This is a genomic window from Cohnella sp. (assembly GCF_041641335.1).
Taxonomy (GTDB): Bacteria; Bacillota; Bacilli; order Paenibacillales; family Paenibacillaceae; genus Cohnella.
This window is the reverse complement of sequence record NZ_JBEPYQ010000003.1, coordinates 1-57,671: the sequence shown is the minus strand read 5'-3', so window position 1 is coordinate 57,671 and position 57,671 is coordinate 1. Positions and strand designations below refer to the sequence as shown.

Below are 57,671 nucleotides of genomic sequence, written 5' to 3'. Positions count from 1 at the left end.
GATGCTTGGCAGCGTCAATGCCAATGCAAAAGCGACAATTCGAAGCCATCGGATCATGGACGAGTAAACGGTTCTTTGGTAGTAATCCTCGCTGGATTGGAAAAACTCCACAAACAAACCAGGACACAGCAATATGCTTCCCGTGCCTTGTACAAGAATCGCAATTTTGCCGGCCAGCAGGGCGGCGACCGCAGTGTCCGGTCGTTCCGTATACCGATGCTGGGGAAAGGGCGACCACGTGGAATCCTCGATTAATTGCTCGATAAACGAGGTTTCCAATATTTCGGTTTGACCGATTTGGTTGATTCTTTTTTCAAATTCCTGCAGCGCTTCGGGGTCTACGGCGCCTTCTACATAGCCGTAAATGACTCGTGTTTTGGTTTCGCCGCCGCCGGAAATCGCAACGGTCTTGAATTTCGGCGTAGTAAGGCGAACGCGGAGCAGCCCGATATTTTTTTGCAGGTTCTCAACCGTGCTTTCCCGAGGCCCCTGAACAACCGTTTCATTAGCCGGCTCTGAAATAGGCCGTGATTCTATCGTAAGCGATCTATAGACTAAAGCCCTGTTCCATTGATTAAAAAAAATAACGATATTGCCTGATGTAATTTGTTCCACAGCCTGATCGAGATGATCCAGCAGCTCGGCCTTCTTCTCGGAAACCCCGTTTTTCTCGAAAAAGGAAATGACGTTCTCCGGCGTAATCGTCGTACCCGGCCCGACCTCGTGAGCGACGAGGTCTTGCAAAGAGGACTTCATGTAATTGATAATCTCTCCCTGCATCAGCGTCTCATAGTAGACGGAGCAAGCCTTATGCCGCAGATCGGGGCCGTAACTCCAGTGCCTGAATACGAGATCCGAGTTTTTGGCAAAGATCGCTTCAATATGGCCGATATTATCGTCCAATTGATCCGAGATCGGCCGCTTCATCTGGCTGCCGGTTTGGGCTGCGTTTATTTGCGACTGTACCGGCGATTGCACGGATTTGCCGCTTGGAGTCGAACCGCCTAAAGTATCCGGACACATGGAGCGTCACCTCCGCTTGAAATTTTTGGATGGATTTGGCATTAGTTTGCGGAGGATCGCCCAAAATTATGCAGTTATTACTGAAGGTTAATCCGTTTGGCTGTGCGCGATATAATCCGCCGTCCGGATGGCCAAGGCGGCGGTCGATAAGGTTGGATTAGAAGCGCCGCAAGAAGGGAGCACGCTGTTGTCGGCGACGAACAAGCCTTCTATGCCGTGAACTTGCCCATATCGATTCGTTGCCGAAGTAAGCGGATCGTTGCCCATCCGGCACGTGCCGAAATCGTGATTGTCCGCTCCGGGGGGCATTAAGCATACAGCCGGCACCCCGTCCACCAATTCGAGACGCAATTGCATCGCAGAGGAAGCTTGCAGAATATACGTATACATCTCTTGAATAACGGCCTCGTCCTTCTCGCTGTAGGAGAAGTCGACCTGCAGCTCGGGCATTCCATATGCGTCGATGCGGCTTGGATCGACATACACCCTGTTCTCGTAGCGGGCTTCCACCTTGCCGGAAGCGCCATAAAAACTGATTATCCATTCGTCTTGAATCGGTTTTTTATCGTAATGGTAGTTAAAAAATTTGCCCGGACCTTGGAGCTGCAGCCGGTAGGGACGATTCGGCAGCTCGGGAACGACAATCCCGAGCGCGCCCAGCGGCTCGTGAAAGCCTTTGGTGCTTAAGCTTGCGGTCGCGATCAAGTAGGAATGGTTCGTGAAATACCGGCCGATAGCGGGGCCGGTGATGCCGGAGTTCAGTAAAATTCGCGGAGTCTGAAGGGCGCTCGCCGACAGGATCACCGTCTTTGCCCGAATGATATAGGACTTTTTGTCGAGCGTCATGACCCGAACGCCGGCGGCCTTTCCGCCTTCCGTAATCACTTGCGCGGCGTAGGTGTAAACGGCGAGGTCGAAGGGACGAAGGCTGAGCGCTCTCGCGAGAAAAAGGATCGAACTGAAAAAAACGTTGGAATTCAGTTTCCCGTAGCGGGTTTGATCCAGATCGGTCGCAATGGGAATACGGTCCGCATTGAAATAGCCGTTCGCACGAAGCCGTTCGAGTAAAATGCGCGTAATGGACGAGTCTTTTGTATATTCTGTCGTCACGTTCATGACCTCTTCGGCGATATTGTAGTAGAGCTCCATTTCCTCGTTAGAAACGGGCCATTCTCTTCTTTCGAATTCCGGAATGCGGGGAGAGACCGCTCCCCACAGCAGCGTTCGTCCGCCTAATGCGTAAACGAGCTTCATGCCGGGATACTCGGGGAGTCTGTTCCCAATGAGATCGGTTACTTCCGGAGGCGCGTACAATCTGAAGCTGTCGCCGTTAATCGTGGCTATATTGGCGACGTGGGTTGGCAGGTACGCAGGGCCTCTCTCTACAATCCCGATCCGTTTGCCGCTGCCGGCCCATTGCTCGCACAGACGCCAAAGCGCGGCGCCTCCCCCCGCGCCGGAGCCGACGATCAATACGTCGTATTCGGTCTCGGACATTTTCTCGGCATCGGTTAACGGAATCCAGGTAGGAAGAAACTCGGATTCCGGGACTGGCGGGCAAAAAGGGGCGACAACCCGATCGTCTCTAAACGGTGGGAACTGCGTATCCAGGTTTACGTTCTTGCCTGAGATATCCGTATACGGATTGGTTAGATGCGGATTGACCGTCAGCAATGGTTCAAGTTCGATCTGAAATCGCCGGGATATTTTTAGCAGCGTATCTCCTGGCCCTGCAACATAGTATTTCAATGGCAGCCCTCCCTTTCTTTACTTCAAATATATGCCCCGATCGATGCAATTAACGCGATTGTTTCTCGCTGGAAATACATATACATCGAGAAGGGAGGTGATCGGAAATGAAGAAAGCGGTCCGGGTGACGATTTGGAACGAGTTTATTCAAGAACGAACGGAAGTGAAGGTCGCGGCCATCTATCCTTACGGCATCCATGAGGTTATCGCTGCGGGAATCGGGGCGAACGGCTTTGAGATCCGCACCGCGACGTTCGATCAGCCGGAGCACGGTTTGCCGCAGGCAGCGCTGCAGGACACCGATGTGTTGATATGGTGGGGGCATGTCGCTCACGAGCAAGTATCCGATGCCGTCGTCGAGCGCATTTATCATCGAGTGCTCTCCGGTATGGGACTTATCGTTCTTCATTCCGGCCATCGGTCGAAAATATTCAGGAAGCTGATGGGAACGACCTGCGATTTGAAGTGGCGCTCGGATGCCGAGCGGGAACGGCTGTGGGTGGTCGATCCCTCACATCCGATTACGGAAGGGCTGGGCGAGTTCTTCGAACTCCAAACCGAGGAAATGTACGGCGAGTTTTTTGATATCCCCGCTCCTGAAGAGCTTGTATTTATTAGCTGGTTTCAAGGCGGGGAAGTATTTCGCAGCGGCTGCGCCTATTCCAGGGGACTTGGCAAAATCTTTTATTTCCGGCCGGGAGACCAGGAGTATCCTACCTACTACAACAAAGATGTGCTACAAGTTATTGCCAATGCCGTGCGATGGGCCGCCAGCCCGCACGGAGCGGAGCCGGTGTACGGAAATACGGCGCCCCTTGAGCCGATCATCCGGGATGACAAGGCCGCCGCCTTGAAGGGCGGAGCGCCGCGCAGGGGCATCGCTAAACGTTATGCCGGCCAAACGCCTGATGGGCTGGCCGTCTATCAATACGTATTGACCAATAAGAACGGCATGCAGGCGGCCATTATAACTTACGGCGGCATTATGACGAGTCTAAAGACGCCTGACCGCAGCGGCAAGCTGGAGGATATCGTTCTCGGATATCCGGCATTGGAGGACTACTGGACAACCGGCAATAAAAACTATTTTGGAGCGCTAATCGGGCGCTACGCGAATCGGATCGCTGACGGCCGGTTTATGCTGGATGGCGTCGTCTACCGGTTGTCCGTTAACGACGGTCCGAACACGCTGCATGGCGGAATGAGAGGCTTCGACAAACAGGTGTGGCGTGCCGAGGAAGTATGGAGAGATGGCGTTGTCGGACTTTCCCTGCGTTATCTAAGCAGAGACGGGGAAGAGGGGTTTCCCGGCAACGTCGATGCGACCGTCGTCTATACGCTTACGGACGGCAACGAGCTGAGAATCGACTATGCGGCAACGAGCGACAAACCAACGGTTGTGAACCTTACTCAGCATAACTACTATAATTTGTCCGGGGCGGGCAAAGGGAATATTCTCGGCCATATCGTCGCCATTCACTCCGACCGATACACTCCGGTAAGACCAGGGCTCATTCCTACAGGAGAGGTGCTTGGCGTTGCCGGAACGCCGCTCGACTTTCGGCAGCCGACTCCGGTCGGCGCCCGAATTCACTCTGACGATCCGCAAATGCGGCTGGCGGGCGGCTACGATTTCAATTACGTCATCCGTCATGGCGCGCAATCGGGGGGCTTCGCCGCCAGCGTCTACGATCCCGTTTCCGGCCGGTCGATGGAGGTGTATACAACGCAGCCCGCCGTTCAATTTTATACGGGCAATTCGCTGGACGGCAGCGTCATTGGGAAAGAAGGCATCGCCTATGAGCGGTATGCCGGATTGACCTTGGAAACGCAGCATTACCCTGACTCGCCGAATCGCCCTCAGTTTCCTTCGACCGTTCTTGTTCCGGGTCAACTGTACAGGCATGCGTCCGTTTATAAATTTTCCGCTGTTTAGTCGATATGGCAACGAAACAGCCGCTTGTTATTGGGTCCATGCGATCGTTAGGCAGCATGTTTCAGCCACCGCTACCTTCCTCCTCCCTCTGTGACCTGATTCGAGCGCCCTACAAAAACGTCCGCTTAAAGCCTCATTTTACGGAAATGAATAGGCGCTATCCCCACCTTCTTCTTGAACAGATTGGAAAAGTAAAACTCGTCCGCGAAGGATAGGTGTGCCGCGACCTCCCGAACGGTCATGCCCGTGCTCCTCAGCAGCTTTTGCGCGAAATCGAGCTTTAATTGAAGATGGTAATGATACGGCGTGACGCCGTACTGGCGTTTGAACAGGCGGATCGTTTGCGATTCCGACTTTCCGACGACCGCCGCGAGCTCGGACAGGGATACGTTCTCCGAAACGCGATAGTCCAGGTACGTTTTCAGCTTCGCCGCATCCGATCGAATGGCCGGCGCATGCAGATGCTCGTTAAGCTTGATTATCAGCTCGTGCACGGCCAACGTGCAGTTGAGCGCGGAGTTGTCGCCGCCGGCCTGCGCGTTGCGGACAATCCGCTGCAAATAATCCATAGAGTAGAAGCCCGGGATATGGTAGCAGCCTTCAAGCCCATACCGGCGGATCAGGTCCGTCAGCAGCTCGCCTTTGACGTTAACCCAAATTTTAACCCACGGATCATCCTTGTCGGAGAAGTACAAATGATCCTGTCCCTGGTGCAGGAAATACGTATCCCCTGCATTCGGATAAAATTCCTTCGAATCTATTCTGACCGTTCCGCGCCCTCTGACAATGTATTCGATGGTGCTCACCGCCGAGCGGGGCCTGTCGATCCGATACGATCCGTCGCAGAAGGATTTGCCGGCCATTTCAAACTGTAATCCGAACGATCCGGCAGCGGCTTCCCTGAAAGCGTAAATTTCTTCTCTCATGCGCATTTTCCTCATTCGATCATCGTTTTTATCTATCCCTTGCCTTCATCGACGTCAGTATACTATATGTAGATCGCATAGAACAGGAGATGATCGAATGAGCTTCAGACCCTCGGCAGTTCCCTTGATTACCGTAGATCCGTATTTCAGCATCTGGTCCTTCGCCGATCGCTTGTACGACGATCACACGCGTCATTGGACAGGCCAGCGCAACGGCATGGTCGGATTGATCAAGATCGATGGCATCGTGTACCGATTCATGGGAAAAGTAGAAGCCTTCGGCGAACGCTATTACGCCGAGCCCCGAGTCATCCCGCAGGTCAAGGTGGAAGTCCAACCGTTGACCACGATTTACGGCTTCGAAAACGAACAGGTCGAACTGACCTTGAATTTTTTAACACCTCTGCTTCCGGATCGATTACACATTTTGTCTCGTCCCGCCTCTTATATCTCGTACGAGATTCAGATCAAGGACGGGCAGCAGCACGAGATCGAGGTGTATTTCGACATTTCCGGCGAATGCTGCGTCAATACGATGGATCAGAAGGTCGTCTTCCGCCGCGGCTCCGATTCCGTGTATTGCGGCAACGCCGAGCAGAAGCCGCTTAACGCCAGCGGAGACAACATCCGCATCGATTGGGGTTATCTTCATGTCGCGCATCCCGGCGCGTTCGTAACCGGCTATGACGGGCGATATCAATTTCTGACGGGCCGCGAAGTTGAACGATTGGACGCCGAAGGCGAAACGCCCAAGCCCGCCAGCGAATACCGCTGCATCGCGCTGATCAGCGACAAGCTATCGGATACGATCTGCCTCGCCTACGACGACATCAAGTCGATCGAATATTTCGGGAAGCCGTTGGACGCGTATTACAAGAAGGAATACGGAACCTTCGACGACATGCTGAAGCAAGCCGTATCCGACTATGGGCAAGTGGGGGCTTGGGCAGCGGGATTCGAGGAGAAGCTGAGCGGCGAGACCGCGAAAGTGAACCGTTATTACGCGGACATCGCGGCTCTGGCCTACCGGCAGACGATCGCCGCCCACAAGCTCGTGCTGCACGACGGGGAGCTGTTGTTTCTGTCCAAGGAGTGCTTCAGCAACGGCTGCATCGCCACGCTGGACGTCACCTATCCTTCGATTCCGCTGTTCCTGAAATATAATCCGGAGCTGGTCAAGGGGATGCTTCGTCCGATTCTGAAATACGCGCGAACCAACGCCTGGACGTTCGATTTCGCCCCGCACGACTGCGGCCAGTATCCGCTCTGCAACGGCCAGGTGTACGGCGAAAACAAACTCGAATATCAAATGCCGGTAGAAGAGTGCGGCAATATGCTGCTATCCGTAGCCGCTCTGTCCCGGTACGAGGGCTCGAACGAATTCGCGCTGCAAGAGAAGCCGCTGCTGGACAAATGGGCGGATTACTTGCTGGAGCACGGCTACGACCCGGGCAATCAGCTGTGCACGGACGATTTCGCGGGACATCTCGCCCACAACTGCAATTTAAGCATGAAGGCGATCGTGGCGCAGGGCGCATACGGAAAGCTTATGAACGAGGAGAAGTATATCCAGGCCGCGAAAGAGATGGCGGGCAGATGGCGCGCGGACGCCTTGAAGGAGGAAGGTTCGCTGCTCGCCTTCGACCAGCCGGATTCCTGGAGCCTCAAATATAACCTCGTGTGGGATAAGCTGCTTGAAGTCGGGCTGTTCGATCGGGAAGTCTACGAAAATGAAATCCGGCTGTACAGCCGGAAAATGAATCGTTACGGCGTGCCGCTGGACTCGCGCTCGGATTACACCAAGCTCGATTGGCTGGCGTGGACGACAGTCTTTACGGACAACGACGAGTATAGCGAACGATTGTACAAATCCATCTGGGATTTCATCAGCGAGACGGCCGAGCGGGTGCCGATTACCGACTGGTATTACAGCTCTACCCCGCATCAGGTGAAGTATTCGCGCTACAGCGGCTTCCAGAACCGGACCGTTCTGGGCGGGATTTATATTAATTTGCTGTAGCGGTCGCTTGCTGTCGTACAAGATTATCGATGAAAAAAGGGGGGCATCTATCTCCTGGAGACTGCCTCATACGGTCCTGAAATGACCCTGTGACGGGTTTATCCATTCCACATTTCAGGATCGGGGGTTGGGGGATCTCGCATCGGAGGGAGATAGATGCCCATGACATCATTCTATCGATAATCGTTCGGTACGGCTCTGTTCTGTACCAAGCTCCAATAACCGCACCAATAGGGTCACCGCTTCCGCCCGGGTCGCGGTACCGTTCGGAAGGAACTTATTGTCGCCGCGGCCGTTCACGATGCCCAGCTTGCGAGTCGCTTCCACCGCTCCTCTCGCCCACGTTGGCACGTCTTTGTCATCCGCGAAGCCGGTTGCCGTATTCGAGTCAAGGGACAATTGGAGCACTCTGGCGATCATCGTCGCCATTTCCGCCCGGGTAATCGGCGCAGCCGGACGGAAGCTGCCATCCGCGTAACCGTTGACGATTCCGGCTTCAATCGACTGTGCGACCGCTTGTTTCGCCCAGGTTCCGATCTTGGCCCCATCCGTAAAGTCTAGCGCCGAACCTGCTCCTTCCAGCTTAAGCGCATTGGCCAGAATGACCGTAAATTCGGCGCGGGTAATGGCGGCATTCGGCTTGAACGTTCCATCCGGATAGCCGCTGACAAGCTTCATATCCGCCGCGTTCAGGATGGCGCTCTTCGCCCAATGTCCCGCGATGTCTGTGAACGATGGCGCCGGCTCGCCGGATTCGCCGCTTTCGTCCGTTTTCTCGTCAACAGCCATGACCGCAAATTTGGTGAAGTGATCCACCTCTGCCGTAATTCGATCGCCCTTCACGACGCCGCCTATTTCAATCCATACTTTCTTTGCTTCGTCGTAGTAGAAGATAGCGACTCTTTGATGGTCTCCTATGAGAGACGGATCGAACTTCATCGAGATGACGATCGGCATCTTGAAGTTGCCGGTTATATTTTTCGTCATTTCAAAGACGTTGCTGACAAGCGCTTCCTTATCGAATACGAGGTTTGCTATATCGAGCAGCTTCTCGATCTTGATGCGCAGCTCTTGCTCCGCCGCTCCTGCGCCTATCGTAAGGACAACTTCGTCATCGAGGCTGACCTCGCCGGCCCTGCCGCTCGGAATAAGGATGGTTCCGTCGGTCGATAGGATGACGGAGGTATCATTGCCATTGCCTGAGCCGCTGACCGGCGGCGTCTCCGGTTGCGGAGCTCTCGGCGTCGCGGTCACGGCATTGGAGAACCTGCTCTCGCCCCCCGCCCCTACGGCTTTCACTGAGAACGCATAGCTCGTTCCGTTAGTCAGGCCGTTTACCGTATACGTGGCTTCCGTTACGCTGGGTTGAACCAACTGCCAGTTGTCCGGATCGACCGGCGCCGCCCTGCCTTCATATTGATACACGGAATAGGTGACGCTGGCCGCCGAAGCGTCCCATCTTAAAGTTACGGAACGGTCGCCGGGGGTCGCCGTCAAATTCGCAGGCGATGCCGGAACGGAAGTTTCTTCCGCCAACGGAATCGCTTCGTTCGACGGCTCGGATGCCGCCGAATCGCCTTGAGCGTTCGTCGCGACTACTGTAAAGGTATACGCCGTACCGTTCGTCAAGCCGGTGACGGTGATTGGACTATCCGTACCTTCCGCCGTCGCAGCAGCCTCTCCGTTCGCCCATGCGGTTACCTTGTAGCCTGTAATTTCGCTTCCGCCGTTATGGATCGGAGCGGCAAAACTCACCTCGGCGAATCCGTCATGACCGACGGCATACACCTCGGTAGGAGCGTCCGGGACAGTAGCAGCAAGAGCAGAATAGACTTTAAATTCCCAGAGGGAGTAACCGTAGGACGACCCTCTTTTCGTGCCGTACATTTGAATGTATCTTGCATTCACAGGTTCGAAGGAGATTCTTTCGATTCCGCCGGCTCCGGTTGCGGTGCTGTAAACGGTAGTCCAATTCGTCGCGTCGTCGGAAACCCGAATTTGATACTCCTTCCCATACGCGCTTTCCCAATGCAGAACGACTTTCTGAATGGACCTGCTAAGGCCGAGATCGACGTAGATCCACTCCGAGTCGGAATAATTAGATCCCCAACGGGTACTCAATAAGCCATCGACAGCATTGCCGGGCGCCACGTCCGCGGCTCTGGCCGAGCTAGCCACTGCCGGCATGCCTTCTGCAAGATTGGGCGCTAAAGATTCATATACTTCAATTTCCCAGAGCGAGTAGCCGTAGGAGGTTCCTCTTTTCGTGCCATACATCTGAACGTATCTTGCATTCACCGGTTCGAAGATAATATTTTCCCTGCCGCCTGCTCCGGTTGAGGTGCTGTACACGGTCGTCCAATTCGCCGCGTCGTCGGAAACCCGAATTTGGTACTCCTTCCCATACGCGCTTTCCCAATTCAGAACGACCTTCTGGATGGATTGGCTAGAGCCAAGATCGACGTAGATCGACTCCAAATCGGAATAGTTAGATCCCCAACGCGTACTCCCTACACCATCGACAGCATTACCGGGCGATACGTCGGCAGCTCTGGTCGAGCTTGCCACTGCCGGCTTGCCTTCTGCAAGATTGGGCGGCAATGCTTCATACACTTTAAATTCGTAAAGCGAGTAGCCATTTCCAGTCCCCTGCTGAACGCCCTGCATTCGAACGTAGCTGGCACTGACCGGATTGAAAGAAATGTCTTCGATTCCTCCGTTGCCCGTCGTCGTGGAGTAAACATCCCTCCAGGCGACAGAATCGTTCGATACTTGAATTTTATAACTTCTCCCGTACGCTTCCTCCCAATTTAGTCTAACTTTATTGATCACATATTGATCTTGCAAATCCACATAAATCCATTCCTTATCCGAAGCGTTTGAACTCCAATACGAAGTTCTGTAAATATCCGTAGCATTCGAGGCATATCGGTTGTCTTTGCTGGATGAAGCGGTCGCGCCTTTATCGTAGGCGAGATCGAAGCCTCTGTCGTCGATGGAGGCTGCCTCATTCAAAGTCATGCTGCGGCCTGTGAACGTATCCTTGCCGAGCTTATAGCTTGTCGTGGTTGTTTCTCCGTTTCGATTCAGCGTCACGTTCACTGTAATCCCCGGCGTTTCGGGATTGGCAACTGAAATACGGACAGGCGTTGCAGATTCGTCAACCATCACCATGGCGGGTTTATCTACTGTAACCGTCAGCCCGTCTCTCAACTCCACCGTTCCTGCTTTATAGAACAGCAATTCCGCAATTTCCAATGTATTATGCCGAACAGCCTGGACCGACGTTGTATTCGAAAGAATACTTATCGGATTGTCGCTCGCATAGCTGCTGACCTCATCCGAAGTTTGGTTTGGCAATACAATGTACTCATAGGAGGCATTTGCCGGCTTTACGCCATGATCCAACCAGATAGAGAAAACGGGAAGAGTGATCGGCTCCGTTGAACTGTCCTTAACGACGTCGCTCCAGCTTCCGGTTTTCGTCTCCCGCTTTACTTGAAAGGTCGTCGATTTCGGGAAGATATAGCCAATATTATCGTTATATGCCCAGCGTCCGTTGGTTTGCATCGTTCCGTCTGCGATCGGATTTCCATCTACGAGAACTTCGCCCACCGCTTGACTTTGGTTTAATGTCGTGTGAATAGGAGCCGCATTCGTCGAAGCGATTCCTGCGCCAAGCGCCACCATTTCATCGTCGAAAAAGAAGTAACCCTTCTTTCCGCTTGTACCCAGCTTGTTAAAATCAAACGCGGTGGCTCCGTAACGCTCATCTGTCACGCCGCCTACAAACGTTTTGGGATTGTTGAAATTCCCGTCCTTCGTGAGTACGTACGGGGCCGTCGTGCCGGGAACATGAGCCCAGTCCATCAACGGGTAAATCCGTCTGTATTCGTCGCCGGTTCTCTGAATGGCGGTGGCTCCTTGCGGCGTCCAGTACAACAGGTTATATCCGGCGGGATGAATCGTTCTCCATTCGCCGCCCTTGACCGTGCTGGAAGACATCTTGACCGTAATTCCATAGTCATTCCGCATATGGGAGGAGACGAGCGTCTGCCATTGCGTCATATTGTTAGCGTCCTGTCCATTGCTCGTGCTCGTGCCGACCTTGCGAATATTGTCAAGGAAGCTCGCAAACTCCGCAGCTCTCGCCGGGTTGGCTGGCTGCATCCACACCAGCGGATCTTCGTAATAGGTCAAAGCCGCACTCGAATAACCCGGCCATTCGGGTCCATTCATCCCCATACCCAGATCGGCGACATCGCCTCTTACGAGATACCTGGTGCCGTCCAAAATGTATGACGATAACGAATCGATCGCTACCTTGCTGAACGAGAAGGCCGTGTCCGAAGTAACGTAAGCCCAGAATGCCATATCTCTGGCAAAGCTTCTTCCATAACCCGTCGTATAATTCGTTTTGCCATGCATGAAGAAAGACATGTCCGCCTGAATTCCCGTTACGGTCGTCGTTACATTCGCCAGCAAGTTAAAGGCATTCACGGCGTCCCGAACGATCTCGGCATCCTCGAGCAACAAGCCGCGGTACATATAATTTTGATTGTACCAGGACGAGTTGGTTCCATCGACAGTGTGCGGTTTACTGTCTAATGTAGCAACAATGTTGGAGGTTTGCTCCTGCGTTAAGTAGCCTTCGCATAAAAGCGCAATTTTTTCTAGCCTTAATTGTTTGCCGATTCCGGTTTCCCACCAGTTGGTTGAAGTCGGCTTTACCCTAAACCAGTAGTCCAGCCCCAGTTGAATACCCGCTAATAGAGCTTCGTCACGATAGTATGGACCACCCGGATCAGCAAACGCCTGAGCCATCGATTGCATTCGATCTAGCGCAAGATAGGGGGACCATGGCTTCCCCATATTCGCATTGGTTGTATCCTTATAATCGACATCCGCCCAGCTTCCATCCGTGTTTTGACTGGCTAAGTAAGTGCCGGCCTGCGATTTGAAGGTCCATTCGACTCGACCGTTCGTACCGTCGTTTATGATATCTCTGGAGATGTAATAAGCCACCATCCGTTCTTTCATCCATTTCATATCCGCGATCTCTTGGGCAGCACTCGTCGCCTCGGGAGTACTTGCCGATGCGGCCGGGTATACATCTATCGACGATATCATGAAACAAACCGTAGCCAGACATATCCATCTCTTTACTAACCTTTGCATTTGGTTAGCCATTCTCATGCTCCTCCCTTGTTTAACTCAAAAAAAAGTACGAAATATATCCTCCAAGGGGATGTCCGCCACGGCCATCACTTCATCCGCGGCGCCGTAATACATGCGGACGTTTTGATCCAGCAACAGGGCGCCGCACGAAAACACGACCTTGCCGAAAAATCCGTTCACCTCATATGCAGCCTCCGGCTCCAATACGGGGATACGGGATCTCGCAATCACCTTAGCGGGATTCTCCAAGTCGAGCAGCGCCGCGCCCATACAATAGCGATGCGTGCTGTCCGCTCCGTGGTACAGAGCAAGCCAACCGAGCTCGGTTCGAATCGGAACCGCGCCGCCGCCCATGCGAGCCGAATCCCAGCCTTGCTCGCTTAGCCCCATCAGAAAGCGATGGTTCCCCCAGTGGTCCAGATCGGGCGATTCGACGATCCACATCTCGGGAGCGCCGAACGATTTCGGTACCGGGCGGTGCAAAGCGTAATATTTGCCGTTGATTTTTTCCGGGAATATCATGACGTCCTTATTTTCCGGAGCCAGCATAAGCCCGCGACGTTTGAAGGTTCGAAAATCCCGGGTCTCCGCCAGGCCGACGCCAACGCCTCGAGCGGAGGCCGAGCTGTAAGTGATGTAATAGACGTCCCCGATTTGGGTCACGCGGGGATCTTCAATTCCCCACGCTTCCAGCGCATTTTCCGGAAACAAGGCCGGCTGCCGCTCGATGTCGAAATGAACGCCGTCCTTGCTTCGCGCCACCCGGAGATGGGATAAGGAGGTGAGCATGACTGTTCGTCCGTCCCTTGCGATGAAGCGCGAATCCGAGAAATCATAGCTCGGATCGGCCTTGTCGTAGCGCTTGACAAGTACATCGATACCCGCTTCGTTCAGCCGGGGGACGAGCACCTCGTCCGCCCGGTCCGATACCGGCGCTTCCGCAATGCGCAGCAACAGGATAATTTCATCCGCTAACTGCGCAACGCCTGCATTAAACGCACCCAGCACTCGAAAGTCGGGGCGGGAGGGCGCAACGTCCTCGACTCTGATAACAGGATTTTGCGCGCTGCGTTTTATGTTCATGTGAAATACCTCTTTCAGTATTTTAAGTGCCTTTATTTACCGGAGATGACGGCATTGATTTGCGCTTGAATTTCATCGATCACTTGTTGCCCGCCCAGGCTGGCCATTTTTTCCTCCAGCGTCTTCTTGCCCTGATCGGCAGGCAGCACGCCTTGGCTCAGCGGCAGGAAGATCGAATCGTGAAGCGGCGTAATTTTGGCATATTCCGTCTTCACCTTTTCAGCGTTAAAGTTGAAGCCCGACGTTGGACTAAGCGTGAAGTTGGCCGGATCGGTAGCGAAGTCGAACCACTTCTTGTCATCCGCCATCATCGTGTCCGGCGTGCGGTTCAACGTTGGCCGCCAGGTCAGCACGTAGCCCGGGAAGGAATAGCTGGACAGCGCCTTATAGCTCGAGTCGCCGACAGGTTCCCAGTCCTTTCCTTGAATGCCGTATTCCATCAAATCGTGGTTTTCCTTAATCGACATCCAATTGACGACATCCATCGCTAAATCGGCGTGCTTGGATGAAATCGGGATGCAAAGGAAATTCCATTGCTGGAAAGCGGTATACGGATTGGCCTGATCGCCGTTCGGAACGAAAACCTCAAGCTTGTCGCTGCCGTCTTGCAGCATTTCCGAATATTTCAATCCTTCTACGCCATCAGCCGCATAGTAGGTGGCCGCATATTTGCCTTGCTTGAACAGCGTTTCTGCATTTTGCTCCTGCGCGATATTTTTGGAGAGTATGCCGTCCTTGTAGTATTGGGTCACACGATCATAAGCATCGGCAATCATCGGGCTTGCCCATTGACCGACGACTTTCTTGTCCTTGGTTGAATAGGCGAACATGTTGACACCGATTTCGAGCACTTCATCGAGCGCCAGATTAGCGGATTCGCTCAGGATAAACGGAAGTTTATCGGCTTTGATGCCGTTAATGACGAAGGGCTTGACCTCCTTCTCGTTTTCCTTGACCGCGTACAGAAATTCCTCTAGATCGTCGAGCGTTTTCAACTCGGGAAGTCCGTATTTCACGCGTAAATCTTTGCGGATCAACAGTCCGTATAGCTGGCCTTGGGTGGTACCGAGCGGAACGCCCATAATTTTGCCGTCGAATTTGTTATATTCCCACATTTCCTGGGGGATGGATGCTTGTAGCTCCGGACGTTCGGCCACCATCGCATCCAGTTCCATTAAAGAATTGCTGGCGATCATCTGATTCATGGATAACCATGGGGCATCGAGATACATATCGAAGTCTTCCCCGGCGGACATCTTCACGGATACCGCATTTCCGTAATCGGACCACGGCAAGAAATGGATATTCAGGGCCGCCCCGATGTTGTCCGCTTTCAACTTGTCGTTGACCGCCTGCAGCACCTCGTCAAAGCCAGCCGGTTTATCCCCCGGAAAATAAGCTTTCAGCGTCACCGTTGCCTTCGGTGCGGATGCAGCGCTGTCCGAATGCGACGGCGAATTCCCCTCCTTGCCGCCTGTCTCCGTATTGCCTCCGCAGCCCGCCAACATCAGCGACGAAGCCAATATCGCCGTCGTCGTCACGCCAAACATTTTTTTTAATCTCATGTCGTTACCCTCCCATATCTATTGAAAAAATCTATGATTAACCGGGCTAACCCGGTTAATGCCGGAAATCCTCGTTTACCCTTTGACGGCGCCCACTGTTAGACCCTTGACGAAATACTTCTGAAGCATGGGATACAGCAAGACAATCGGGCCGATCGTCAGCACGGTTGTCGCCATCCTCACGCCATAGGTTGGCGGCGTCACGGAAATGGCTACGCCAGAGGGAATGAGATTTTTGGCGGCTTCCATATTGGATACCATCCGACGCAGAATCAACTGCAGCGGGAACAACTTCTCATTGTCCACGAACATCAATCCCATAAACCAGTCATTCCAGTAGTTCAGCGCATAGAACAGACCGACGGAAGCCAGAATCGGCTTCGAGATCGGGATCATAATTTGAAAGAAAATTCTCATTTCATTCGCCCCGTCGATTCTTGCGGCTTCCTCCAACTCCTCGGGAATGGTTCGGAAGAAACTGACAAGCAAAAAGACAAGGAACGGTTGGCATAACAAGGTTAGAATGAGCACCCAGACGGTATTCTGCAAATGCAGCCACTGACTGACCACAATATAAAATGGAATGATTCCGCCGGAAAAAAGCATAGGCAAGTAGCAAAAAATCAGAAAAGGCGTTTGCAGGACATTTCGTTTATTAGCCAGCGAATAGCCGAGCATTGCGGAGATGCACAACGCACTTAATGCGCCTGCGGCGGTGATAAAAATCGTGACCGCATAGCCGTTGAACAGCACCTCCGATTGCAAAACCGCCTTGTAAGCGTCCAGCGATAATTTTTGCGGAAATAAAGTATACCCGTGCGCAATCAGTTCTCCCTCGTCCGTAAAAGAGCCGATAATCATCAGCAGAAAAGGAAACAGACAAAATAAGGTGAACAACAAAATAAACGTATAGGCAAGTACCGTAAAAGTCCGATCCGCAGCGCTCTGTTTCTGTCTCATCGTTATTCTCCTAGAATAATGCGGATTCTTTAGACACCCTTCGGGTTATCCAGTTGGCGGCAATGACGAAGATCAGACCCATAACCGATTGGAACAGGCCAACCGCCGAAGACATGCCGAAGTCATGCAGCTGTCTCATGGAGCGGAATACGAAGGTGTCGATAACGTCGGTAGTCGGATACAGCAAGGAATTGTCTCCGATGATGGCATAGATCATGGCAAAATCCCCGTTGAAAATTTTGCCCACAGCCAGCAAAGTCATGATCATAATGGTAGGAACGAGCAGCGGCAGCGTAATTCGCAGCACAATCTGCAGCTTGGATGCCCCGTCAATTCGGGCAGCCTCGTACAACTCCTCCGAGATACCGGTAATCGCAGCCAGAAAAATAATCGAGAGATAACCGGCTCCTTGCCACACGCGGATCACCGTTAGAATGTACGGCCACAGCTTCGACTCGAACATCCAGTTGACCGGTTCCAGGCCGATATTTTGCAGCCAAGTATTGATCATCGGCTCTTCCCCGCCGAATAAGGACTGGACAATCATGCCTACCACAATCCAGGACATAAAATAAGGAAGAAAAATGAAAGATTGCGAGATTCGTTTGAAATACTTATTGCGAATTTCATTGAACATAAGCGCGATTAACACCGCAGCCGCCGTAGTAAACAAAATGAACAGCATGTTCAACGTCAGCGTGTTGCGCAGAATGATCCAGAAGTCATCCGACGTAAAAAAATAGTCGAAGTTCTTAAAACCGACCCAATCGCTTCCCGTGATCCCTTTGGCAAAATTATAATCTTTGAAGGCGATCATAATCCCGTATATGGGAAAATAACTGAACACGAGAAAGAATAGTAGTCCCGGCGCGGCCATCGCATAGAGAAAGGGATTTCGAACGATATGCTTCAGCTTGGATCGAGGACTTGCGTGAAGTTGGTATTGCATCTGTGTGTTTCCCTCCTTTCATCGAGACTGCACTCGCATCGGCATCCCGTTCTATGCCGTAACCTTACCAAGCCCTCATCGCAGCGGCAATTCCGGTAAACTCCGATCTTTCCTGCAAACGCAGATTTACGAACTTCCCAAAAATAACACTATGTCGAAAATAAACGATTCGGCAGACGGAAATGCTCGGTATGCTATAATTAATCCACCATTTTACGAGATCGGCAATTGTGATTACGGAGGCTCTATCGCAATGAAATTCAGACTTCCACTCCTCGCATCCCTCAAGCGGCATCCTACTTATATGAGGCTTATTTTTTATTTTGTCAGCGCAAACGTTCTGGTTCTGGGCGTATCTTTTGCGCTGCTCTATTGGCAATCTTCTAAAACGCTTCTGGAAGAGATCGGAGATCATTCCGAATCCTTGCTGGCCAACGGCGCCCGGAACACGGCGCGACTGATGGAATGGGCGCTGGAATTCAGCTTTTCCTCCAGCAATGACAGCACCCTCAAGGTGTATGCCCTTTCGGATCACTACAGCGATTTTCAAACTTTCGAGGTATGGAGTCGGCTTATGGACATTAAGAACGCCAATCCGTCTATCGATTCGGTATACCTCATCAACGATTACACGAATACGGTAGTCGATTCCAGACTGGGATTGAACGATGCGGAAGCATTTTACGATCAGGACATCATTGAGCGTTTACGGGATCCGGCTACAGCGAACCACAGCGTTCTCATTCCGAGAACCTTGTCCATTCCTCTTGTCGAGAATACGCCCAAAGAGGTCATGACCATCGTAAGATTTTACGAAAAAGGCAGCTCCATCTCCGCTTTAGTTCTGAATGTGGATACTCATAATCTCATGACTCTGCTGCAGAACAATTCGAAGTATGCCAACAGGTCAGTTACAGTTCTGAATGATAGAGACGAGACCGTGTATAGCAGCAATCCTTTGAATCAGGAACAAATTGCGGAACTCAGGAGCCACGAGAGCAGGGGAGAAAGCGGATGGAGGCTCTTCCAGCCCCGAAATCAAAGGGAGCAGCTGATGGTGTACGCAACCTCCTCCATTAAAGGAATCCAGGATTGGACCTTTATCGAAACGATACCGAAGTCTGTCATTTTGGGAAAAGTCACGGTTCTTCGCAACACAAGCCTGATTCTGTTCCTCATCCTGTTCATAGCCTCATTGACCGTTATCGTTTTGATTTCCAAACGGGTGTACTCGCCTATTCAAGAGCTGATTAGCAGAGTGATGAGGCAGCATCAGGCTGATAAGCCCGGCGAAGGAAACAGCCCGAATGAACTTGACTATCTGTCCAATGTGTTTACAGCCCAACGCAATCAGATCCATGAACTGACCGAGCAATGGCGGCATAATAAAATATTGGGCAGGGAGAGGTTTTTACGAGATTTTCTGGGGGAGATCTACCATTCGGCAGAGGAAATAGACGCTCAATTTCAAGAATGGGGAATTGATCTGCCGCAAGCTCACCTGTCGGTAGCCATCTTCCGGATCGATCGCTTTTCGGAATTTTCGGAGATCTACCCGGAGAAGGACCGGCGTCTGCTCCGATTTGCAATGTCCAATATTATCCAGGAATCGCTGCAATCGTCCAAGCACAAGCTGCAAACGGTGGACATGGGGAACGATCACGTGGCGGTGGTCTTATCGGCTCCCTTGTCCGAACAATTTGCGAAGAAGCTGGAGGTATCCCAACAGTTAATAGAACAGTATTTGTCCGTCGGAACGACCGTTGCTTGGGGCAGGACGCTGTCCAGCCTGGCAGACATGCACGAGGTATATATGGAGACGTATGAACTGACGCAGGAACGATTCCGATTCGGACACAGAGCGGTCGTCGTGAAAGCATGGCTGACCGACGAGCCAGGAGAACTGTATCATCTGCCCGTGGACAAAGAGCGGCTGATTGCTCTTGCCATTCCAAAGGGCAATGCGGATATCGTTCTGGGGGTCATACGCTCAGCCGTAGTCAAGCTGCGGGAACTGCCCTATTTTGAATGTAAAATGTCGTTGATTACCTTGTTTATGAATATACGCCGGCTCATGCAGGAGCACTCCAGCCAACCGCTGTCCAGATCATGGGGGCTGACTTCTATCGAGAATCAGATCATTCAGCAAGAGACGATAGAAAACGTGCTGCCCTGGATGGAAGCATTGGTAACCAAGACGCTCGAAGACATTGCCGCTGCTCGCAGTCTGTCCAAAAACGTGTCCCTGATCGAGCAGGCGGACCGGTTCATTGAAGAACAATTAACCGATCCGAACTTGTCCGCCAAAATACTGGCCGATCATTTGGGATTGTCCGTGAATTATTTTCGCAGTTTGTATAAAGCGGAGACAAACCAGTCCATTACGGACAAGATATCGGAGAAGCGCCTAAATTACATTTGTCAGGAGCTGCTTGCCTCCGACTCGCCGATTGAGCCAATCGTCCAACATTTCGGATTTTCGTCGCTTAACACGTTTTATTCCGTCTTCAAAAAGGTGTATGGAATGACGCCGGCCCAATATCGGAGGATGCATAAAAACTGACGGTTGTTGACATGCAGCTTACCGTAACATGGTGACTTTCTCGTGATCTCAACTTCTTTTTTTACAAATCGCTGCCTTCCAACTAACACCCCATTGATACGGAGCCACTATGCTGATGGTGATGACCCAATTTGTCCAAATGGGAGTGTGCCAAAATCATGATTGAAAACCAGAAAATGGACCGCCGCAAATTTTTGTCCTACCTGGGAACGGGAGCAGCCGCGCTGGCAGCCGCATCCGCAGGTCTGGGCACGCTGGAGGGCAAAGCCTCCGCCGCATCCAAGACGGCCGATCATCTTTTCGGTTTCAAAACGAATCGGGTGAGCGGATTTTTCGAGCCGATTCAGCCGTCCGACGCCGATCAGCTCGTTCTGCCGAAGGGCTACCGGTACGACGTCGTAGCCGCGTTCGACGACGTGATCAACAACGCGGGAGACAAATTCGGACAAGGGGCGGACTACAATGCTTACCTCCCGATCAACGGCTCCACCTCGCATGGCCTGCTGGTGACCAACCATGAGTACACGAACCTTTTCCTGCACGGGGACATCAAGGACGGCAAAATGACGGCGGAACAAATCCGCAACGAGCTCTACTATCAAGGCATGTCGGTGATCGAAGTCAAACAGGGCGAAGACGGCGTATGGAAAATGGACACGTCGTCCAAGTATGCCCGCCGTATCAACGGCTTCAGCAAATTCGAGCTGACCGGCCCGGCCCGCGGCGCCCAAGCGGTCGGAAGCGTCTCCGCCGTAACGGGAACGTTCGCCAACTGCTCCGGCGGCGTCACGCTGTGGAACACGGTCATGTCCTGCGAAGAAAACTTCGAATCTACCGCGGGAGCCGCAGGCTTGAACGCGACGCATTACGGCTGGGTCGCGGAAATCGATCCGTTCGACGGCACGTTCCAGAGAAAGCATACGGCTCTGGGTCGTTTCCACCATGAAAATACGGCGATGGGCATCTCCAAAGACGGCAGAGTGGTCGTGTACATGGGCGACGACGTGAAAGACGCGTGCGTATATAAATTCGTAACCAAAGGCAAATACGATCCGGCGGCCGGACGCCGCAATTCCGACCTGCTCTCCGAAGGCACGCTGTATGTCGCCAATCTGAAGGGCGGCAAATGGCTGGAGGTCACTCTTGACGCGGTACGCAGCGCACTGGGGAAAGAAGGCTTCAAGGCTCCGACTGGCGTTAAGGGCACGCGGGAAGAGCTTCTGAAAAAATACCAAACCCAAGGCGACGTCGTTACCAACTGCGCGGAAGCTGCGCTGCTGGTCGGCGGAACACCGACGGACCGTCCGGAGGACGTGGAGATTTCTCCGTTCGACAACACGATCTTTATTTGCCACACGAACAACGACAACCACGGCAACATCCACGGACACATCACCCGCATATTCGAGAAGGACGACGATCTGGGCGCAACCGAATTCGACTTTGAAATTTTCGCGGCAGGCGGGCGCCAATCCGGCTTCAGCTCGCCGGATAACCTTGCTTTCGATTCCAACGGCAGCCTCTGGGTTGTGACGGACATTTCCTCTAGCAGCCTGAACAAGGGCGTGTTCACGCACTTCAAGAACAACGGCCTGTTCGTTATTCCGACGGCCGGACCGAGCAAGGGCGAAGCCCTGCAGTTTGCTTCCGGCCCCCGCGAATGCGAAATGACCGGACCTTACTTCACGCCGGACGAGCGTACGCTGTTCCTGTCCATCCAGCATCCAGGCGAAAATACGACGGATGCCGGCAAACCGACGAGCCTATGGCCGCACCGCAAGGGCGACAAAATCCCGCGCGAGGCCGTCGTGGCCATCCGCGGCTTCAAGCTCGGCTAATCTACTCATAGCGAGGAGGCATTACCATGCCATTCGGAAATATCGGGATCGGCGGCCTGATTCTGATCCTGATCATCGCGCTCATCATTTTCGGACCGTCCAAGCTGCCTGAATTGGGCCGAGCCTTCGGCCGCACGCTCAGCGAATTCAAGAGCGCTACCCGCGGCATGATCGACGGCGATAAGGAAGAGAAAAATAAGGACGAAGCGATTGAAGCCGCCGCTTCGGAGCAAAAGCCGCGCCTGACCGCGGTCGAGTCCAACAAAGGCTAAGGAGGCTCCAAATGAAGGCCGAAAGCGCGGAAGTGAGCTTTGTCGGCCACTTGGGCGAAATGCGCCGCAGAATCATTTTTACGCTGATCGCGTTTCTGGTGTCTCTCTGCGGCGCTTTCATCTATGTGAAGGAGATCTATCACTGGCTGGTCCGGGATCTGGATTTCAAGCTGGCGATTCTGGCTCCGTCCGACGTCATCTGGGTCTATCTGAAGTTGGCGGGCGTTGTCGCCATTGCCGTCACCTTGCCGGTCGCCGCCTACCAGGCTTGGCTGTTCGTCAAGCCGGCCTTGAACCCTCAGGAACAGCGGGCCACGCTGGCGTATATCCCCTGGCTCCCCGTGTTGTTCGCGGGCGGGATCGTCTTCGGGTATTTCGTCATTTATCCGATGGTGCTGCAGTTTTTGGAAGGGATGTCGGGGGATTTTGCCACGATGTACACGGCGGACCGGTACTTCTCCTTTATGCTGAGCATGACCTTGCCGTTCGGGCTTCTGTTCGAAATGCCCGTCACGGTCATGTTTCTGACCCGGATCGGCATTCTAAGTCCGGCCCGGTTGGCCAAGGCGCGCAAGCTGTCATACTTCATCCTGACCGTAACCGCCGTCATGATTACGCCGCCGGATATTATGTCCGACGTGCTGGTGATCATCCCGCTCTTCGTTCTCTACGAGGTGAGCGTGGGGCTGTCCAAGTGGGTTTATAGCAAGAGTGAAAAGCTGGAAGCCGCCCCATAAGCGGGGCGGCTCCTTTTTGATGATCGGATTTTCGTCGCTCACACATAGGCTCTGATCCGCTTCAGGGTCAAAACGACCGCGAGGCCGACGGCCAGAAACAGCATGGAAATCATCGATAACGTCCACGACGCTCCATAACGGTCGGCGACGGAGGAGAAGACGGCCAAGCCTAGCGGCGGGGCAATCCCGGACAACGCCCCCATCGCGCCGTACAATCGTCCCTGAAGCTCGACGCTGACTTCCGATCGGAGAATAATCTGGATGAGCATCGTGCTGAAGGCGAACAACAATCCGCAGCCTAGCACGAACGGCAATGCCGGCCATGCGCTGCGCATGATCGACAAGAGATAGAACATCGGTCCCAGCAGCAGCAGCCCCGCGCATATCCATAGACCTCGACGCCCGATCCGCGAGCCAAAACTCAGAATTACGCCAGCGCCCAGCATGTAGCCTAGCGGAATGCACAATTCAATAAAGCCGAACGCAACAGGCCCCGCTTTCCATTCTTTTACCGCCATTACCTGAACCATCGTCAACGACGACATAAAGAACAGAATAAGCAGCGGATGAAGCACGACGATCGCTCTGGCCAAGGAGTTGGCGCCGATATAACGAAAGCCTTCCTTGAGATCGCCGACAAACGTCGAGTCTTTCGGCCTTGCGCTGCGGTAGGAGGGAAATTGCCCTGCCGCCAATACGCACAGCATTGACAAGAGATAGGCCAGCGAATTAAACAGAATCGCCGCAAACCCTCCGAACGTCGCCACCAGGACCCCTGCCAGGGCCAGCCCTGAGATTCTGGAAATATTATCGGCAAGATGAATCCAGCCCGTCGCCTGCTGCAGCTTATCCTTTCCTACGATCGGATGGATCGAGGCATGGAATGCGGGAGCCTGGAACAAACTCGCCGTCGCCAATAGCGCAACCATGACTAGGATAACAGGGAATGAAACCTCGGCATAGAAAACCAAATAAGCCAAGGCGGCCGCAATCGCGCAGCGCAGCGAGTCCGACACGAGCATCAGCTTGCGGCGGTCCATCCGATCGGCGACCGTTCCGGCTACGGATCCGAGCAGGACGCTCAGGATCATATGCGTCATCAGCACGGCCGCCATCGATTTGGCGCTTCCGGTCGTCTGCAATATCCACAGGCTGAGCGCGATTCCGTTAAAGCAATCTCCGAATACGGAAATCGCATTGCCGGATAAGACCCACATAAACGTTCGATTGCGTATAAGCGGCCTGGCAACTCCGGCATCCGCTTTCTCCTGCGAGGCGTCGACCGTAAGCCGCGATGCGGAGACAATCTCGCTTTCCATTTCCCCCGCACCTCCTCTAGCCTTTGTTGGCGCCGGCCGTTAACCCGTCGACAAAATGACGCTGCAAATACATGAACAGCAGCGTAATCGGGATGGCAATGAATACCGCTCCCGCGGCGAAAAGAGTGAAATAAGCATTCTGGTAGGAGTTGACCATATCGTACAGGCCGACGGCCACCGTCCATTTCTCCTTGGACCGCAGCACGAGGCTGGCAAAGATAAAGTCCACCCATGCGCCCGTGAATGTCGTTAGCGCGACGAAAACAAGCATCGGCTTGGACAAGGGCAGCATGATGCGGGTGAACACCTTAAGGTTGCCGGCTCCGTCCATGCGCGCCGCTTCCTCGATTCCTTTCGGCAGCGTATCGAAAAAGCCCTTGGCGACAAATAGATTAAACATGATCGCTCCGAACGAATAGACGACGATCAGCGCCGTATGGGTATTCAGCAGCCCGATCTGCATGAGCAGGATATATACGGCCACCATGCTCATAAAGCCGGGGAACATTCCGAGAATCAGCAGCAAGGTTAGAGAAGCCTTCCTCCATGGAAACCGGAAACGGGACAAAGCATAGGCGGACAGCGTCACCAGCAGCGTGCTGAACAGCATGCTGAACACGGCCACCTTAAGCGTGTTGAAATACCAGGTCGAGAACATCAGGCTTTCGGATTGAAACAATTCCGCATAATGGCTTAACGTCAGGCTCCTCGGAACAAACGTCTCGCTATACAGCGATTTGCCCGGCTTGAAGGAGGAAAGGACGACCCACGAAGCCGGATACAAGCTCCAGCCTACGACCGTCAGCAGGAACAGATAGCTGCCGGCGACCCTGACTTTCGTCGAAGTTCGGGTCTTCTTCATTGCGCCATCTCCTCCTCTTTGAACGACCGGGTTTGTCTGTAGTTCCAGATCGATAATCCGGCGATGATGATAAACAGAATGATTCCTATCGCGGAAGCGATATTGTAAATATTGTTGTTCAGCGTCAGCTTATAAAGCCAGGTAATCAACAAATCCGTATGGCCCGCGAACTGATAGTTCGGGTTGGTCGGACCGCCGTTCGTCAGCAAATAAATGACGTTGAAATTGTTGAAATTACCGGCAAGCTGAATAATAAGCACCGGTCCGAGCGCGAAGAAGATAAACGGCAGCGTAACGAGTCTCGCCTGCTGCCAGCGTCCGGCCCCCTCTACTCTGGCAGCTTCGTATAATTCGGCGGAGATGGAGGACAGCACTCCGCTGACGAGCAGGAACGACAAAGGCATTCCGATCCAGACGTTCACGACGATGACCGTAAACTTGGCCCAGTAGGGATCCGTAAGCCAGGGCAGCCGTCCCAATCCGAAGTGCGACAGGTACTGGTTGATCGGACCGAACTGCCCGTTGAACATCATCTTCATCGCCAGCAAGGAAATCATCTGAGGGATCGCGTACGGAATGATGATCAGCGTCCTCCAGACCCCCTTAAGCACGATTTCCTTCTGGGAGAGAACAAGAGCGACGATCAGTCCGCACCCGAACGTCGTCGCCGTAGCCACGAACGCCCACAGTACCGTCCAGCCCAGGACGCCGAAAAAAGTGCCGCTCCAGCTTTTCAACCGGAACAGTTGGGCGAACGAGTCCAGTCCGGTCCAATCGACCAGATTCCCCGGAGGAATATGGTGCGGCGAGGAATAGTTCGTGAAGGCGAGCAGAATCATGAACACGATCGGCAGAATGGTCAGGAACAGAATGCCGGCCGCCGGAACAACCAGCATCGCCTGCGGGAACTTGAAATCGTGAATATAGATCAGCGTGTGCCTGAAGTCGGCCGGGACGCGGCCGGAATCGCGATCCCGTCCCGTCCGGTAAGCATCCCGAATGACATTGGCATAGAACAAAACATAAAGCGCGAACAGAAACAGCACGATCAAGCCTTGAATCATTAAATTGATAGAATGATCCCCCGGGATGGAGACGGTCTTGCCGTCCGCCTCGACAAGCCGGGACGGAACGTCCCCGAGGGTGACGATGCCCCGTATCGCTTTCGGCAGCACAGTCAAAAAATAACCGGTCGAGACCATTCCGAGAGCGAGCAGAAAAATCCCTTTTATCCATTGACGGTTGTAGATCTGGCCCGCTCCCGGCAGAAGAACCGAGAGGAGCGCCGCGGTCGGCCCATGCTTCTTCGTCTTCATAGCCGTCAGAAGGGAGCCTTGGACGAGTCCGGCTCGGCGGTCGGCCGATCCGCTTGCCGGGCGTTGAGCGCGATGGCGTCCCGAATTTGCTGAACCGCCCTGTCCAGCACCTGCTTCGCATCCTTGCCATCCCATATTTCCACCATCGCCGCATCCATGGGCACCCAGATGCTGGTCACTTCCGGTATGGAAGGCGCCGGGTGCGAGGCGCTGAACTGCTTATAGAAAGCGCTGGCGATCTCGTCATCCTGAATAATCGGATTCCGAGCCGCTTCCATATGCGTAGGAATCGCGCCGGTAAGCTCGTAATTCAGCAATTGCGCCGACTTGTTCGATGCGAATCTGGCGAACAGCTTGGCTGCGTTCGGATATTTGCTGTAGGCGCTCACATACCAGGAATTCACCTGAGATAACGTCACGGAGTCGTGCCCGCCGATGGCCGGAACCGGCGCCACCCCGAAATTGACGCCCGCCTGCCGGAACGTATCGATAAACCAGGAACCGGTGACGTTCATTGCTACGCTGCCTTCGCTGAACAGCGTCGTCTTGATATCGCTGGCGATATCGCCCGCGGAAATCGGCAGAATTTCCTTTCGCAATCCCGCGAACACTTCCATCCCTTTGACCGCACCGTCGTTGTTTAGGCCGATATCTGCAGGATCGGTTCCGTTGTTTCCGAAGATATAGCCGCCGGCGGAGCCGATGAAGGGATAACTGAAGTAGAAGAAAGGCGCGTCGAACATAAAGGCGTACTTATTGTTGTCCGGATCGTTGAACGTCGAAGCGAATTCGACGACCTCTTCGATCGTTGAGGGCGGCTCGCCGATCAAATCCTTGTTATAGAACATCGCATAAGTCATCACTTTGATCGGATAGCCGTACAGCCTGTTGTTGTAAGAGGCGGAGACGACGGCAACGTCCTCGTGTTCGCTGCGCGTCGCTTCTTCGAACTCGTCATTAGGCAGGATTAACCCGGCGCTGGCCGCTTTGCCCAAATGATCCTGAGAGGTCGTAATGACGTCCGCGGCCAGCCCGGCCGGACCGTCCAGCTCGAATTTGCCGATCTGATCCATCGTTCCGAGCTCCTGCATGTTCACTTCGACGCCGTACAATTCCGTAAACTCTTTCATGATAGCTTCCACGAACGGACGAGCTTCCTTGCTTTCCCAGATCAACAGGCTGGCGCCGGGCTCCGGCGTCAGCTCCGTATCCAGCTTCTCGAATTTCAGGTCGAACTTGCTCTGCCCGCTTGCGCCGCTCTCGACCGTTCCTGGACCGTCCGCATCGTTCGAGCATGCCGCAGCGACGAACAGCGAAAGCGCTAAGATGAAGATCGAGAGCCTGGACATGCCGCGAACCGCTTTTGATTGATTCATTCAAATGTCCCCCGTTCTATATGGTTTGACCTTGAGTCCAGCTTAGCGCCTCGTAACGAAGCGTTAAATTCCCGTCTGCGACGAACTGACGCTTCGGCGCGGACATTCCATCCCTGCCGGCCTCCCGCAGACCGGAATATTCGCAGACGTGAAAGGAAAAACCCGTACCTCTTGGCAGTACGAACCGCCTGCGATAGGTCCGCGGTCCGACCTTCTCCAGCTCCACTCCCGCATACACCCTGGCATCCGACGCCGATTCCGCCGGAACGACCACCTCGAGGTCCACCTCGACTTCCGCGGATAGTTCCGGAATGATCTTTAACGGTTTCGAAACCGAGAAGCCAAAGCCGATGTATTCGATTGCGCATTCTCCCGTCCTTGCCGCCCGGATTAACCCTTGCGAGGCGATCTGCGCCGCATCGTTCGGGGTAACGTTGTACCTCGCTTCCAAATCAACCATTTTTAAACCGCTTTCAAATGAGACGATCGGATACACGTAGCTGCTCGCCCCGTTTATTCCCGCTACGTCTCCTCCAATCAATTCCGCTGCGACGGGCGAGCCTTTGTCCCCGAAAAAGTAAAGCAGCGGAGCGTGCACCCTTTTCTCCCATGCTTCTTCATTGTGCTCGGCCCGCGGCTCGTAGCAGAACATCAGGTCTTCTCCGGAACGGTAACCGATTTCCAGGAGCCTCTCCGCCATGTTCCGAACGTGGTCGACTCGAACAGTCATGCCTTCCATTCCGCCGGCGTCTATCCACAACCGCAGCGGACGCTTCCTGGTGAAATGCTGAACGATAGGCAGGTGCGTCATCCCTCCTTCATCGAATTGGGCAAAATAGGGAGATAGCATAGCCAGGTTTCCGAACACATCGGAACGGCGGAAGCCGATATGGTAAGTAACCAGGCCGCCTCGGGACGAGCCCATTAACGCAGTGTGGCAGCTTTCCCGCTTCGTTCGGTAAGTCCGATCGATATAGGGCTTTAATTCCTCCGTCAAAAAATGCTCGTAAGACTCCCCCCGGCAAGGATAGTCCAGCGCTTCCGTGAATAAGCCTTGGTGAGCGAACTCGCTGTTTCGCTCCGACCCCATGTTCGCTACGGCCACGACGATCAGTTTATCGATTCGCCCCTCCGCGATCAAGCGGTCGCATACGTGATGCAAGTTCCAGGACTGTCCGTTAAATGCGGCATGAAATACGTTCTGACCGTCATGGACGTACAGGACCGGATACGTTCTGTCCGATTCCTGGTCGTAGCCCGGCGGCAAATAGACGAAAATATCCCTTTCGTTCCCCAAACACTCCGATCGAAATTGGTTAATGGTTTCGATCCGCGATTGCTTCGTCATGCTTTCTCCATCCTTTCTCTAGGAATCGGGCCTCAAGTCGATCCAATTGTGCACCGTGTAGCCGACTTCCTTGTCTCCGTCCGCGACAAGCCTTCTGTAGGGCATCCGTCCGAAATCCTTGTCGACTTCTTCCTTCTCGTAGCCTCGGGTAATCAGAAAATCGAACGTTAATCCCCGAGGCAACCGGATCTTTCCGCCGTACAACCCTCTATCCAGCTTCGGAACCTCAAACGTGGCATAGATCTCCGCCTCTTCCGGCGTCGACTCGGGAACTCGTATTTCGAGCTCGATCTCAACCGTCTCGGACAACCGATCGACCACGGTATACGCCCGAGCCGTCTCATAGCCTTCGCGGCGATAGAGGACTCTCGTGGTTCCGGGCTTCTTCGGAAGCAGCCGTCCGTCGGGAGCGACCTCGAGGATGTCCGGGTTCTCCGTCCGATAGCTGCCGTTCAAATCGCTGAAGCGAAGACCGTTGTCCAGCGCGACGACCGCATTGACGAAGGTTGCCGGGCCCTGCACGCCGACGACGTCGGAGCCTTCAAGCGCCACCCCCGACACCGTTCCCTTATCTCCGAAAAAATGAAGCAGCGGCATATGCGCTCTGCGGCCCCAGTCCCATTCGGAATGCGCGGCTTCCGTGTCCTGAAAATAATAGAGTTCCTCGCCCTGCTTCCATCCCGCTTTCAGCATACGTTCCGCTACGCTCTTCACATGGGAAGGCATGAAGAAACCCTCCGCTCCGCCGATGTCCAGCCATATCTTCTGCCCTTCATTGTAAGGGTACAACCGGTATTGCGGCGTTTCCTCCAGCGTATACGGATCTACTTTTCGGAAGAACGGCGACAGGATGCCCAGCATGCCGAACACTTCGGGATGGCGAAGCCCGATGTTATACGTCGCGATCCCGGCTGCCGAGGACCCCATCAAGGCGGTATTCCCCGCTCCCGGCAGCGTTCTGAAGCGGCGATCCACGAGCGGCTTCAGCTCCTCGATCAGAAAGTGCTCGTACTGCTCGCCTACGCAGCGGATCGGATATGCGCTCAGATCGTGAAAATATTCGCTGGTCCCTTCTTCGTACTTGTGTTCGACGGCGACGATGATCATCGGCCGGATAAGGCCCTCGGCTATTAACCGGTCGGCGACGCGATGCATCGCCCAGGATTCCCCCGATGGCTTTCGGGGCTCGAATACATGCTGGCCTACGTGCATGTACAGCACCGGATACCGCTTCGTCGGCTCGTCGTCGTAGCCCGAGGGCAAATAAATATAGACTTCTCTTTCATTTCCCAGACGCGATGCGCGCACCCCGGATAATACAATCAATTTCGATGGTACCGAATTCGCCATTTTGGAAAGCCCCTTCTGTAAGATTGTTGCTTATAAGCCCCTTTAACTTAACCGGTTAAGTGATTTCAGTATAGGGGGTGAAGTCGAACCTGTCAACCGGCAGGTTTGACATTTTTCCGAGCCGAGATTTATGATAAGCTAAGCTTTTGATCCCAGTGAGGCGGTTCCGATACGATGAAGAAAACGACTTTAAGAGACGTGGCCAAAGAAGCCGGAGTCTCCGTCGCCACGGTCAGCTACGTGCTCAACAATGTGAGCACGCAGACGATTCCCGAGGAAACCCGGCAGCGGGTGTTCGCGGCCGCGAGCAAGCTGCACTACGTACAAAATTTGACCGCCAAGGCGCTTTCGCTCGGAAAAACGAACGTCTTGGGCGTGCTTTTCGTGAGCACCGACAGCTCCCGCATTCCCAAACCGGTCAGCTACGGAGCGTTCTTCGACCGATTGGAACGGCGATGCCGCGACAAAGGCTATCACCTGCTTGTCTCCCAGATCGATCCGAAGAAGCCGAATTTCGAGATTATCGCGGAAAGGAAGCTGGACGGCGTCTTTCTGATCGACGCCATGGAGCAATCCTTCCGTGCGATATCGAAAAACCTTCAATACGGCTCGCCCCTGGTTATCGTGGACAGCTTGATCAACGATTCCTTATTTCGCCAGGTCAACCCCGATTTCCAACGTTTGTTCGGCGATCTGAACGCCTCATTGTCGGCCGGCCGTTCTTATGCCCTTATTCACGAACAGATGGCCAACAAGCGATATCACGAAAAAATCCAATCCGCTTCCGGATTGGACGAATCCTGCATCTGCGCGGCCACGAACGACGAGGAACAGCTTCGGCGCTTTATCGAACGGCACAACGACAAGCTTCTCGTTGTCTTCAATGAATTTCTGGCTTTGCAGGTGATGAAATACCGCAGCCCCGAGAGCCTGATCGTCGTCTGTACCTCGGAGTGCCCGGAATATCTGCCCGCACAAACGAGGAAAGTCGTTCTCGGCCAGTCGAAGGCCGATGTCGCTTTCGAATTGATGAACGCTCTGCTGCAATCTCCGTTCAGCTCATCCGAGGATCAGAACATTGCTTTGCGCGTATTCGAATAGCCGCCTTGCAGGGCCCATCGGCTCTGCGGAGCGACGGCATTCTGATTCTCAATCTGTACTGAACAAAACCGTTTTTGTCCCTGTCAAATTCGAACCGCTATTGACGAAATAATAATTGGATGACGTATCCAATGTTATATTGCCCGTCCAGGTTATCATGTTGAATTGGCTGCTGAATATCCCGATTGGGGGAGTATCCGCCAGCACCCCTCCAATAGTAACGTTCCCCCCAATTAATGTATTCGAGATTTCGTTGTAACCGGCTACGTTAATGGTCCCACCGGTCCGACAATCCATCATGCGCTGAATTCTCAGACCGTTATGAACCATCGTATTTACACGACTATTGTAGAAGTACGCATTAAGAATACCCATATGTCCGCTTTGAATGATGCCTCCTTGAATATTTCCGTTGAGCAACTGAAATTCAATTGTCGTGAACGGATCCCCAAGAGATACATTCTGAAAGGTCACGTTTCCGCTAATAATCGCGCCGTCCGTATAGTTCGTGTGCGTTCCTACGGAAGTTCCGTTGTCAAAAGTACCGATGACGGTCACGGGTCGCGCATCGAATGCCGGGCCTTGGACCAAATAAACATTTTCTGCGGCCTGGCTGGTTTGAATGGTGATACTCCTGGCGACAGAGGACTGAAAGTCGGCAAGATCCGCATTGCCGAGCACCCACGGACCCAAGCCTAGCAACTGGACGTGCCTTGCCGGAGGGATGATAATATCTTCATTGAAAACCGAGTTTGCCGCGATCAAAATAACTAAACGAGCTCTCATGCCGTAAGTGACAGCAAATGTGCTGCTGGTTGCTGCAGTAACGGCTGCCTGAAGCGATGAGAAAGGGCTCTCCGGCGTGCCGTCTCCCGGTCCCGGGGCACTGGAGTCTGCCCAGATGACGGTGGTCTCGCCCCACTGAAAAACTCCAGGGCCTGTCGGGCCTGTTGGACCTGTCACGCCTGTTGGCCCAGCTGGACCCATCATGCCTGTCGGGCCTGTTGGACCCGTCACGCCTGTTGGCCCTGTCGGGCCTATTGAACCCGTTACTCCTGTTGGCCCTGTTGGACCCATCATGCCTGTCGGGCCTGTTGGACCCGTCACGCCTGTTGGCCCTGTTGGGCCTGTCGGACCCGAACCGCTCGTCGCAAGCAATGCGACATCGTCCACTAGCAGATTCGCAGTCCCCGCGATCGGGTAAGTCTGAATTACGATATGAGCTTGTGTTGTCCCTTCCGGGGCTGCAGTTGTCGTCTGATAGACTTCAACCCAATCGCCCCCCGTTAAGGCCGATATGCTAAAGGGAACGTAACTGATCAGTCCGGTCCCAAGAAAGGATAAAGACGCATCGTAATAGTTGATCACGATGTTCGCGATCGTTCCAAGAGGGCCCGGCGTTTTGCCGAAAGCCGCATGAAATTCGAAGCTCTCCCCCGGGACAACCGGAACGAACTGATAGATGAACGATGATACCGTCCCCCCGGCTAACTGCGCGCAATAAAAATTATAATGGCTTCTCGTCGAAATAACCGTTGCGTTCTGTCCGACCCATGGCCCCAAGGCGCCCGTCTCGAACCCTCCGTTTATGATTCGATTTTCAATAGACATTGCTCTCCCCCCCATAACTCGAACAAGATAACTCGCAGTTTATAATTTATGCATGTCCAGTCCCGATTGACCGTGTGATCGCGGAAGCCAGCAAGGATGTCAACGAAGAGGGAGAATGCAAGCCGGCGATCCGGCAGACGAACGGCTGCTGTCTCATATCGTCGAGCTGCCTTCGGACGGCCCAAGCCGGCAAGACTTCCAAATTCAATACGACAATCGATAGGAACAAAAAAATCCCGTTACCGAGAGAACCACCGGTAGCGGGATTTTTTTGCAAAAGCATCTTCAAGACATGTGATCCAAACAAATCATTCCTTAACGGCCCCGATCGTAATGCCTCCAATGAAATATTTCTGCATAAACGGGTAGGCAGCGACGATGGGCAGCGTGACGAGTATCGTTGTCGAAGCCCGGATGGAGACTGGAGTCAGCTTCCTCATCTCCTCCATCTGCTGCTGATCGTTCATCAGCTTGCTGATCTGCTCGATGTCGAGCAGAATTTTACGCAAATAGACCTGCAGCGTATCCCAGTTGCCTGAGGAGTTGTACAACATGACGTCGAACCAGGAGTTCCAATGTCCGACCGCGCTGAATACGGCTACCGCGGCGAATACAGGTAGACATAACGGCGCGATAATCTGAACGTAAATCCGCAGCTCGCCGCAGCCGTCCATTCTGGCGGACTCGGACAAGGCATCCGGCAGATTGTACATGTAAGAAGAAATGAGAAGCATATAATACGCGCTGAACAAGCCAGGCAGCCAGTAGATTGTAAACGTCTCTACAAGGTTCAGTTGGTTCATGAGCAGGTACGTCGGAACGAGCCCCCCGCTGAAATACATCGTAATCAGAAACACGAAGCGGGTAAATCTTCGGCCGGAATACCACCTTACAGTCGTAATATAGGCTAATAAACCCGAACAGAACAAGGTCGTAACCGTCCCTACGACCACCCGTAATACGGAGATCAGAGCTCCTTTGCCTAGACCGCCTTTGTTGAACATATAGACGTAGTTGTCCAGCGTGAATTCCCTCGGCCAGAAGTAGAGCCCGCCCCTGGACGTATCAATCCCAACGTTGAAGGAGATGATCAACTGATTCCAGAACGGATACAGCATGACGAATGCCAACAGAACCAGCGTGACGACGTTAAACAGATCAAAGATTCTCCCGCCGACCGAGTTCTTCACATAAGCTGCCTTCATTAAGCCTCTCCTTCCGCTAGACAATAGACATGCCGGTCATCTTCTTGGAAATTTTATTCGTAATCAGTACGAGCGCCAATCCAAGGATCGAGCTCATAAGACCGACAGCCGTAGCGAACGAATAGCGGCCAAGTTGAATCCCATACCGGTAGACGTAAGTGTCGATAACCTCGTGATATTCCCGCGTAGTCGGAGTTCCGAGCAATAGCTGCTGCTCAAAGCCCGCATTCAGCAACGTACCAATCCCGAGGATAAACAGAAGAAGTACGGTAGGACGAATGCCTGGGAGCGTAATGTGCCACGCCATTCCGAATCTTCCGAGCCCATCGACGGCTCCAGCCTGATACAGTTCCTGGTCGACCCCCGCAATTGCGGCGATATAAATAATGGACGACCAGCCGATTCCTTTCCATAAGTTCGCAGAGGTTAGCAAAGCCCAGAAGTACTCTCCCCGCCCAAGAAGCTGGAAGGGTTCGTCCAGGATGCCCAACCGGATCAGCACATCGTTTACGACTCCTTCGCTTCCGAACATCGTAAAGATGAGGCTGGCCACAACGATCCACGAAACGAAATGCGGCAAATAGGTAATCGTTTGGATGATTTTTTTGAAGCTGCGGCTTCTGATCTCGTTAATGAGCAGCGCAAGAATAATCGGTGCGACAAATCCAATCGTCAAGCCGAGTGTGCTGATCACCAGCGTATTGCGGATAATCAACCATACGTCAGGCAGCGAGAAAAACTCTTGGTAGTATTTCAAACCGACGAATTTGGACTCGCTTAAGCTTTTGCCGGGAAAATAATCAAAGAAGCTGTAAATGATTCCGTACATGGGCATATAGGCGAATACGAACACCCAGCCTAGTGCAAAAATGTTGATCGCCCAGAGCTCTTTTTCCCGCTTCAGCCGTTTACCGATTCGGGACAGCCTTGAGCCTCGCTCTTTTTGCAGCTTGATGCGATTTTCAACCTGTTGTTCCATAGGCTCACTCTTCCCTCTTTGAGACCTTACTCGCCGAGTTTTTCCTTGTTCGCTTTGTAAGCATCCGAATTATACTTCTCGAGATCTTGCAGTCCGAGCTTATTCAGCTTGTCTTTCGCGGAGTTGAAGGTGCTGACCGCAGACTCTTCGGTCTTACTCGTGATGATCTTGGCCCACTCGGAGAGCAAAGTGTCTTTGATCGTCGTGTTGGTGATCGAGATCGGATCGTCCCCTCTGTAGCTGACGGAGTACAACGTCGAATCCCAGCTTTCGCCCTTCACATTTTGCCAACTCAGATTGACTCCTTCATCGAGGAACTTGCCGTCCTCGGTGATCGGCCACATATCGTATACGCTGACCCGAGTAACTCTAGGGTCCAGGCGCTCGTCCTTGATCCAACCTCCGGGAGCGATCATCATGTAAGCTTGAGAACCGAATTTCTCGCGAACGGCATGGAAATTCTCGTTCTTCTTGGCGTATTGCATCGCGCTATCCTTGAAAATCCATTTGCCGTCTTTGATGTCCCAAATGTTCTCCGGATCCGGAATCCCGTGACCGGTAATCATCGTTCCGAGCGTGCTCAGCTCCCAATTGAGCCATCTCATGATTTGCTCCGGATTTTTGGCCTTATCCGTAATGATGATGCGGTAGCTTCCGATAAAGTTGGATGCGACCTCCGTCGATTGCTCGACGCCTGGCGCTTTGACGCTGACGTTCATGAACCGTTTCTCGAGATTGTACTTATCCTGCTCCTGCTCGGCCCAGGCTTCTTGTCCCGCTACCCATACATGCCACCAGGTACCGATGTTGCCAATCACGCGTTCGTTCATGACCTTCGTCTGCCAGTCCTCGAATTTGTTGGTCAAGAAATCCGGATCAAGCAGTCCTTCGCGATAGAAGCGGTTGATATATTTCGCGATTTCCAGCCCTTCGTCCGTATTGATCCAGTGCTTGAACTCGCCCGTGCTTTCGTCTACCTTGAATCCGTTCTTGAAGCCGTAAGCAGCCAACATCGCGTTATACAGGTTCGCCCCTTGCGTATTGTCCGAGATCGCGTACACTTTGTTGCCTGCCGCGTTGGTCGGATGGTTGGCTGCGATTTGTTTCACCGTATTGTAAAACTCCTCCGGTGTCTGATAGACAGGCGCGCCCAGCTCCTTCCACCAATCGTAGCGAATCGCAAAGTCCCAGCCTGCTACGTTGGGATTCTCGCCCCACAGGGCGGGAAGCTTATAGATTTTACCATCGTCGTTACGCATCATGTTCAAGTACTTGCCGAGCTTCTCCGTGACATTCGGAGCATATTGATCGATCAGCTCCGTAAGGTCGATCGCACGACCCTGGGCGATAAACTTCTCCGCCATGTCGTCCGACATATTGGTGATGACCTCCGGATAATCGCCGCTGGCAAGCATCAAGTTCAATTTCTCGTTCATATCGACGCTGTATACGATTTTTTTAAGTTCTACATTAAATTTTTCCTTATAGAATTGAGCCATCGGAGCGGCAATTTTATCGACTTCAGCCTGATCGTCGTAACCGGCATAGAAGCTGAATTTCAGCGTTTCCTTCGGAACGTCCCATCCATATTCGTTGACTCCGATCGTCTCGAACTCTCCAGAACCGGTTGCAGTTCCTTCTCCCGCTTCCTTATTGTTTCCTCCGCTGCTGCAGCCTGCCGCAACCGTTGCGAGCGTAAAAGCCAACGTCAACCTTAACAACTTTTTCATAGAAAATCCCCCCATATGAGTGTGGTGTTACGGTTGTGGATTCCGATTGGTTCACGATGCCGTTACGATATTCCGACGATTCCGCGGCCTTATTCCTTTCCGATTCGGACCGTCATCCCTTGCGATCGCATGGATAGGGACGCTTCCGATTCAACACCACCTTTCAAGGTACCGACTTTAGCTCCTTCAGCGAAGATGCCGTAAACGCCCTCTGGCAAACCCGATACGGTTAGTGTAACGGAATGCTCCGTCCCGGAAATGCTGTCCAACCGGAACTCGATCTCCGAACCGTCCTCCTTAACGTAAACCGGGGTTTTCGCTGATATATGATCCGTGTCGATCCGTAAGGCAAGCTTAAGCGTCTCGAGCAGGACATGAAGCCTTCTTCGCACACCGTCTTTCATCGTAATGGAGAACCCGCCCGACGAACGGACATAGTCGCCCCCGTAACAGAAAAGACCGAAGAGCGGATCGTCTGCAAGAATCGTCGAAGCCCCTCTTAGCGCTCCGCAATACCCCAAATCGATCTCGCAGGAATAATACCAGGACCCGCGATGGTGGTCTTGATCCAGCCAAGTCTGGCCGTAGGGAGACGGCTCGAACCCGCCGCCGGCTCCTCCGTCGTTGGCTTCCCCCGGATACCAGAAGCCATAGCCGCTTTGCGGAGTTCCGGAATTCATAAGCGCCCAGGAGCTTAAAGTCGAAGCATAGCCCAGACGCAAATAGTCGTGGGGCTCCGGACTGTAATTCAGAGCATAGTCGAGGAGCGCCCAGCCCCCCATTTGGGACATGTAGCTTAACGTGTAAGCCGCGTTGGATTCTCCCCTGTAATCGCTCCCGTACAAGTAATACGCAGGTGAAATCCAACCCCGGCAGAATACGTTGGCTTCGATCTGCGCTTCCATAAAATTGGCCGCGTCCGTACGGGAAATGACTTCCTCTGCCCGCTTGTCCGGCGCTTCGGCAATCGAATCGGCCGCATGCTTCATCGCGTATTTGGCCAGCGCATGCGTGCTCTCGAATCCGGTCGAATCGAATGGATACTCCGATCCGAACAAATCCGCGTTTTCCTTGACGAAATGCTTCACTTTCTTTTTCCAGTGATTTTCGAGACGATGAGCCCGCTCCGGACAATCGACGGTTTTCAACTCCTCGATCAAGTCCTCGTAGATCAGTTCGTTGTACAGCCCTGTCTTGTAGGCCGACCAATCCCCTGTCTCGAGAGGGATGGTGAACATCGCGACGGCCGTTCGGTAGGCGCGTTCGAGATAGGTCTCCTTCGCCAGCTTCGTCGGGATGTCCGGATAGTTCTTCGCAATCCGGTACATGCTCCAGTACATCAGAGCGATGTGCGGATAATCGTATATCCGCCAAATGTGCGTTCTCCCTTTAGGCCCGGCATCCTCGCTATCGCGCAGTACTTTCCAATCCGGTATGCCGTAGATGCCGTACGGATATTCCTCGCTAACGGTCTGTTGAAGCCCGCCCCAGACGAAGTTTTCGATATAATCGTCCAGCGCCCCGACTTCAGCCTCGACAGGAAATTCGGCGTTCTTGGCAGCCAGGAAGGCCGGTTTGCTCAACCCCGGATCGTCGCAGGTAACGGCGTAGATCCGCCAGCCTTTGATCCGATCGTAATGGTCGGGGCTCAGCATCACCTCGGACTCCATATTCCATTCCGCCAACAACCCGTTGTACCATTTGTCGGGGTCGCGGTGCTGATGCTTCGCGATAAACGCTCCCCTCTTGCGGATCAGCGTCTCGACCGGTTCCGTGGAGAAAAACTCCAATCGTGTCTCCTTGCCGTCCCCGTACTTGATCGTTAAGAGGTTCTCTCCCAGCTTGCCGAACTTCACCCGGTACACTTGCATGTTCGCCTCTTGTTTGACATACGTCAGTTCCGTATACTCCGGAAATTCCGGAATTATCGATTCGATCGGCTCATTCGAACGAAGATAGAACATCGCGTACAGATCATTCGGCACCGTCATCCCGGGAATGACTTGAACGTCGATATGTCCTTCGTTCACCAGCCTGCTCCGAACGTCCTCATAACTGTCAGCCCATTGGAACTTAAACGAGTAAACGGCGGAATCGCCGGACTGGCCTCGCGGCGCAAGCTTTGCGCTCGTGTGCGGCTGCCGCCACCGGGTGCCTTTGCTGCTCGCGACTTGACCTTCCGCAGCAGAATGGACATAAGCCCTGAAGAATCTCTTTCCGCCCGGTTTCTCTTCGTTTTCCGGTTGCAAATCGAAGTACTCCAGCTTCGTTTGTTCGCCCATCGTCATCAAGAGATAAGGACCAACGCTATTGCAGCGCATCCAGAACAAGAAGGAATTGTGACCGGACACATAGCCGTGCCTGAGGACGCTCTCATGCGGCTTCGTCCCCCATTCGTAGTCCGAATTCATCGGGAACGGAATGGACAAATCGCCGATTTCGATCGTCCGTTCACCCTCGTTGCGAAGGAGAACGGTGTAACGAAGACAGTCATGATCGAGTTCATAGGAAAGCTCGACTCCGATGTCCGGTTTACCGGCTTCGGCCGCTTCGAAAAACGCGCTTACCTTCGCATCGCTCTGTCTGACGACCTTGACCGCTCCTTCCAGAGCCAGTGCCGCCGTGTCGGTCCTCTTCCACTCTTCGGCGGATTCCTCGCGATAGACCACTTGAACGTCGCCGAATCTCTTCCCTCGTGATAGATATTGCGTGTCATAAGAATCTCTGGTGAATTGAAAACTCGTGATGGCTCCCTTCTTAAGCCGCACATCAAACTTGCGATTCGCCAACCGTTCAATTTCTTCCGGTTTACCCGTCATGCTTGTCCTCCCCCGCTTTCCTATAAAATCAATCGCTCTAGCTACTCCTTAATCCAGACCGCCATCTCGCCTCGTCCTCGGTTCGCCCAGGCATAATAAGGAATGAATTTGAGGGCCGCCGGGATCTCTTCGGCGGGCTTATCCACGTGATATAGCCGCCCGTCCCAGTCAGCTTGCTTCTTCCTCATGCCCGTTGTCGTGATCGTGACGACGCCGCCGAGCAGCTCCGGTTCGAAGCGAGCTTCAAACTCCTTCCCTCCGCTCAAGGAGAGCAAGTGCAGATCCGCTCCGTTGTCGGCCTCTTCCGCACAGTAAACGATAGGACCGCGCTGCAATGCCGTCTTGCCTGCTGCAGCACGAACGGATGGATGGGCTTTCATCCTCTTGACGGTCATCGGAAGCGACAGCTCGATTCGATCGCCCTGCTGCCACTCTCTCGTCAGCCTTGCATAGCCGTCTACGATGCTACCTTCGATGGATACGGTTTCTCCGTTAATCTTGACAGACGCGCCCTCGCACCAATCCGGAATCCGCAGAGCCATCGTAAATTCGTCAGCCGATTGTCCGATGTATTCGAAGCGAACTTCGCCCTTCCAAGGCAAATCCGACTCCGTCTTCCACATCAATTGTCGGCCATCGAGCTCGGCGTTCAAATCTCCGCCGACGTAAAGATGCGTATACAGGGTTCGTCCCTGAACGGTGAACACGTAACGGTTAAGCGATGCCAGCAATCGCGCGATATTGGGCGGACAGCAAGCGCACCCGAACCATTCTTGTCTTTGCGGCTTGACGTGGCTGAACGTATGGTTATGTTCGCAGGCGTCCGGCCATACTTCCAGCGGGTTGACGTAGAAGAAGCGCTTACCATCTTGCGACATCCCGCTAATCACCGTATTGTAGAGCGCTCTCTCCAGGACGTCCGCGTACTCGCTCCGAGGCTCGATCTGAAGCATACGCTGCGCGAACAAGATCAATCCGATCGAGGCACAGGTTTCGGCATAGGCCGAATCGTTCGGCAAATCATAATCCAGAGTGAACGATTCTCCGTGAGCCATCGAACCGATCGACCCGGTAATGTACATCCGCTTTTCGACGATATTGCTCCACAGTCTTCTGCAGGCCGTCAGCAGCTCTTCATCGCCGGTCTCCAGCGCGATGTCCGCCATTGCCGTATACATGTAAACCGCCCGTACCGCATGTCCCTCGGCCGTCTCCTGCAAGCGCACCGGCAAATGGGCCTGGCTGTAGGAAAGATTAGAAGCGATATCAAGAAACGGGAAGTGAACGCTTCCGTTGCGCTGTTTGAATTGCTCCTGGTAGAAATTCGGCTCTTGTCCGCGTACATCTATGAAAAATTGGCTCAATTTCAAATATTTCTCGTTGCTGGTCGCTCGATAGAGTTTAACCAGAGCCAATTCCACTTCCTGATGTCCGTCATACCCGATCATCTTCCCAGGCTCCGGACCGAACGTCTGATCGATGCAATCCGCCAGCTTACAGCAAACGTCCAACAGCTTGCGCTTGCCCGTTCCTTGATAGTAGGCCACGCCCGCCTCGATCCAATGACCTGCACAGTACAGTTCATGACATTCGGCCAGGTTAGTCCAGCGCTGATTCGGCTCTTTAATTGTAAAATAGGTATTGAGATACCCGTCATCCATTTGAGCTGCGGCGATGATCTCGATCAGCTCATCCGCCACACGCTCCAGCTCCGGATCGGACTCGTTTTCGAGCAAATAACCGACGGCCTCCAGCCATTTCGCTACATCGCTGTCTTGGAACACCATGCCGTGAAATTCGCCTTGCTCCAACCCTGCGGTTATTTTCAAATTCTTAATCGCATGACTCGGCTCCGCTCCCGCTATCCGGTCGTTTAATGCCTCCCATTGGTAAGGGACGACAACATCACGAACCCGATGGATGTAAGAAGACCAAAATGAATCCCGAATGCGCAGCTGCTTGAGTTGAAGAGGTTTCCCCGTGATGGAAGGATTCATCTAACTCTCCCTTTTTTCAATTTTTACAATCAGTTGATAAAATCGTTTAATTCAAATATAAAGTGTTGTATCATTGAAAAAAATCGTTTATTTCAACCGATTCTTTTAAAATATCAACCTATTGAAAAGAGGAAAAATATGGCCATACCCATTCTTCACTTTGTCTCTCCGCCCGTGCCCTACTTCATCGATTGCGGCAAGCATGCTTACGCGCCGGGAGAACGCCATATTAGCCGGAATTCGATCGGCGTATTCGATTTAATCGTCGTTACGAAAGGCGAATTGTTTCTAGGAGAGAATACGAAGGAATGGAAGATCAGCCAGGGAGAAGCGCTCATTCTAAGACCGGACGCCTACCATTACGGAACGGAACCCTGCCAAGAAGATACGGAAATTACCTGGATCCACTTCCATACGTTCGGGGCTTGGGAGGAGAACCAGAATGCCCATAAATTTCTCGAAAGCCGGAGCGCTTTGATCGAGAAGCATAAACAGCACGCCTACTTGAACCATTGCGAAGTCTGCTCCATCTTGATTCCGAAGCATGTTCAGCTATCGGAGCGGTCGTTAAGCGAATTAACGAATTTTAACGATCTGGATTATTTCCCCCGCACGTTGCGCAATTGGAAGAAACAAACCGCGTTTCAACTGTTCATGCAGCATCTGGACCGGGAGTCCTCGGACTTGTCCGATTCCGCTGCGCTCGTACTGGCGGAGAAGGTCGAGCAGTACATTCGCCAGCATTACACTCGAAAAATCACCAATGAGATGCTGCGCAGCGAATTAAACTATCATCCGAATTACATCGCCAAATGCATGATCAAGATTTACGGCCTATCCCCCTTCGATTATTTACAGCAATATCGAATTGAACAAGCGAAAAAAATGCTGATTCAGACGGATTGGACGATCGCCCGCATCGCCGAAGAGGTCGGGTTTAACAACATCCCCTATTTCTCCTCTTTCTTCACAAGTAAAGAGGGAATTTCTCCTTCCCATTTCCGCAGGAAAGTCATCGGCAGCAACAAATGAAATCGATCGGTTGGCAACAAAAATAGCGGTGCCGGCAAGCTGAACGGCGACCTGGCAAAGGCACTTCATCGAAGTGATCGCCTGAGAGTTTCCGTTCAACTATCCTGTCCGCTATTTTCCGATTCGGATTTCTATTCAAACAACTTGATTTAGCCTTGCGCTGAACAGAACACCGATAAATAACGCACTTCCTCCGACACGGGCGTAAACAAGTGCTCCTCGACCGAATCGAAATAGAGGCTATCTCCGGGCCCCATCAAATATTCGACGGTTCCGACCTTATATTTCATGCGGCCTTCCAACACGTAGATGAATTCTTCCCCGATGTGGGATACCGTACGCCTCGGCGTTTCGCCTTTTCTCGCAACAAAATAAAAAGGCTGCATCAGCTTGTCCTGACGTTCTACGGCCAATGCTGCAAAGGAGTAGCCCTTCTGCGTCTTGACCAGCTTCCCCAGCACATTTTCCATTTTCGATAGGACGGTTCCGCCTTGTTCGTGATCGTCGAGCAGCACCGATATTTTCGTCCCGAGCGCATCCGCAATCTTAATAAGCGTACCGATGGGCGGGACGGTCTTCCCGTTCTCGATCTTGGAAAGCAGACTTTTCGTAAAGCCGCATACCATCGAGATTTCATCCAGACTGCGGCCCTGCTGCTTGCGAATTTTGCGGATTTTCATACCTAAATCCATGCGATCGCCCTGACCTTTTCCGTTATCTCGTTCAATTGGGTTAATTGTAATGGAATCCAAATGATGCGTCAATTCAATTGACCCCTTGAAGTCGGTCTTCAGCCGATGACCGTCAACTGCTTGGGAAATGTCGTTAACGCTTCCGCCCCGTCCGCGGTCACGAGGACATCGTCCTCCACGCGAACGCCGCCGATGCCCGGCAAATAAATGCCCGGCTCGATCGTAATGACCATTCCCTCGCGCAGACGATCCCGGTTGTCCCCGTGAACCGACGGGTATTCGTGCACCTCTATTCCTAAGCCGTGCCCGACCCGATGCGTAAAATAGCTGCCGAAGCCTCTACCCTCGATGCATTGACGCGCCGCCCGGTCCACCTCGGCCATTTCGGCGCCAGGACGAACGGAGGCGATGCCCCGCACATTCGCTTCAAGCACCGCATCGTATATTTCCTTCATCTTGTCGCTAACCTCGCCGATCGCGAACGTCCGGGTAATATCGGAGAGATAGCCGTCATAGGCGACCCCCATATCGAATAGGAGCATGTCCCCGTTCTGAATCCTTCGATTGCCGGTCGCCCCGTGCGGCAGAGCCGACTTCTCGCCGGACAGCACCGTCGTCGCGAACGCGGGGCTTACTCCCGCCTTTTTCATCGCGTATTCCAGTTCGGCAGCGATGTCCAGCTCCGTCACGCCGGGCTTCACGTGCCGCAAGCCGTCGCGGAGCACCTGTTCAACCAGCCGCGCGGCTTCCTTCAGCCGTGCGATCTCCTCCGGGGATTTGATCGCACGCATCTGTGTTAACGCCCGTTCCACGTCGACGTAGCTGTCCGCGGCCAACGTAGCCGACAGCTCTTCGTAGCGGCGCACGGTCAGATGGCTCTTCTCCACGCCAAGACGAGCGATCGGCCCGGTTAGCGCGCGCTTCAATACTTCATACGGATTGTCCGTATCCGTATGCGTCCGGATGGAGGAAACGGAGGCTTCCGCTCGCGCCGCCTCCTCGTCCAAGGCCGGCACGAGCAAGAACGGTTCCTCTCCTTTCGGCAGAACAAGGCCCAGGAATCGCTCGTGCGGATCGGAAGCAAACCCCGTCAAATAATAAACATGCTTAGGCTGCGTGATCAAAACAGTATCTAAGTGTTCTTGATCCATATAAGCGTATAGCTTTCTTAACCTATCGTTCATTCCGCGACTCCTCCCGCTAATTACAGTTGACGATCGTCGATTCGGTCAAGCCAACGCTCAATTTCCTCTACCGCGCCTTCGACACAGCCGTCGGCGAACGGAGAGTCGAGATGGCCCAATGCGAGCAATTCCAAGAAAGAGCGGCTTCCGCCCGCCTGGCACAGATTCATGTAATCGTACCAGGCAGCTTCTGATTGCTCGTTCGCTCTCTTCCAGAGCTGGAACGAGCATACCCGCGCCAGCGCGTAATCGATGTAGTAGAACGGAATGCAGAACACATGCCCATTCTGCAGCCATACGCCGCCTCGCTCTAGAAAATCGTTCCCTTCGTAATCTCGGTAAGGCGTGTAAATCTTCTCGATGTCCCGCCAAGCGCGTTTGCGCTCCTCCGGCGTTGCTTCCGGATTCTCATAGACATAATGCTGAAATTCATCGAAGGCCGAGCCGGTCGGAAGGAACAGCAGCGACTCGCTCATATGCTTGAATTTGTACTTCTCCGCCTCCTCCCCGAAAAACAGCTCCATCCAGGGCCAAGCGAAGAACTCCATGCTCATCGAATGGATTTCGCAAGCTTCCGCCGTAGGGAATTCATATTCCGGGACGTTGTATTTCAAGCTGCACAGGGATTGAAGCGCGTGTCCCGCCTCGTGCGTCAGAACGTCGATATCGCTGGAGGTGCCGTTGAAGTTGGCGAATATGAACGGGGCCTCCTGCTTGGCGATCATCGCGCAGTACCCGCCTCCGGCTTTGCCCGGCTTACTGAGCAAATCCATCAGTCCTTCGTCGACCATCCGCCTGAAGAAGACGCCCGTTTCTTCAGACATCTCCTCGTACATCCGCTTGGCGCTCGCCACAATCTGCTCCGGGTCGCCCTTGGGGTTCGCATTGCCGGACTCGAAGGCGAACGTATCGTCATAATAGCGGAGCCGGTCGACTCCGATCCGCTCGCGCTGACGCTCCTTCAGCTTCATCGTAATCGGAACGACAGTACTCCGGACCTGCTTCCGAAACTTCGCCACCTCGGCCGGTCCGTAATCCGTCCGGTTCATACGCGCATAGCCGAGCTCCACGAAATGGTTGTAGCCCAGTTTATGGGCGATCTTCGTCCTCAGCTTCACCAGCCGATCGAACAGCTCGTCCAGCTCGGCCTCATGCTCGGCGAAGAATGCGGTTCTTGCTTCAGCCGCTTTCTTCCTCGTCTCCCGATCTTGAGATTGGGCGAACGGCGCAAGCTGAGCAAGACTTCTTTCTTCTCCTTCGAACGGAATTCGAGCCGAGGCGGCGAGTCTCGTGAACTCGCTGGTGAGCTTGTTCTCCAGCTGCAAATCCTCCACGATCTCCGGACTGAAGGTGCGCTGCGCGTTCTCCGCAATCCGGAACAGCTGCTTGCCCCACCGCCGTTCCAGTTCTTCCTTGAACTTGGATTCGGTCAACGCCTTGTAGTAACGCGATACGAGCCCTTGATAGAGGGGGCCGGTTTCGTCGATGTAATCCTGTTCTTCCCGGTAGTACGGGTCCGTCGTGTCCATCGTATGGCGGACGTAGGCAATCGAGCACATCGATTCGTATTCGCGGCGCAGGTTGTGAATCGCGGTCATGAGCGCATGCTGCTCGTCTGCCTCCGTCGCCTGTTCGAACTTGCGGATAAGATTGCTGAACTCGCTCTCGATTACTCGGATATCCGGCCTGCGATAAGGGAAGTCCTGGAACTTCATGGCTGCTCCCCTCTGCCAGGATCGATGATGCGAACCCCGAATACTTTACGAATACGACGACCTGGACGCGCCTTGAACATAATGGCGATCGTATCCGCATCGCCGACGAGCGCTTGCGGCAACGGATAGTTCACGTTATAGAATTTGTCTGTTTCCTTCGCACCCTCGTACGACTCGGTCAGCGGGATGCCATTGGCAAGAACGTCGAACTCGCAGCCCGGCAAATCGGTTGCCGCCGAGTAAGTGACGACCAGCGTCGTGTCGACTCGCGGATCCGTCTTCAGATCGAAGGAGAACCATCCATCCAATGAAGCGTATCGGTAGGACCGTTTGTGCATCGTACCGACGCCAGTCGTCTCGCCTTGGAAATGATGATCGCGTTCCGGCTGCATTTCTCCCGGCTGGGCGAAGTCGATCGTACATTGCTCAAGCTTACGAATATTGTCGTAGGCGATCAAGTACTCTTCCTCGGACCTCGCCCAAGATTCCTTCGTGAATAAATCCCAATAGACCGTATAGGTCTTGTCGTGCATCCGATAGAAGGGATACAGCTCAACGTTGCGAGGATGACCGACGCCAACCGTCCGGAACGTCGCCGTCTTCCCGGACACGGGCTCCAGCCACTCGACTGCCGGCCTTCCGTTCGTAATCAAGACTGGCGTATACAGACGACTCCTGGCCCCCGGATCCTCCAGCGGTCCGAGCTCGCCGGCCAATACAAGCGGCCCATACAGAACAGCAGTCCGATTCGGATTGTCCGGCATGCTTTCCAGACGCAGCGTCATCGGCAGAGCCACTTCCACCGTGTCTCCGTCCTCCCAGAGACGGCGAATGCCGACGAAGCTTCCCGGGACGGCACTCGAGACCGACTGCGGTAGTCCGTTTACTCTGATCTCGATGCCTTTCTCCGCCCAATACGGATAACGGATATTGACCGTTAGCGGAGCTTCAGACTTGCCGGATAGCCTAAGGACGATGCGATCGTCTTCCGGGTAACGCGTTTCTTGTCTTAGCTCGATGCCCCGCTCCTTCCAACGAAGTACGGAGGGAATATATTGGTTGACGAAGAGCGAATCCTCGTTGTAGAAATAAATCCCGGCTCCATAGCTTGCATGATTCTCCATGCCCGTGCCGATACAGCAGGTGAAGTCTTCGAACCTCTTATTATAGTCCTTATAACCGCCCATTTCGAGAGAGACACAGTAGCACATGTCTCCGTTCTCCGGGTTTTGCGAGGAGAGAATGTGGTTAAAGAGCGCACGCTCATAGAAATCGGCTTCCTTGGCGTTCCCGTTCCATTGGAAAAGGCGCTTCGTCAGCTTCAACATGTTGTACGAGTTGCACGTCTCCGTCGTCGTCTTCCCGATCCGATCGGACAGCTCGTCCGGCTCGCCGAAATATTCGTTAAAGCTATGGCCTCCGATGACGTAGGAGTGATGCTCGACGACGCGCTCCCAGAAAAATTCCGTCGTCTTCTTGTACTTCTCCTCTTTCGTCCACTCGTACTGCTTGGCTAATCCGATCAGCTTCGGAATTTGCGTATTGGCGTGCTTACCGGCCAGCTTGTCTTCGCCGGCCGCGAGAGGATCAAGCACGACCTTGTGCCAGAAGCGGTCGGCAAGCTTCATGTACTTGATCTCCCCGGTATCTCCGTACAGGTCGGCCAACACTTCGTTCATCCCGCCGTACTCGCAGATCATCACTTCCTCCATCTGCTCCTCCGTCAGGCCGCCAACAATGCCGTCTAGCCAATCCGCCAGCTTAATCGACACTTGAAGCGCTTTGCCGTTACCGGTCAGGTGAAGCGCATCGCGCAAGCCGGCGAACAATTTGTGCAGCGTGTATAGAGGCGCCCATCCGCCGTTCAAGTCGAAGCCCTTGGAGCGGATATCGCCGCGAGCCACCTCCTGGAACAATTCCTTGCCATTGGGAATGCCGGACACATACCCGTCTCCGTGCGCGTCCTGGCAAGCTGCCAGTTCGTCGACCATATAATCGACCCGCTCCTTGAACACCTCTTCTCCTAGAGAAGCGTAGAGCATCGAGATGGCCGACAGATAGTGGCCCAAGGAATGACCCGACAAGCTCATTGCTTCCCAGCCCTCGTATTGGAGAGCTTTCGGCGTCAAGCCCGCATACTCCCGGAATCGGGCGAGCAGCCGGTCCGGTTCGAGCTCGAGCAAGTACGTCCGGTTTAATTCCATCGCGTGTTTAAAAGGTCCGTCCAGCAGCTCGACATCCTGAAGCTTAAACGATTTCGCCGCTTGCCGATTGATTGGTTTCACCATCGGATAGCTCTGCATCTGTGGCATCTGTTCGCATCCCCTCTCTTACTCGGCGCTCTTCCTCGCTTACTCCTCTCTAATCCACACAAGCATTTCGCCTTCCCCACGGTTCGCCCAAGCGAAATAAGGGATCGCTTGAATCGGAGCCGCGTGCTTGCTGCGCTTCTTCTTCCCGTACAGCGTCGTGTCCCAACCCCTCGAATCGCCCCGAACCGCTTCGGCGGTCACGACCGTCACGCCGCCCAATCTACCCGGCTCGAACCGTGCGGAGAGCTCCGCGTTCTCGGGCAGCGAGATATCGGGCAGAATTTCGCCGTTGTCGGCCTGCTCCAAGCAGTAGACGATCGGTCCGCGCTGAATGGCCACTTTTCCAGCATTCGTGCGGACTTTCGGATTCGCGTAAATCCGTTCGACCGGCATCGGGAAATCGAGCGTAATGACGTCGCCGGCATCCCACTCGCGGGTCAGCTTCAAATAGCCCTTCCGGGGGCGAGCGTCTGCCGAAACCTTCTGTCCGTTCACGAAGACAGACGCTCCCTCGCACCAGCCGGGGATGCGGACGGCTACCGAGAACTCGCCCTTATGCTCCGGAGCAACCGTTAGCTTAATCTGTCCGTCCCATGGATAGTTCGACTCCAACGACAATCGAACTTGTTGTCCGGAGAGCCCGACGGTCGTCTCGCTGCCGATATATTGATGAACGTGGACGGTGTTCTCATCCTGCGAGTAAATGTACTGTCCGAGCGAGGCGATCATCCGCGCCAGATTGGGCGGACAGCATGCACAGCCGAACCATTTCTGCCTTACCTTCTCCACATGCATCTTGTCCGGACGCTTGCAAGCTTCCGGCCACACTTCCAACGGATTGACATAGAAGAAGCTTTTGCCGTCGAGCGACATGCCGCTGATCGTACCGTTATAGAGCGCGCGCTCAATGACGTCGGCATACTTGCCGTCCGGGTCGAGATGAAGCATCCGGTGCGCCCAGAAGACGAGCCCGATCGCTGCGCAGGTTTCCGTATACGCCGTATCGTTCGGCAGATCGTAATCAAAGCTGAAGGCTTCGCCGTCATGATTGGATCCGATGCCGCCCGTAATATACATTTGCCGCTGGGTAACGTTGTCCCACAAGCGTCTGCATGCTTCAAGCAAAGAGACATCTCCCGTCTTGGCCGCGACGTCCGCCATTCCCGCATACATGTACACCGCGCGTACGGCGTGCCCGACAGCATGCTCCTGCTCGCGAACGGGCAGATGCGATTGGTTGTATTCATAGTTATGCTTGTATAAGTTGTAATAGCCTTCCGCAAGCAGCGATTCCCGGCCATGCCGCTCCGCACGCCGATCTGCCTCCTGCTTGAAGAAGTGGGGCTCCCGTCCTCGCTCATTAATGAAGAACCGGCTCAGATGGGCATAACGCTCCTCGCCCGTCACCGCATACAATCTCATTAAAGCCAGCTCGATCTCCTGATGTCCCGGATACCCCCGAAGCTTTCCTTCTTCTTCGCCGTATACCGAATCGATGTGATCCGCCAGCTTGCAGACAAGGTTGAGCAATTGGGTTTTGCCCGTCGTCTCGTAATACGCGACCGCCGCCTCAATCAGATGCCCCGCGCAATAGGTTTCGTGATTGTCCCGTTCATTCTCCCAGCGCCGGTCCGGATGCTTGATCGTAAAATAGGTGTTCAGATAGCCGTCAGGCTGCTGCGCTCTGTTCAGCAGCTCGATGGTCTCATCGGCGAGCCGCTCCAATTCCGGATCCGGAGAGGACGCCAGACTGTAAGCGACGGCTTCCAGCCACTTCGCCACATCGCTGTCCTGGAAAATATAGCCGTAGAATTCCCCTTCCTCTTCGCCTGCGGCAATGCGGAAATTGCGGATCGCGCGGCTTGGAGCCGCTCCCTCGATTCGATCGTTCAGCGCGTCCCATTGGTAGGGAATAACTTCATCTCTCACCAGGTTCCGGTATTTCGTCCAGAACGGATCGCTAATTGACACGCTTTTGTAAGAGATCGGATTCACTTTCCTTGCGCTCATCTTCAACTTCCCCCGTTCCCTGTTTCAGTTTCGCTCGCGAATTCCCCGGCGCGGATGTCCCGCCTTCGAGCCACCTTGGCTTCATATGCCGCGTCGATAACGGCTTGACGCACCTGTTCAACGACGCGCTGGTTAAAGAGGCTTGGAATAATGTAATTCTCGTTTAGTTCCTCCTCGGAGACGACGGCAGCGATCGCTTTGGCGGCAGCCAGCTTCATAGACTCGGTCACGCGGGACGCGCGGCAATCGAGAACGCCTCTGAACAGACCGGGAAAGCAGAGGACATTGTTGATCTGATTCGGATAATCCGAACGTCCCGTCGCCATCACTCGGACGATGCCCTCCACCTCCTCCGGCATAATCTCCGGGTTCGGGTTGGCCATGGCGAACACGATCGGATCGGCCGCCATCTTTCGGACGTCCTGACTTTTCAGAATGCCGGGTCCGGATACGCCGATAAAAATATCCGCGCCTTGGATGACGTCAGACAAGCTGCCCGTCTCGCGGTTCGGATTCGTATGCTCGGCACACCACGCCCAAGCTTCGTTGTCAGAGTGTTGTCCCTTGACCAGAGCCCCGGCACGGTCCACGCCGATTATGTTGCTCGCGCCGGCCGACAGCAGAATCTTCGTGCAAGCGGTACCCGCCGCCCCGACCCCGCACAATACAATCTTGCAATCTTCTAGCCGTTTGCCGACGAGCTTGACGGCGTTATACAGCCCTGCCAGCAGTACGACCGCTGTCCCATGCTGATCGTCGTGGAAGACGGGAATATCTAAATCCTCGATCAGGCGTCGTTCGATCTCGAAGCAGCGCGGCGAAGAGATATCCTCCAGGTTGATCCCCCCGAAGGCGGGAGCGATCCGTTTGATCGTTTCCACGATCTCCTCTGTGTTCTGGGTGTCCAAGCAGATCGGGAAGGCGTCGACGTCGGCAAGCTGCTTGAACAGCATCGCTTTGCCTTCCATGACCGGCATCGCGGCCAGCGGACCGATGTTGCCGAGCCCCAGTACGGCGGTGCCGTCCGAGACGACGGCAATCATGTTTCTCTTGATCGTCAGCGAATAAGCGCGGGAAGGATCTTCGTGAATCGCCATGCTTACCCGGGCTACTCCTGGGGTATATACACGCGACAGGTCATCGCGATTTTTGATTCTCAGCTTGGAATGAACCTCGATTTTGCCGCCGAGATGCAGCAGCAGCGTCTGATCCGAGACATTGACCACCCGCACCCCATCCATGTTCCGCAAACGCGAAACGACTCGTTCCGAGAAGGCTGGATCGATCGTGACGGTAAGATCGTGCAGCGTCTTCTGTTTTCCTGCGCGACTAACGTCAAGAGCGGCGATCTCGCCGCCTGCGTCGCCGATCGCCGTTACGATTTGTCCGAAAGAGATTTTATCCTTGTCCGTTTCCAGCCGGATGATGATGTTCGTGCTGCCGCCTGTTTGTACGACCATTTGATGTTACCCTCCAGCCTGATAAGTGGCTTGCCATAGCTGATAGATTTTTTTGCGCACCTCCGGAATGTCCGGATGGAATTGAATCAATGCCGAAGACCGCACGCGATGAACTTCTTCCACCGCGTCCGCGACATGGCGTTCGCCGTCAACTCCGTAAGCGCCGGCCTCATGGCTGATCGAAGCGCCGGCAAGCCGGCCTTGCGCCATCGCGACGAGTGCGCTTTCCACTCCGGTGATGTTGCCGGCTACGAACAGTCCTTCCACCGGCGTCTGCATCCTTTCGCTGTGAAACGGCAGATGTCCGCCCAGCTCCGGAGTATACAGGAACGGGCATCCCGCCACGGCAGCCAGCTCGGCTAGCGGATACAAGCCTCCCGCCAACGCGACGAAGTCGACGGGCACCTCCCTCTCGCTCCCCGGAAGGATCTCGCCCGCCCCGTTCACATCCGCCAACGTGACCGATTCGACGCGGTCGGTGCCATTTATTCGAATTGCAGCTGTACGCAGCATCAAGGGAATATCCCAGAGCTTAATACCTCTGCGCGGAAAGAACTTGGAGACGAGACCCGCCATTCCCAGCGCTCCCGCGACGCGTCCGCCAAGGCGAAGCACCGGCGACGGCGCCAGGTGCGACAATCCCATCAACAGCCGAAGGCATTCCTTCGGAAGCGCCGACGAACCGGCGAACGTTCCGGCCGGAGGCAGGACGATGCCCGCCAGCGAGACGCCGGAGACCGACAATTCGCGTGCGATGGCCATTCCGAGCACGTTCATGCCGATGATGAGGCCGCGATTTCCAGGTTTAACATAGTGAACATTCGACATGACCTGGGCCGCTCCGATCGACATGACTCCGGGCAGCGTCCAGCCGTCGGCTGGCACCGGCACCTCCGCGGCCCCGGTAGCCAGCAGGACGCGAGGCGCGGACAAGCGTCCTTCGGAGGTGGAAACCTCCCACAGGCCGTCCGACTTCAACAGACCGTAGACCGATAGGCCGCAGCGGATCGATACGCCTTGCTTCCCGCACGTCTCGATCAATTGCTCCGCTATGCGCTTGCCGACCCACCAGCGGCCATGCTCTTCGTGAAATTGTCCGAGCATTCGGCCCCCTGGCTCAAGAAACTCGTCGATCACCGTAACCTTGAGGCCGTTCCCAGAAGCGACGATCGCCGCAGACAGGCCGGCCGGACCTGCGCCGACGATCATTAAATCCGAATTCTGCGATTGTCGGCTCATGGCCGTTTCCTCCCGGTAATTTCGTTAGGCAGCTGCAGCCCTTCGGAGATTTGCATTCCTTCTTCCAGCGGCGTCAGGCAAGAGCGAACGATGCCCTTGCCTTGTACTTGGAGCCGACATTCCATACAATGCCCGATGGCGCAATAGATTCCCCGAGAGTTGCCCGATTCTTCGTGCTTCCTCAGCGTTCGAATGCCTGCAGCCAGCAAGGCGGCGGCAATCGGCTCACCGCGATAGCCGGCCATCGGCTTCCCGTTAAACGAGAAATTCACGGAATCTCGTTGTGTTTTCTTACCCAAGATGGGATGATCGTTAATCCGTTCCATTACGCTTCACCCTTTGCCAGTTGGCCAAAAGTAATCGGTCGGATCGGCGGCCGGACGGACAGCAGCTCCGAATCCCGCGGCGCGTCCGGATTTCGGCTATGTGTCCACGTCTCCAACAGGTGCCTGCACACCCGACCTTGGCAGGCCCCCATTGTCGCACGCGTCTTCATCTTTAATTGACGCGAGGTGTGACAGCCCGATTCATACGCTTCTTCCAGTTGGGTGAGCGTCACTTCCTCGCAGCGGCAGACAAACATAGATGGGGAATTCATGTATCCGAACCTCTAGGCGTAGCTAATCGCGCACGTTTTCGTCTCGGTATAGAAATCCAGCGCGGCTTGACCCTGCTCCCGGGAGTGGGAGCTCGACATCTTCATCCCGCCGAACGGAGATTGGTACTCAACGCCCGCCGATTCCTGATTGACGCGAACCATGCCCGCCTCCGCTTCATCCAGGAAACGATGAGCATGAGCAAGGTTGCGCGTAAACAGGGAGGCGCTCAGCCCGAACTCCGTACGGTTGCACAGGGCGATGGCATCTTCGAAATTGCGCGCCTCCAGCACCGTGGCGACCGGTCCGAAAATCTCCTCCTGAACGAGAGGGTGATCCGCGTCGACGCCGGCGGCGACGATCGGCCGAATGTAGTTGCCTTCCTTCGCTTCTGCCAGCGCAGGGCCTTCTGCCACAATGTCCGCTTGCTCCCGCGCCATATTCACGTAGGACATGACGCTCTTGAACTGGCTGGCAGACGCTACCGGTCCGAGATAGGCGCCGGGATCGAGCGCCGGAGCGAGCTTGATTCCCGCAACCGCCCGGTTCAACGCTTCGACGAACGGATGATAGATGGCGCTCTCGACGATGATCCGACTAGTCGCCGTGCACTTCTGCCCGGCAGATCGGAACGCCCCGCTCAGAATCATCGGGATGGCCTTGTCGAGATCGGCGTCGCTCAGCACGATCGCCGCGTTCTTCCCGCCCATCTCCGTCTGATATTTGATGTTGCGGCTAGCGCAGGCTTGAGCCACGCGCATGCCGGTGTTCGTCGATCCGGTAAAGCTAACGGCATTCAGATTGACTTGCTCCAGCAGAACGTCTCCGATTGTGCTGCCTTTGCCGATGACGAGATTAAGCGCGCCGGCCGGCAAGCCTGCGGAAGCGAAGATCTCGGCCAGTCGGGTTGCGGTCAGCGAGGCGAATTCCGCCGGCTTCCAGATGACTGTATTCCCGCAGATGAGCGCAGGCGCGATCTTCCAGATCGGAATGGCGACAGGGAAGTTCCATGGCGTGATGACCCCGACAACGCCCAGAGGCACCTTCTTCGTATATTGCAGGACGTTCGTCTCGCTGGAAGGGATGACGACCCCGTTGGCGCGCACGCCTTCGGCGGCGTAATAACGGAGCAGGTTCACTCCGCGCATCGTCTCGCCCCGCATCTCCCCGATCGGCTTCCCCATCTCTCTGCTGGCCAGCGTCGCGATTTCCGTCAAGTTTGCTTCCAGCGCATTCGCCATTTTGTACAAGTAGTCCGCCCTGCCCGCACCGGTCAGGCGGGACCAGGCAGGAAGCGCGCTGCGCGCCGCCTGCGCCGCCTGAACGACTTGAGAAGCATCCGACAGATGGAGAACGCCGACCTCCTCAGTCGAGTCTGAAGGGTTCTTGATGACGAGTTCTCCGGCATTCGGGGCAATCCATTCTCCGCCGATCCAATTTTTGCTGCTGTTCAAGCCGATTCCTCCTCTTAATGGCTAGCTTAATCCGACGAGTCCTTAACGGTTAACAGCGTACTCGTATGCTTTCTTGATCGCTTGATAATCGGCTTCCGGAAGCCGCAATCTCGGCGGACGAGCCGGACCTACCGGGAAACCGGCCAATTCCATCATGTATTTGATCGATTGCACAAGCTGCGGGTTGGCGTCGAAATGAAACAGCGGAAGCAGATGTTTGTACAGCTTGGAGGCTTCCTCCAGCTTTCCTTCCCTTGCCAGCTTGAAGAGCTCCGCTCCTTCTTTCGGCAGCGCGTTCGAGACGCCGGAGATCCAGCCTGTCGCACCGAACAGCGGTCCTTCCATAGCCAGATCGTCGACGCCGATCATGACTTCCAGATCGGTCTTCGCCAGAATTTCATGAACGCGGCGGATATCTCCGGAGAATTCCTTAACGGCAACAAAGTTCTCCAGCTTAGAGAGCTTAGCCAGCAAGTCCGGCGTGAGATCGACTTTGTAATCGTGAGGATTGTTGTATCCCACGATCGGCAAGCCAACCGAGTTCAGAGCCTCGTAGTGAGCGATAACCTCATTCTCGAGCGGCTTATAGTTGATCGGTGGCAGCGCCATAACGCCCGCCGCTCCTTTATCCTTCGCATGCTGTACCCAAGAGACCGCTTGCTGCGTCGAAGGAGCTGCGGACCCGACAACGACCGGTACTCGGCCGGCAGCGGCATCGATGACGGTCTCGACGACTTTCGCGCGTTCTTCGTTCGACATCGTCGCGTATTCCCCGAGGGAGCCCGTCGGTACGAGGCCGTTAGCTCCATTCTCGATCTGCCATTCGCACAGCTCAGCCAATCTCTTGTAGTCCACCTCATAAGACTCCGTAAACGGAGTAACCAACGCCACGTATACGCCTTCGAATTTAGCCATGAAAAGTTTCCCCTCTCAAAATGAATTAGAATAATATAGAGGCCTAACGCAGAACGAAACCTTCGGACAACGGATCGCTCGGATCGATGACGAAGTTCATGAGCCCGATCACGAAGGCAGAACCCGTCATTCGGTAGACGGTAGCCTCCCAATCGTTCAGCTTGACCGTCTCCATCGCTTGAACGGTCGCTTGCGAGCCTGCGATTCCTTCATACGTCATCGTGTCCCCGAGTCGGACTTCCCCCCGCTGCATCCGAGCCGCCATATGAGCGATAGCGCCAGCTCCTCCCGGCGATCGGTCGAACTGCTCGTTGGCGAACACCGTTACGTTCCGGCAATCGGAGCCAGGGCGAAGATCGCCTTCGGTGCCGGCAATGACGACGCCATGAATGCCGGCCATCCGACCTGTCACAGGATGGAGTAGGGAGAGCCGGTCATCGACGAAGCGCTTAATCGCCCCGCCCCACATTTGCAAGTCCGGCAGCGAGCTTTCCAGCAGCGCGAGATCGAGCGCCTTAACATCGACGACGGCATAGAAGGCTCCGTTATATACGACATCCACGGGAAAGGCCCGACCTTTCAGCTCGACCGGAACATCCAACGCATAGGCAAAGCACGGGATGTGATCGAACGATACCGACTTGACCTCCGAGCCTTCGCAATCGGCATAAGCGACTATCGTCCCTGCCGGGAGATCGATGCGAACCCCTTCGGCGGCCGCTTCCGGCGGAAGCTGGCCAGTCTCGATCAAGGCGGTTACGGCGGCGATTACGCCGTGACCGCTGACGTCGGCCATCCCTTCATTGTTCATGAACAGCAGACCGAACCGGGCATCCCCGCTAGCGGGCGGCGTGACGATGGCGCCGGTCATGCCGTGGTGTCCGCGAGGCTCTGCCATTAGAAGACCGCGGATGGCATCGCAATGCTGAGCGAAGTAGTCCGCTCGTTCCTGCAGAGTCGCTCCCGGTATAGAGGGCAAGCCTCCGGTGACGATGCGGAGCGGCTGACCGCCGGCGTGAACCTCAATCGCGGCGTACCATTTGTTGAATTCCATGATTGCGCACCTTCTCCGGATTTAAGATGGCCTTCCGCCGAGATCAGAGCAGGAAGAACCCGTCGTTCCATTCGTCCTTCTCTCGAAAGATGAATTGGTGGAATCCCGTTACCCAAGCCGAACCTGCAATATGAGGCACGACGGCCGGCAGATCGCCGACTCGGGTTTCCTCCAGCACCTGAGCGTAAAATACTG

Annotated in this window: 41 protein-coding genes and 1 pseudogene (1 of these 42 running past the window's edge); 9 read left to right on the top strand and 33 right to left on the bottom strand. The window is 54.3% G+C overall.

The genetic code is table 11. From position 1 onward, the window contains the following. A protein-coding gene (locus ACESLM_RS01565) for a spore germination protein (protein ID WP_372629476.1) crosses the window boundary here: on the bottom strand, nt 1-927 show its 5' portion. The gene continues 543 nt to the left of window position 1, outside the view; the window shows 927 of its 1,470 coding nt (coding positions 1-927); it begins with the start codon at nt 925-927; its stop codon lies off the left edge, out of view. Nucleotides 928-1,110: 183 nt separating this feature from the next. Further along, on the bottom strand, nt 1,111-2,772 hold the full coding sequence (locus tag ACESLM_RS01560; protein WP_372629337.1) for a GMC oxidoreductase: 1,662 nt from the start codon (nt 2,770-2,772) through the stop codon (nt 1,111-1,113). A 107-nt stretch (nt 2,773-2,879) separates the two neighbouring features. Between ACESLM_RS01560 and ACESLM_RS01555 the strand changes: the two are divergent. Both ACESLM_RS01555 and ACESLM_RS01550 read left to right on the top strand, forming a co-directional pair. Beyond that, nucleotides 2,880-3,599: pseudogene (locus ACESLM_RS01555) on the top strand (ThuA domain-containing protein); the annotation flags it as partial. Nucleotides 3,600-3,623: 24 nt separating this feature from the next. Continuing rightward, the gene (locus tag ACESLM_RS01550; protein WP_372629474.1) at nt 3,624-4,709 is read left to right on the top strand and encodes an aldose epimerase family protein; all 1,086 of its coding nucleotides are present in this window, start codon (nt 3,624-3,626) and stop codon (nt 4,707-4,709) included. Between the two features lie 125 nt (nt 4,710-4,834). On the opposite strand, the gene ACESLM_RS01545 is transcribed toward ACESLM_RS01550, so the two are convergent. Further along, nucleotides 4,835-5,635, bottom strand: a complete 801-nt coding sequence (locus ACESLM_RS01545) for a helix-turn-helix domain-containing protein (RefSeq protein ID WP_372629335.1) — start codon at nt 5,633-5,635, stop codon at nt 4,835-4,837. 97 nt (nt 5,636-5,732) lie between these two features. Here ACESLM_RS01545 and ACESLM_RS01540 point away from each other — a divergent pair, with 97 nt between their 5' ends. Continuing rightward, nucleotides 5,733-7,655 (top strand): glutaminase domain-containing protein, encoded by a 1,923-nt coding sequence (locus tag ACESLM_RS01540; protein ID WP_372629333.1) that lies wholly within the window; start codon nt 5,733-5,735, stop codon nt 7,653-7,655. Between the two features lie 168 nt (nt 7,656-7,823). On the opposite strand, the gene ACESLM_RS01535 is transcribed toward ACESLM_RS01540, so the two are convergent. The 5 genes from ACESLM_RS01535 to ACESLM_RS01515 form a co-directional block, all read right to left on the bottom strand. After that, a complete protein-coding gene (locus tag ACESLM_RS01535) occupies nt 7,824-12,704 on the bottom strand; it encodes a discoidin domain-containing protein (protein ID WP_372629331.1) in 4,881 nt (1,626 codons plus the stop codon). Nucleotides 12,705-12,869: 165 nt separating this feature from the next. Next, nucleotides 12,870-13,916 carry a glycoside hydrolase family 130 protein gene (locus ACESLM_RS01530; protein ID WP_372629329.1) on the bottom strand — a complete coding sequence of 349 codons (1,047 nt, stop codon included), beginning with the start codon at nt 13,914-13,916 and terminating at the stop codon, nt 12,870-12,872. A 32-nt stretch (nt 13,917-13,948) separates the two neighbouring features. Further along, the gene (locus ACESLM_RS01525) at nt 13,949-15,481 is read right to left on the bottom strand and encodes a DUF3502 domain-containing protein (protein WP_372629328.1); all 1,533 of its coding nucleotides are present in this window, start codon (nt 15,479-15,481) and stop codon (nt 13,949-13,951) included. Between the two features lie 75 nt (nt 15,482-15,556). After that, nucleotides 15,557-16,441: a carbohydrate ABC transporter permease gene (locus ACESLM_RS01520; protein ID WP_372629326.1), complete on the bottom strand. Its 885-nt coding sequence runs from the start codon at nt 16,439-16,441 to the stop codon at nt 15,557-15,559. Nucleotides 16,442-16,451: 10 nt separating this feature from the next. Next, a complete protein-coding gene (locus ACESLM_RS01515; RefSeq protein WP_372629324.1) occupies nt 16,452-17,390 on the bottom strand; it encodes an ABC transporter permease in 939 nt (312 codons plus the stop codon). Between the two features lie 151 nt (nt 17,391-17,541). Here ACESLM_RS01515 and ACESLM_RS01510 point away from each other — a divergent pair, with 151 nt between their 5' ends. The 4 genes from ACESLM_RS01510 (at nt 17,542) to tatC (ending at nt 22,800) form a co-directional block, all read left to right on the top strand. Then, nucleotides 17,542-19,953 carry a helix-turn-helix domain-containing protein gene (locus ACESLM_RS01510; protein WP_372629322.1) on the top strand — a complete coding sequence of 804 codons (2,412 nt, stop codon included), beginning with the start codon at nt 17,542-17,544 and terminating at the stop codon, nt 19,951-19,953. A 158-nt stretch (nt 19,954-20,111) separates the two neighbouring features. Continuing rightward, a complete protein-coding gene (locus ACESLM_RS01505) occupies nt 20,112-21,791 on the top strand; it encodes a PhoX family protein (protein ID WP_372629320.1) in 1,680 nt (559 codons plus the stop codon). A 26-nt stretch (nt 21,792-21,817) separates the two neighbouring features. Next, nucleotides 21,818-22,063, top strand: coding sequence for a twin-arginine translocase TatA/TatE family subunit (tatA, locus tag ACESLM_RS01500; RefSeq protein WP_372629318.1), 246 nt, complete (start codon nt 21,818-21,820; stop codon nt 22,061-22,063). Nucleotides 22,064-22,074: 11 nt separating this feature from the next. Further along, the gene (gene tatC, locus ACESLM_RS01495) at nt 22,075-22,800 is read left to right on the top strand and encodes a twin-arginine translocase subunit TatC (RefSeq protein WP_372629316.1); all 726 of its coding nucleotides are present in this window, start codon (nt 22,075-22,077) and stop codon (nt 22,798-22,800) included. Nucleotides 22,801-22,838: 38 nt separating this feature from the next. Here tatC and ACESLM_RS01490 read toward each other — a convergent pair whose 3' ends face one another. The 6 genes from ACESLM_RS01490 to ACESLM_RS01465 are packed head-to-tail and all read right to left on the bottom strand — an operon-like array spanning nt 22,839 to nt 30,371. Next, a complete protein-coding gene (locus ACESLM_RS01490; protein WP_372629314.1) occupies nt 22,839-24,119 on the bottom strand; it encodes an MFS transporter in 1,281 nt (426 codons plus the stop codon). A gap of 16 nt (nt 24,120-24,135) precedes the next feature. Further along, entirely contained in the window at nt 24,136-24,981 is an 846-nt protein-coding gene (locus ACESLM_RS01485) for a sugar ABC transporter permease (protein WP_372629312.1), read from the bottom strand. Then, nucleotides 24,978-26,297, bottom strand: a complete 1,320-nt coding sequence (locus tag ACESLM_RS01480; protein ID WP_372629310.1) for a sugar ABC transporter permease — start codon at nt 26,295-26,297, stop codon at nt 24,978-24,980. Before ACESLM_RS01480 ends, ACESLM_RS01485 begins: the two co-directional genes overlap by 4 nt. 5 nt (nt 26,298-26,302) lie before the next feature. Then, nucleotides 26,303-27,673 carry a sugar ABC transporter substrate-binding protein gene (locus ACESLM_RS01475; RefSeq protein WP_372629308.1) on the bottom strand — a complete coding sequence of 457 codons (1,371 nt, stop codon included), beginning with the start codon at nt 27,671-27,673 and terminating at the stop codon, nt 26,303-26,305. A 16-nt stretch (nt 27,674-27,689) separates the two neighbouring features. Beyond that, nucleotides 27,690-29,021, bottom strand: coding sequence for an alpha/beta hydrolase (locus ACESLM_RS01470; protein WP_372629306.1), 1,332 nt, complete (start codon nt 29,019-29,021; stop codon nt 27,690-27,692). Nucleotides 29,022-29,039: 18 nt separating this feature from the next. Continuing rightward, the gene (locus tag ACESLM_RS01465; protein ID WP_372629304.1) at nt 29,040-30,371 is read right to left on the bottom strand and encodes an alpha/beta hydrolase; all 1,332 of its coding nucleotides are present in this window, start codon (nt 30,369-30,371) and stop codon (nt 29,040-29,042) included. Between the two features lie 174 nt (nt 30,372-30,545). Here ACESLM_RS01465 and ACESLM_RS01460 point away from each other — a divergent pair, with 174 nt between their 5' ends. Next, nucleotides 30,546-31,472 carry a LacI family DNA-binding transcriptional regulator gene (locus tag ACESLM_RS01460; protein ID WP_372629302.1) on the top strand — a complete coding sequence of 309 codons (927 nt, stop codon included), beginning with the start codon at nt 30,546-30,548 and terminating at the stop codon, nt 31,470-31,472. A 48-nt stretch (nt 31,473-31,520) separates the two neighbouring features. Here the strand turns inward: ACESLM_RS01460 and ACESLM_RS01455 are convergent, their stop codons facing one another. The 6 genes from ACESLM_RS01455 to ACESLM_RS01430 form a co-directional block, all read right to left on the bottom strand. Next, nucleotides 31,521-33,083, bottom strand: coding sequence for an NTTRR-F1 domain (locus ACESLM_RS01455; protein ID WP_372629300.1), 1,563 nt, complete (start codon nt 33,081-33,083; stop codon nt 31,521-31,523). A 308-nt stretch (nt 33,084-33,391) separates the two neighbouring features. Continuing rightward, nucleotides 33,392-34,288 (bottom strand): carbohydrate ABC transporter permease, encoded by an 897-nt coding sequence (locus ACESLM_RS01450; protein WP_372629299.1) that lies wholly within the window; start codon nt 34,286-34,288, stop codon nt 33,392-33,394. A gap of 16 nt (nt 34,289-34,304) precedes the next feature. Beyond that, a complete protein-coding gene (locus ACESLM_RS01445; protein ID WP_372629297.1) occupies nt 34,305-35,267 on the bottom strand; it encodes an ABC transporter permease in 963 nt (320 codons plus the stop codon). Nucleotides 35,268-35,293: 26 nt separating this feature from the next. Further along, nucleotides 35,294-36,997 (bottom strand): extracellular solute-binding protein, encoded by a 1,704-nt coding sequence (locus ACESLM_RS01440; protein WP_372629295.1) that lies wholly within the window; start codon nt 36,995-36,997, stop codon nt 35,294-35,296. Nucleotides 36,998-37,086: 89 nt separating this feature from the next. Then, on the bottom strand, nt 37,087-39,816 hold the full coding sequence (locus ACESLM_RS01435; protein WP_372629293.1) for a DUF5695 domain-containing protein: 2,730 nt from the start codon (nt 39,814-39,816) through the stop codon (nt 37,087-37,089). 41 nt (nt 39,817-39,857) lie between these two features. Further along, nucleotides 39,858-41,813, bottom strand: a complete 1,956-nt coding sequence (locus tag ACESLM_RS01430) for a glycoside hydrolase family 127 protein (RefSeq protein ID WP_372629291.1) — start codon at nt 41,811-41,813, stop codon at nt 39,858-39,860. A 138-nt stretch (nt 41,814-41,951) separates the two neighbouring features. On the opposite strand from ACESLM_RS01430, the gene ACESLM_RS01425 reads away from it, so the two are divergent. Next, a complete protein-coding gene (locus ACESLM_RS01425) occupies nt 41,952-42,845 on the top strand; it encodes an AraC family transcriptional regulator (RefSeq protein ID WP_372629289.1) in 894 nt (297 codons plus the stop codon). Between the two features lie 149 nt (nt 42,846-42,994). On the opposite strand, the gene ACESLM_RS01420 is transcribed toward ACESLM_RS01425, so the two are convergent. The 13 genes from ACESLM_RS01420 to ACESLM_RS01360 all read right to left on the bottom strand — a co-directional run bounded on the left by ACESLM_RS01420 (nt 42,995) and on the right by ACESLM_RS01360 (nt 57,654). Beyond that, nucleotides 42,995-43,525 carry a helix-turn-helix domain-containing protein gene (locus ACESLM_RS01420; protein ID WP_372629287.1) on the bottom strand — a complete coding sequence of 177 codons (531 nt, stop codon included), beginning with the start codon at nt 43,523-43,525 and terminating at the stop codon, nt 42,995-42,997. Between the two features lie 110 nt (nt 43,526-43,635). After that, entirely contained in the window at nt 43,636-44,721 is a 1,086-nt protein-coding gene (locus tag ACESLM_RS01415; protein ID WP_372629285.1) for a M24 family metallopeptidase, read from the bottom strand. A gap of 20 nt (nt 44,722-44,741) precedes the next feature. Next, nucleotides 44,742-46,436, bottom strand: a complete 1,695-nt coding sequence (locus tag ACESLM_RS01410) for a M3 family oligoendopeptidase (RefSeq protein ID WP_372629283.1) — start codon at nt 46,434-46,436, stop codon at nt 44,742-44,744. Next, the gene (locus tag ACESLM_RS01405; protein ID WP_372629282.1) at nt 46,433-48,748 is read right to left on the bottom strand and encodes a glycoside hydrolase family 127 protein; all 2,316 of its coding nucleotides are present in this window, start codon (nt 48,746-48,748) and stop codon (nt 46,433-46,435) included. The genes ACESLM_RS01410 and ACESLM_RS01405 overlap by 4 nt, the downstream gene beginning before the upstream one ends. 39 nt (nt 48,749-48,787) lie before the next feature. Beyond that, on the bottom strand, nt 48,788-50,758 hold the full coding sequence (locus tag ACESLM_RS01400; RefSeq protein ID WP_372629280.1) for a glycoside hydrolase family 127 protein: 1,971 nt from the start codon (nt 50,756-50,758) through the stop codon (nt 48,788-48,790). 2 nt (nt 50,759-50,760) lie between these two features. Then, nucleotides 50,761-52,218, bottom strand: coding sequence for an NAD-dependent malic enzyme (locus ACESLM_RS01395; protein ID WP_372629278.1), 1,458 nt, complete (start codon nt 52,216-52,218; stop codon nt 50,761-50,763). A 6-nt stretch (nt 52,219-52,224) separates the two neighbouring features. Then, a complete protein-coding gene (locus ACESLM_RS01390) occupies nt 52,225-53,457 on the bottom strand; it encodes an NAD(P)/FAD-dependent oxidoreductase (RefSeq protein ID WP_372629276.1) in 1,233 nt (410 codons plus the stop codon). Next, complete coding sequence (locus ACESLM_RS01385; RefSeq protein ID WP_372629274.1) at nt 53,454-53,783, bottom strand: (2Fe-2S)-binding protein; 330 nt, start codon at nt 53,781-53,783, stop codon at nt 53,454-53,456. Before ACESLM_RS01385 ends, ACESLM_RS01390 begins: the two co-directional genes overlap by 4 nt. Beyond that, nucleotides 53,783-54,055: a (2Fe-2S)-binding protein gene (locus ACESLM_RS01380; RefSeq protein WP_372629272.1), complete on the bottom strand. Its 273-nt coding sequence runs from the start codon at nt 54,053-54,055 to the stop codon at nt 53,783-53,785. The genes ACESLM_RS01385 and ACESLM_RS01380 overlap by 1 nt, the downstream gene beginning before the upstream one ends. 12 nt (nt 54,056-54,067) lie before the next feature. Then, nucleotides 54,068-55,513, bottom strand: a complete 1,446-nt coding sequence (locus ACESLM_RS01375; protein ID WP_372629472.1) for an aldehyde dehydrogenase family protein — start codon at nt 55,511-55,513, stop codon at nt 54,068-54,070. A gap of 36 nt (nt 55,514-55,549) precedes the next feature. After that, entirely contained in the window at nt 55,550-56,422 is an 873-nt protein-coding gene (locus tag ACESLM_RS01370; RefSeq protein ID WP_372629270.1) for a dihydrodipicolinate synthase family protein, read from the bottom strand. A gap of 43 nt (nt 56,423-56,465) precedes the next feature. After that, complete coding sequence (locus ACESLM_RS01365; protein ID WP_372629268.1) at nt 56,466-57,476, bottom strand: proline racemase family protein; 1,011 nt, start codon at nt 57,474-57,476, stop codon at nt 56,466-56,468. Nucleotides 57,477-57,519: 43 nt separating this feature from the next. Next, nucleotides 57,520-57,654, bottom strand: a complete 135-nt coding sequence (locus tag ACESLM_RS01360) for a proline racemase family protein (RefSeq protein WP_372629469.1) — start codon at nt 57,652-57,654, stop codon at nt 57,520-57,522. Nucleotides 57,655-57,671: the final 17 nt, after the last annotated feature.

Coding starts and splice junctions, on each gene's coding strand:
- ACESLM_RS01470 (WP_372629306.1), bottom strand. CDS start 29,021: ATGACGAAGCAATCGCGGATCGAAACCATTAACCAATTTCGATCGGAG.
- ACESLM_RS01395 (WP_372629278.1), bottom strand. CDS start 52,218: ATGGTCGTACAAACAGGCGGCAGCACGAACATCATCATCCGGCTGGAA.
- ACESLM_RS01410 (WP_372629283.1), bottom strand. CDS start 46,436: ATGAAGTTCCAGGACTTCCCTTATCGCAGGCCGGATATCCGAGTAATC.
- ACESLM_RS01540 (WP_372629333.1), top strand. CDS start 5,733: ATGAGCTTCAGACCCTCGGCAGTTCCCTTGATTACCGTAGATCCGTAT.
- ACESLM_RS01385 (WP_372629274.1), bottom strand. CDS start 53,783: ATGGAACGGATTAACGATCATCCCATCTTGGGTAAGAAAACACAACGA.
- ACESLM_RS01525 (WP_372629328.1), bottom strand. CDS start 15,481: ATGAGATTAAAAAAAATGTTTGGCGTGACGACGACGGCGATATTGGCT.
- ACESLM_RS01530 (WP_372629329.1), bottom strand. CDS start 13,916: ATGAACATAAAACGCAGCGCGCAAAATCCTGTTATCAGAGTCGAGGAC.
- ACESLM_RS01415 (WP_372629285.1), bottom strand. CDS start 44,721: ATGAACGATAGGTTAAGAAAGCTATACGCTTATATGGATCAAGAACAC.
- ACESLM_RS01515 (WP_372629324.1), bottom strand. CDS start 17,390: ATGCAATACCAACTTCACGCAAGTCCTCGATCCAAGCTGAAGCATATC.
- ACESLM_RS01430 (WP_372629291.1), bottom strand. CDS start 41,813: ATGAATCCTTCCATCACGGGGAAACCTCTTCAACTCAAGCAGCTGCGC.
- ACESLM_RS01425 (WP_372629289.1), top strand. CDS start 41,952: ATGGCCATACCCATTCTTCACTTTGTCTCTCCGCCCGTGCCCTACTTC.
- ACESLM_RS01400 (WP_372629280.1), bottom strand. CDS start 50,758: ATGAGCGCAAGGAAAGTGAATCCGATCTCTTACAAAAGCGTGTCAATT.
- ACESLM_RS01390 (WP_372629276.1), bottom strand. CDS start 53,457: ATGAGCCGACAATCGCAGAATTCGGATTTAATGATCGTCGGCGCAGGT.
- ACESLM_RS01460 (WP_372629302.1), top strand. CDS start 30,546: ATGAAGAAAACGACTTTAAGAGACGTGGCCAAAGAAGCCGGAGTCTCC.
- ACESLM_RS01450 (WP_372629299.1), bottom strand. CDS start 34,288: ATGAAGGCAGCTTATGTGAAGAACTCGGTCGGCGGGAGAATCTTTGAT.
- ACESLM_RS01480 (WP_372629310.1), bottom strand. CDS start 26,297: ATGAAGACGAAGAAGCATGGGCCGACCGCGGCGCTCCTCTCGGTTCTT.
- ACESLM_RS01510 (WP_372629322.1), top strand. CDS start 17,542: ATGTCGAAAATAAACGATTCGGCAGACGGAAATGCTCGGTATGCTATA.
- ACESLM_RS01475 (WP_372629308.1), bottom strand. CDS start 27,673: ATGAATCAATCAAAAGCGGTTCGCGGCATGTCCAGGCTCTCGATCTTC.
- ACESLM_RS01370 (WP_372629270.1), bottom strand. CDS start 56,422: ATGGCTAAATTCGAAGGCGTATACGTGGCGTTGGTTACTCCGTTTACG.
- ACESLM_RS01445 (WP_372629297.1), bottom strand. CDS start 35,267: ATGGAACAACAGGTTGAAAATCGCATCAAGCTGCAAAAAGAGCGAGGC.
- ACESLM_RS01405 (WP_372629282.1), bottom strand. CDS start 48,748: ATGCCACAGATGCAGAGCTATCCGATGGTGAAACCAATCAATCGGCAA.
- ACESLM_RS01505 (WP_372629320.1), top strand. CDS start 20,112: ATGATTGAAAACCAGAAAATGGACCGCCGCAAATTTTTGTCCTACCTG.
- ACESLM_RS01545 (WP_372629335.1), bottom strand. CDS start 5,635: ATGAGAGAAGAAATTTACGCTTTCAGGGAAGCCGCTGCCGGATCGTTC.
- ACESLM_RS01490 (WP_372629314.1), bottom strand. CDS start 24,119: ATGGAAAGCGAGATTGTCTCCGCATCGCGGCTTACGGTCGACGCCTCG.
- ACESLM_RS01485 (WP_372629312.1), bottom strand. CDS start 24,981: ATGAAGAAGACCCGAACTTCGACGAAAGTCAGGGTCGCCGGCAGCTAT.
- ACESLM_RS01465 (WP_372629304.1), bottom strand. CDS start 30,371: ATGGCGAATTCGGTACCATCGAAATTGATTGTATTATCCGGGGTGCGC.
- tatA (WP_372629318.1), top strand. CDS start 21,818: ATGCCATTCGGAAATATCGGGATCGGCGGCCTGATTCTGATCCTGATC.
- ACESLM_RS01380 (WP_372629272.1), bottom strand. CDS start 54,055: ATGAATTCCCCATCTATGTTTGTCTGCCGCTGCGAGGAAGTGACGCTC.
- ACESLM_RS01435 (WP_372629293.1), bottom strand. CDS start 39,816: ATGACGGGTAAACCGGAAGAAATTGAACGGTTGGCGAATCGCAAGTTT.
- ACESLM_RS01535 (WP_372629331.1), bottom strand. CDS start 12,704: ATGAAATGGATGAAAGAACGGATGGTGGCTTATTACATCTCCAGAGAT.
- ACESLM_RS01520 (WP_372629326.1), bottom strand. CDS start 16,441: ATGAGACAGAAACAGAGCGCTGCGGATCGGACTTTTACGGTACTTGCC.
- ACESLM_RS01455 (WP_372629300.1), bottom strand. CDS start 33,083: ATGTCTATTGAAAATCGAATCATAAACGGAGGGTTCGAGACGGGCGCC.
- tatC (WP_372629316.1), top strand. CDS start 22,075: ATGAAGGCCGAAAGCGCGGAAGTGAGCTTTGTCGGCCACTTGGGCGAA.
- ACESLM_RS01420 (WP_372629287.1), bottom strand. CDS start 43,525: ATGAAAATCCGCAAAATTCGCAAGCAGCAGGGCCGCAGTCTGGATGAA.
- ACESLM_RS01365 (WP_372629268.1), bottom strand. CDS start 57,476: ATGGAATTCAACAAATGGTACGCCGCGATTGAGGTTCACGCCGGCGGT.
- ACESLM_RS01440 (WP_372629295.1), bottom strand. CDS start 36,997: ATGAAAAAGTTGTTAAGGTTGACGTTGGCTTTTACGCTCGCAACGGTT.